At 63.8% G+C, this 55,283-nt stretch carries 59 protein-coding genes and 1 tRNA gene (2 of these 60 only partly in view); 38 read left to right on the top strand and 22 right to left on the bottom strand.

What is annotated here, in order from left to right:
* The 5 genes from E7681_RS01675 to E7681_RS01655 form a co-directional block, all read left to right on the top strand.
* Nucleotides 1–1,507: the 3' portion of an acetate--CoA ligase gene (locus tag E7681_RS01675; RefSeq protein WP_136337521.1), read on the top strand. The gene continues 53 nt to the left of window position 1, outside the view; only the last 1,507 of its 1,560 coding nucleotides appear in the window; its start codon lies off the left edge, out of view; the stop codon is at nt 1,505–1,507.
* Nucleotides 1,508–1,543: 36 nt separating this feature from the next.
* Nucleotides 1,544–2,680 carry an FAS1-like dehydratase domain-containing protein gene (locus E7681_RS01670; protein WP_136337520.1) on the top strand — a complete coding sequence of 379 codons (1,137 nt, stop codon included), beginning with the start codon at nt 1,544–1,546 and terminating at the stop codon, nt 2,678–2,680.
* A gap of 38 nt (nt 2,681–2,718) precedes the next feature.
* A complete protein-coding gene (locus E7681_RS01665) occupies nt 2,719–3,207 on the top strand; it encodes a TRAP transporter small permease (protein WP_136337519.1) in 489 nt (162 codons plus the stop codon).
* A 31-nt stretch (nt 3,208–3,238) separates the two neighbouring features.
* On the top strand, nt 3,239–4,240 hold the full coding sequence (locus E7681_RS01660; RefSeq protein ID WP_136337518.1) for a TRAP transporter substrate-binding protein: 1,002 nt from the start codon (nt 3,239–3,241) through the stop codon (nt 4,238–4,240).
* Between the two features lie 99 nt (nt 4,241–4,339).
* A complete protein-coding gene (locus E7681_RS01655; protein WP_281277642.1) occupies nt 4,340–5,599 on the top strand; it encodes a TRAP transporter large permease in 1,260 nt (419 codons plus the stop codon).
* Between the two features lie 111 nt (nt 5,600–5,710).
* Here E7681_RS01655 and E7681_RS01650 read toward each other — a convergent pair whose 3' ends face one another.
* From E7681_RS01650 to E7681_RS01640, 3 genes are all read right to left on the bottom strand, one after another.
* On the bottom strand, nt 5,711–6,061 hold the full coding sequence (locus E7681_RS01650; RefSeq protein ID WP_136337516.1) for a helix-turn-helix domain-containing protein: 351 nt from the start codon (nt 6,059–6,061) through the stop codon (nt 5,711–5,713).
* Between the two features lie 16 nt (nt 6,062–6,077).
* On the bottom strand, nt 6,078–6,581 hold the full coding sequence (locus tag E7681_RS01645; protein WP_136337515.1) for a response regulator: 504 nt from the start codon (nt 6,579–6,581) through the stop codon (nt 6,078–6,080).
* Nucleotides 6,582–6,675: 94 nt separating this feature from the next.
* A complete protein-coding gene (locus E7681_RS01640) occupies nt 6,676–7,269 on the bottom strand; it encodes a hypothetical protein (protein WP_168733122.1) in 594 nt (197 codons plus the stop codon).
* A gap of 109 nt (nt 7,270–7,378) precedes the next feature.
* On the opposite strand from E7681_RS01640, the gene E7681_RS19045 reads away from it, so the two are divergent.
* From E7681_RS19045 to E7681_RS01625, 3 genes are all read left to right on the top strand, one after another.
* Nucleotides 7,379–7,513 (top strand): transporter substrate-binding protein, encoded by a 135-nt coding sequence (locus tag E7681_RS19045; RefSeq protein WP_246032381.1) that lies wholly within the window; start codon nt 7,379–7,381, stop codon nt 7,511–7,513.
* Nucleotides 7,514–7,632: 119 nt separating this feature from the next.
* Complete coding sequence (locus E7681_RS19040) at nt 7,633–8,301, top strand: ABC transporter permease (protein ID WP_246032380.1); 669 nt, start codon at nt 7,633–7,635, stop codon at nt 8,299–8,301.
* Nucleotides 8,189–8,578, top strand: coding sequence for an acetamidase/formamidase family protein (locus E7681_RS01625; protein ID WP_246032379.1), 390 nt, complete (start codon nt 8,189–8,191; stop codon nt 8,576–8,578). Before E7681_RS19040 ends, E7681_RS01625 begins: the two co-directional genes overlap by 113 nt.
* 190 nt (nt 8,579–8,768) lie before the next feature.
* On the opposite strand, the gene mprF is transcribed toward E7681_RS01625, so the two are convergent.
* The 4 genes from mprF to E7681_RS01600 form a co-directional block, all read right to left on the bottom strand.
* Nucleotides 8,769–11,330: a bifunctional lysylphosphatidylglycerol flippase/synthetase MprF gene (gene mprF / locus E7681_RS01615; RefSeq protein WP_168733132.1), complete on the bottom strand. Its 2,562-nt coding sequence runs from the start codon at nt 11,328–11,330 to the stop codon at nt 8,769–8,771.
* A gap of 118 nt (nt 11,331–11,448) precedes the next feature.
* Nucleotides 11,449–12,201: an HpcH/HpaI aldolase family protein gene (locus tag E7681_RS01610; RefSeq protein ID WP_136337511.1), complete on the bottom strand. Its 753-nt coding sequence runs from the start codon at nt 12,199–12,201 to the stop codon at nt 11,449–11,451.
* A gap of 1 nt (nt 12,202) precedes the next feature.
* Complete coding sequence (locus E7681_RS01605; protein WP_136337510.1) at nt 12,203–13,108, bottom strand: DUF6282 family protein; 906 nt, start codon at nt 13,106–13,108, stop codon at nt 12,203–12,205.
* Between the two features lie 170 nt (nt 13,109–13,278).
* On the bottom strand, nt 13,279–14,058 hold the full coding sequence (locus E7681_RS01600; RefSeq protein ID WP_136337509.1) for an IclR family transcriptional regulator: 780 nt from the start codon (nt 14,056–14,058) through the stop codon (nt 13,279–13,281).
* 194 nt (nt 14,059–14,252) lie between these two features.
* On the opposite strand from E7681_RS01600, the gene E7681_RS01595 reads away from it, so the two are divergent.
* The 6 genes from E7681_RS01595 (at nt 14,253) to E7681_RS01570 (ending at nt 20,082) form a co-directional block, all read left to right on the top strand.
* A complete protein-coding gene (locus E7681_RS01595) occupies nt 14,253–15,155 on the top strand; it encodes a cupin domain-containing protein (RefSeq protein WP_136337508.1) in 903 nt (300 codons plus the stop codon).
* 34 nt (nt 15,156–15,189) lie between these two features.
* Nucleotides 15,190–16,185 (top strand): TRAP transporter substrate-binding protein, encoded by a 996-nt coding sequence (locus tag E7681_RS01590; protein ID WP_168733131.1) that lies wholly within the window; start codon nt 15,190–15,192, stop codon nt 16,183–16,185.
* Nucleotides 16,186–16,240: 55 nt separating this feature from the next.
* Entirely contained in the window at nt 16,241–16,804 is a 564-nt protein-coding gene (locus tag E7681_RS01585; protein ID WP_136337506.1) for a TRAP transporter small permease, read from the top strand.
* Nucleotides 16,804–18,075, top strand: coding sequence for a TRAP transporter large permease (locus E7681_RS01580; protein WP_136337505.1), 1,272 nt, complete (start codon nt 16,804–16,806; stop codon nt 18,073–18,075). The genes E7681_RS01585 and E7681_RS01580 overlap by 1 nt, the downstream gene beginning before the upstream one ends.
* Nucleotides 18,076–18,306: 231 nt before the next feature.
* Complete coding sequence (locus E7681_RS01575) at nt 18,307–19,638, top strand: PAS domain-containing sensor histidine kinase (protein WP_136337504.1); 1,332 nt, start codon at nt 18,307–18,309, stop codon at nt 19,636–19,638.
* Between the two features lie 63 nt (nt 19,639–19,701).
* A complete protein-coding gene (locus E7681_RS01570) occupies nt 19,702–20,082 on the top strand; it encodes a response regulator (protein ID WP_136337503.1) in 381 nt (126 codons plus the stop codon).
* Between the two features lie 48 nt (nt 20,083–20,130).
* On the opposite strand, the gene E7681_RS01565 is transcribed toward E7681_RS01570, so the two are convergent.
* Together E7681_RS01565 and E7681_RS01560 are read right to left on the bottom strand one after the other, a co-directional pair.
* The gene (locus E7681_RS01565) at nt 20,131–20,499 is read right to left on the bottom strand and encodes an Hpt domain-containing protein (RefSeq protein WP_136337502.1); all 369 of its coding nucleotides are present in this window, start codon (nt 20,497–20,499) and stop codon (nt 20,131–20,133) included.
* A gap of 3 nt (nt 20,500–20,502) precedes the next feature.
* Nucleotides 20,503–21,501, bottom strand: coding sequence for a response regulator (locus tag E7681_RS01560; protein ID WP_136337501.1), 999 nt, complete (start codon nt 21,499–21,501; stop codon nt 20,503–20,505).
* A 418-nt stretch (nt 21,502–21,919) separates the two neighbouring features.
* Between E7681_RS01560 and E7681_RS01555 the strand changes: the two genes are divergently transcribed.
* From E7681_RS01555 to E7681_RS01510, 11 genes are all read left to right on the top strand, one after another.
* Nucleotides 21,920–22,966 carry a TRAP transporter substrate-binding protein gene (locus E7681_RS01555; RefSeq protein ID WP_136337500.1) on the top strand — a complete coding sequence of 349 codons (1,047 nt, stop codon included), beginning with the start codon at nt 21,920–21,922 and terminating at the stop codon, nt 22,964–22,966.
* A gap of 257 nt (nt 22,967–23,223) precedes the next feature.
* The gene (locus tag E7681_RS01550) at nt 23,224–24,765 is read left to right on the top strand and encodes a benzoate-CoA ligase family protein (protein WP_136337499.1); all 1,542 of its coding nucleotides are present in this window, start codon (nt 23,224–23,226) and stop codon (nt 24,763–24,765) included.
* Complete coding sequence (locus tag E7681_RS01545) at nt 24,762–25,580, top strand: alpha/beta fold hydrolase (protein ID WP_136337498.1); 819 nt, start codon at nt 24,762–24,764, stop codon at nt 25,578–25,580. The genes E7681_RS01550 and E7681_RS01545 overlap by 4 nt, the downstream gene beginning before the upstream one ends.
* A gap of 3 nt (nt 25,581–25,583) precedes the next feature.
* Nucleotides 25,584–26,030 carry a DUF309 domain-containing protein gene (locus E7681_RS01540; protein ID WP_136337497.1) on the top strand — a complete coding sequence of 149 codons (447 nt, stop codon included), beginning with the start codon at nt 25,584–25,586 and terminating at the stop codon, nt 26,028–26,030.
* Between the two features lie 165 nt (nt 26,031–26,195).
* On the top strand, nt 26,196–27,851 hold the full coding sequence (gene boxC / locus E7681_RS01535; protein ID WP_136337496.1) for a 2,3-epoxybenzoyl-CoA dihydrolase: 1,656 nt from the start codon (nt 26,196–26,198) through the stop codon (nt 27,849–27,851).
* Nucleotides 27,852–27,935: 84 nt separating this feature from the next.
* Nucleotides 27,936–29,387, top strand: a complete 1,452-nt coding sequence (boxB, locus tag E7681_RS01530; protein ID WP_136337495.1) for a benzoyl-CoA 2,3-epoxidase subunit BoxB — start codon at nt 27,936–27,938, stop codon at nt 29,385–29,387.
* A 66-nt stretch (nt 29,388–29,453) separates the two neighbouring features.
* Nucleotides 29,454–29,618, top strand: coding sequence for a hypothetical protein (locus E7681_RS18760; RefSeq protein WP_168733130.1), 165 nt, complete (start codon nt 29,454–29,456; stop codon nt 29,616–29,618).
* Nucleotides 29,619–29,664: 46 nt separating this feature from the next.
* On the top strand, nt 29,665–30,855 hold the full coding sequence (boxA, locus tag E7681_RS01525; protein WP_136337494.1) for a benzoyl-CoA 2,3-epoxidase subunit BoxA: 1,191 nt from the start codon (nt 29,665–29,667) through the stop codon (nt 30,853–30,855).
* 7 nt (nt 30,856–30,862) lie between these two features.
* Nucleotides 30,863–31,306: an acyl-CoA thioesterase gene (locus E7681_RS01520; RefSeq protein WP_136337493.1), complete on the top strand. Its 444-nt coding sequence runs from the start codon at nt 30,863–30,865 to the stop codon at nt 31,304–31,306.
* 105 nt (nt 31,307–31,411) lie between these two features.
* The gene (locus E7681_RS01515; protein WP_136337492.1) at nt 31,412–32,329 is read left to right on the top strand and encodes a helix-turn-helix transcriptional regulator; all 918 of its coding nucleotides are present in this window, start codon (nt 31,412–31,414) and stop codon (nt 32,327–32,329) included.
* Nucleotides 32,330–32,338: 9 nt separating this feature from the next.
* Nucleotides 32,339–33,589 (top strand): 3-hydroxyacyl-CoA dehydrogenase, encoded by a 1,251-nt coding sequence (locus E7681_RS01510; protein WP_136337491.1) that lies wholly within the window; start codon nt 32,339–32,341, stop codon nt 33,587–33,589.
* Nucleotides 33,590–33,648: 59 nt separating this feature from the next.
* Here E7681_RS01510 and E7681_RS01505 read toward each other — a convergent pair whose 3' ends face one another.
* A complete protein-coding gene (locus E7681_RS01505) occupies nt 33,649–34,413 on the bottom strand; it encodes an enoyl-CoA hydratase (protein WP_136337490.1) in 765 nt (254 codons plus the stop codon).
* Nucleotides 34,414–34,519: 106 nt separating this feature from the next.
* Here E7681_RS01505 and E7681_RS01500 point away from each other — a divergent pair, with 106 nt between their 5' ends.
* Nucleotides 34,520–35,302, top strand: coding sequence for an SDR family NAD(P)-dependent oxidoreductase (locus E7681_RS01500; RefSeq protein WP_136337489.1), 783 nt, complete (start codon nt 34,520–34,522; stop codon nt 35,300–35,302).
* A 3-nt stretch (nt 35,303–35,305) separates the two neighbouring features.
* Here E7681_RS01500 and E7681_RS01495 read toward each other — a convergent pair whose 3' ends face one another.
* The 4 genes from E7681_RS01495 to E7681_RS01480 are packed head-to-tail and all read right to left on the bottom strand — an operon-like array spanning nt 35,306 to nt 38,748.
* Nucleotides 35,306–36,355: a 4-oxalomesaconate tautomerase gene (locus E7681_RS01495; protein WP_136337488.1), complete on the bottom strand. Its 1,050-nt coding sequence runs from the start codon at nt 36,353–36,355 to the stop codon at nt 35,306–35,308.
* Nucleotides 36,348–37,019: a 4-carboxy-4-hydroxy-2-oxoadipate aldolase/oxaloacetate decarboxylase gene (locus E7681_RS01490; protein ID WP_136337487.1), complete on the bottom strand. Its 672-nt coding sequence runs from the start codon at nt 37,017–37,019 to the stop codon at nt 36,348–36,350. The genes E7681_RS01495 and E7681_RS01490 overlap by 8 nt, the downstream gene beginning before the upstream one ends.
* A 27-nt stretch (nt 37,020–37,046) precedes the next feature.
* Nucleotides 37,047–38,006, bottom strand: a complete 960-nt coding sequence (locus E7681_RS01485; protein ID WP_136337486.1) for a VOC family protein — start codon at nt 38,004–38,006, stop codon at nt 37,047–37,049.
* Between the two features lie 10 nt (nt 38,007–38,016).
* Nucleotides 38,017–38,748, bottom strand: a complete 732-nt coding sequence (locus tag E7681_RS01480; RefSeq protein WP_136337485.1) for a PIG-L deacetylase family protein — start codon at nt 38,746–38,748, stop codon at nt 38,017–38,019.
* Between the two features lie 109 nt (nt 38,749–38,857).
* Here E7681_RS01480 and E7681_RS01475 point away from each other — a divergent pair, with 109 nt between their 5' ends.
* From E7681_RS01475 to E7681_RS01460, 4 genes are all read left to right on the top strand, one after another.
* Nucleotides 38,858–40,039 carry a LysR family transcriptional regulator gene (locus E7681_RS01475; RefSeq protein WP_136337484.1) on the top strand — a complete coding sequence of 394 codons (1,182 nt, stop codon included), beginning with the start codon at nt 38,858–38,860 and terminating at the stop codon, nt 40,037–40,039.
* A gap of 99 nt (nt 40,040–40,138) precedes the next feature.
* Nucleotides 40,139–41,158 (top strand): TRAP transporter substrate-binding protein, encoded by a 1,020-nt coding sequence (locus tag E7681_RS01470; RefSeq protein WP_136337483.1) that lies wholly within the window; start codon nt 40,139–40,141, stop codon nt 41,156–41,158.
* A 44-nt stretch (nt 41,159–41,202) separates the two neighbouring features.
* Complete coding sequence (locus tag E7681_RS01465) at nt 41,203–41,820, top strand: TRAP transporter small permease (RefSeq protein WP_136337482.1); 618 nt, start codon at nt 41,203–41,205, stop codon at nt 41,818–41,820.
* Nucleotides 41,821–41,833: 13 nt separating this feature from the next.
* Nucleotides 41,834–43,180: a TRAP transporter large permease gene (locus tag E7681_RS01460; RefSeq protein ID WP_136337481.1), complete on the top strand. Its 1,347-nt coding sequence runs from the start codon at nt 41,834–41,836 to the stop codon at nt 43,178–43,180.
* Nucleotides 43,181–43,354: 174 nt separating this feature from the next.
* Here the strand turns inward: E7681_RS01460 and E7681_RS01455 are convergent.
* Nucleotides 43,355–43,430: transfer RNA gene (locus E7681_RS01455), tRNA-Ala, on the bottom strand.
* A gap of 104 nt (nt 43,431–43,534) precedes the next feature.
* Nucleotides 43,535–43,858, bottom strand: a complete 324-nt coding sequence (locus tag E7681_RS01450) for a TIGR02300 family protein (RefSeq protein WP_136337480.1) — start codon at nt 43,856–43,858, stop codon at nt 43,535–43,537.
* Between the two features lie 117 nt (nt 43,859–43,975).
* Between E7681_RS01450 and E7681_RS01445 the strand changes: the two genes are divergently transcribed.
* From E7681_RS01445 to E7681_RS01435, 3 genes are read left to right on the top strand one after another with little or no spacing between them, the layout of a single operon-like run.
* A complete protein-coding gene (locus E7681_RS01445) occupies nt 43,976–44,668 on the top strand; it encodes a M48 family metallopeptidase (protein ID WP_136337479.1) in 693 nt (230 codons plus the stop codon).
* Between the two features lie 32 nt (nt 44,669–44,700).
* Nucleotides 44,701–45,348 (top strand): GntR family transcriptional regulator, encoded by a 648-nt coding sequence (locus E7681_RS01440; protein ID WP_136337478.1) that lies wholly within the window; start codon nt 44,701–44,703, stop codon nt 45,346–45,348.
* A gap of 39 nt (nt 45,349–45,387) precedes the next feature.
* On the top strand, nt 45,388–45,960 hold the full coding sequence (locus E7681_RS01435) for a hypothetical protein (RefSeq protein ID WP_136337477.1): 573 nt from the start codon (nt 45,388–45,390) through the stop codon (nt 45,958–45,960).
* Here E7681_RS01435 and E7681_RS01430 read toward each other — a convergent pair whose 3' ends face one another.
* The 3 genes from E7681_RS01430 to E7681_RS01420 all read right to left on the bottom strand — a co-directional run bounded on the left by E7681_RS01430 (nt 45,961) and on the right by E7681_RS01420 (nt 48,215).
* Entirely contained in the window at nt 45,961–46,923 is a 963-nt protein-coding gene (locus E7681_RS01430) for an acetyl-CoA carboxylase carboxyltransferase subunit alpha (RefSeq protein WP_136337476.1), read from the bottom strand.
* A gap of 77 nt (nt 46,924–47,000) precedes the next feature.
* Nucleotides 47,001–47,618 carry a hypothetical protein gene (locus E7681_RS01425; RefSeq protein WP_136337475.1) on the bottom strand — a complete coding sequence of 206 codons (618 nt, stop codon included), beginning with the start codon at nt 47,616–47,618 and terminating at the stop codon, nt 47,001–47,003.
* A gap of 9 nt (nt 47,619–47,627) precedes the next feature.
* Nucleotides 47,628–48,215 carry a LysE family translocator gene (locus E7681_RS01420; RefSeq protein WP_136337474.1) on the bottom strand — a complete coding sequence of 196 codons (588 nt, stop codon included), beginning with the start codon at nt 48,213–48,215 and terminating at the stop codon, nt 47,628–47,630.
* A 73-nt stretch (nt 48,216–48,288) separates the two neighbouring features.
* Between E7681_RS01420 and E7681_RS01415 the strand changes: the two genes are divergently transcribed.
* Nucleotides 48,289–48,741 carry an Lrp/AsnC family transcriptional regulator gene (locus E7681_RS01415; RefSeq protein WP_136337473.1) on the top strand — a complete coding sequence of 151 codons (453 nt, stop codon included), beginning with the start codon at nt 48,289–48,291 and terminating at the stop codon, nt 48,739–48,741.
* 185 nt (nt 48,742–48,926) lie between these two features.
* On the opposite strand, the gene E7681_RS01410 is transcribed toward E7681_RS01415, so the two are convergent.
* Nucleotides 48,927–49,886 carry an L-malyl-CoA/beta-methylmalyl-CoA lyase gene (locus E7681_RS01410; protein WP_136337472.1) on the bottom strand — a complete coding sequence of 320 codons (960 nt, stop codon included), beginning with the start codon at nt 49,884–49,886 and terminating at the stop codon, nt 48,927–48,929.
* Nucleotides 49,887–50,161: 275 nt separating this feature from the next.
* On the opposite strand from E7681_RS01410, the gene dgcN reads away from it, so the two are divergent.
* The 4 genes from dgcN to E7681_RS01390 all read left to right on the top strand — a co-directional run bounded on the left by dgcN (nt 50,162) and on the right by E7681_RS01390 (nt 54,195).
* Entirely contained in the window at nt 50,162–51,163 is a 1,002-nt protein-coding gene (gene dgcN / locus E7681_RS01405) for an N-acetyltransferase DgcN (protein ID WP_136337471.1), read from the top strand.
* Between the two features lie 78 nt (nt 51,164–51,241).
* A complete protein-coding gene (dgcA, locus tag E7681_RS01400) occupies nt 51,242–52,207 on the top strand; it encodes an N-acetyl-D-Glu racemase DgcA (protein WP_136337470.1) in 966 nt (321 codons plus the stop codon).
* 10 nt (nt 52,208–52,217) lie between these two features.
* A complete protein-coding gene (locus E7681_RS01395) occupies nt 52,218–53,078 on the top strand; it encodes a D-amino-acid transaminase (protein WP_136337469.1) in 861 nt (286 codons plus the stop codon).
* Nucleotides 53,079–53,142: 64 nt separating this feature from the next.
* Nucleotides 53,143–54,195 (top strand): NAD-dependent epimerase/dehydratase family protein, encoded by a 1,053-nt coding sequence (locus E7681_RS01390; RefSeq protein WP_136337468.1) that lies wholly within the window; start codon nt 53,143–53,145, stop codon nt 54,193–54,195.
* Here the strand turns inward: E7681_RS01390 and E7681_RS01385 are convergent.
* On the bottom strand, nt 54,094–55,059 hold the full coding sequence (locus E7681_RS01385; RefSeq protein WP_136337467.1) for a sulfotransferase family protein: 966 nt from the start codon (nt 55,057–55,059) through the stop codon (nt 54,094–54,096). The two genes, E7681_RS01390 and E7681_RS01385, sit on opposite strands and share 102 nt — an antisense overlap.
* Nucleotides 55,060–55,146: 87 nt before the next feature.
* On the bottom strand, nt 55,147–55,283 hold the 3' portion of the coding sequence (locus E7681_RS01380; RefSeq protein ID WP_136337466.1) for a DUF1244 domain-containing protein. 178 nt of this gene lie beyond the right edge of the window; only the last 137 of its 315 coding nucleotides appear in the window; the start codon falls outside the window, past its right edge; the stop codon is at nt 55,147–55,149.

The following is a 55,283-nucleotide window of genomic DNA, read 5'->3' as shown; positions in this document are numbered from 1 at the left end:
GAAGCAAGCGCTATGGGCGCTGTTTGACGGGGATCGCAGCCATTTCAACATCGCGCATGAATGCGTTGATCGCCATGTCGGCGATGACCAGATCGCGCTGCGGATCGCCCATGCCTCTGGTGGGGACGAGGTGATTTCCTTCGCCGAGTTGTCGAGCCGATCCTCTCAGGTGGCGCACTTCCTGGCGTCGCAGGGCGTTGGCAAGGGCGACCGCGTCGCGGTGATGATCGAGCCCTCGCTGCCGTTCTACTGCGCGATGTTCGGCGCGATCAAACTGGGCGCCGTGGCGGTGCCGATGTTCACCCTGTTCGGCCCGGACGGCATCCGCCTGCGGGTCGAGGATTGCCAACCCAAGGTGATGTTCACCAACGCCGAAAAGGCCGACGACGCCCGCAACGGCGGCGCCGCCAACGTAATCGTTGCGGATGCCGAGTTTCTGGACAGCCTGGACAACCTGCCGGGACGGTTCGACTGCACCACCAGCGCCGATGATCTGGCGGTTCTGCAATACACCTCGGGGACGACGCGCCAGTTGCCGGCGGCGGTCGAGCATAACCACCGCTCGATCGTGACGCTGATGGTGGCCGCGCTTTACGCCACCGGCATCCGTCCGGGCGATCGGTTCTTCTGTCCGTCCTCGCCCGCTTGGGGGCATGGGTTCTGGCACGGCACGCTGGCACCGCTGGCGATGGGCGTGTCGACGGGGACGTTCTCGGGGAAATTCGATCCGGTGCGTCTGCTGAAGGCGCTACAGGATTTCCGCATCACCAACCTGACCGCCGCCGCCACGCATTACCGCATGATGCGCAATTCGGGCCGGGCCGAGGATTTCACCTATTGCTTCGACAAGCTGTCCTTCACCGGCGAGCCGATCGACAGCGAAACCGCCGTCTTTGTCGAGCGCGTGTTCGGCACCAAGGTCCGCTCGATGTATGGCACGACCGAGATCGGCGTCATCATCGCCAACTACCCCGGCGCTGACGATCTGGAGGTCCGCGACGGCGCCATGGGCAAGGCCGTTCCGGGCGTCGAGGTCGAGGTGCAGGACGCCAACGGCCAGCCCTGCAATCCCGGCGAAACCGGCGAGCTGATGGTCAAGAAGGCGGGTAAATGGTTCCCGACCAAGGATCTGGGGCGCGTCGATGCCGACGGCTATTTCTACCACGGCGGCCGCGCGGATGACGTGATCATCTCGGCCGGCTGGACCATCGGCGCGGTCGAGGTCGAGGACGCCGTGCTGTCCCATCCGGCGGTCGCCGAATGCGGCGTGATCGGTGCACCCGACGCCCTGCGCGGGCTGGTCGTCAAAGCCTACATCATTCTGAAAGAGCCCGAGACCCCGGGCTTGGCGGAAAGCATCCAGAACCATGTGCGCGCCAAGCTGGCCGCCCATGAATACCCCCGACAAATCGAATTCGTCACCGAGCTGCCGAAAACCCCGGCGGGCAAGGTGAACCGAAAAATCCTGCGCGACATGCAGGCTCAGAAACTTGCCGCGGCCCAATAACCCCGCCCCGGCAGCCATCTTTCAAGGAGGAACAAGATGAACGACATGACCCGGAAATTTCCGAAAATCACCCAGGAAGGTCTGGATGATCTGCGCCAACGGATCGGCGTGAAGATCGAAAAGACGGTCGAGCCCTGGTGCTATGAGGCGACCCGCGACAACATCCGTCACTATGCCCACGGCATCGGCGACGACAACCCGCTGTGGTGCGATCCCGAATACGCCAAGACCACCAAGTATGGTGACGTCCTTGCGCTGCCCAGCTTCCTGTTCTCGACCAGCCGGATCATCTCGGGCTATGTCGGCGGTCTGCCGGGTGTCCACGCGATGTGGTCGGGTGCGAACTGGAACTGGCACGACGTCATTCCGCGCAACACCGTGTTCCGCACCGAAGCGTACCTGAAAGACCTGATCGAGCACGAAACCCGCTTTGCCGGTAAGGCCGTTCAGCAGATCTATCACGTCGATTTCTACGACGCCGACAGCGGCAAGCTGCTGGCCGATGCGGACAGCTGGTGCTTCCGGACCGACCGCGATGCCGCGCGCGAAAACGGCACCAAGTACACCGAGGCCAAGGAACGTGGCCGTCGCGTCTATACCCAGGAAGAACTGGACAAGTACAACAAGTACTACGAGACCGAGGAAATCCGCGGTGCCGAAACCCGCTACTGGGATGACGTGAACGCAGGGGACGACCTGCCGACGATGGTCAAGGGCCCGATGACGGCCACCGGCTTTATCGCTTACGCGCAGGGCTGGGGCGGTCTGTACATCCGCGCCAACAAACTGGCGTGGCAGCTGCAGCAGAAACACCCCTCGGCCGGGATCAAGAACCGCTTTGGCATCCCCGATTGCCCCGAGCGCGTTCACTGGGAAGAAGAGTTCGCGCTGGAGGTCGGCGCCCCCGGTGCCTACGACTACGGCCCCGAGCGGACCTCGTGGTTGACCCATCAGATCACCAACTGGATGGGCGATGATGGCTTCCTGCGTCAGGCAAAATGCCAGGTCCGCCGTCACAACCCCGAAGGCGACATCATCCTGATCCACGGCACCGTGACCCGCAAGTTCGAAGAGAACGGCCGGTATCTGCTGGAAATCCAGCAACGCGCCGAGCAGCAGGACGGCGAAATGTCCGCCATCGGTTCCGCCATCGTCGAGCTTCCCAAACGCTAAGGGAACCGACGCGTCAACCAACGGAGGACAGGTTGAACGTGTTTGGAAAAATCCTGGAAAAAATCGAGGATACCCTGCATCTGCTGGGGTGCCTCGGCCTTCTGGCCGTTGTCGGGCTGATAAACGCGGACATCTTGCTGCGGTTGCTGTTCAAGCTGCCGGTGCAATTCCAGTTCGAGCTGACCGAGCTCTACCTGATGCCCGCGCTTGCCACGTTGTCCCTGTCCTGGGTGTTCCGGGTCGGGGGCCACCTGGCGCTGGATTTCGTGCCGGAATTGCTTCCCGGTCTGGCGGGACAGGTCGTGGCCAAGCTGCGCCTGCTGCTGCCAGCCGCCTTCTTCGCCGCTGTGTCGTGGAAATCCGGAAGCTTCGCGGTTCACGCGTTGCTGCACGGAGACATCGAATACGGAGTCGTCGATTGGCCCCTTGGCTGGGCCTATGCCGTGGTCCCGGTGGGATGCTCGGTTCTGGCCATGCGGCTGCTCTTTGACGCCCTCATCCCGAGGGCGTCAGAGGAAACCCAATAAAACATTCATCATTTCAGGGAGGAGACTGAAAATGAAGATCGCGAAACTGAGCATTGCCACCATGGCCAGCGTGTTTGCACTGGGGGCCTCGGGCGCCCTGTCGGAAACGCTTAGCCTGGGGGATTTCCAATCCACCAGCCACATCGTGTCCGTCGAAGGCACGACCAAGTGGATGGCCGCCGTCGAAAAGGCGACCGAAGGCAAGATCACCTTCAACCACTTCCCGTCTGAACAGGCGGCAAAGTCCAAGGCGCAGCTGGATGCCGTCAGCAGTGGCATTCTGGACGCGGCCCTGTTGGGCGTTCTGTACCACGCCGACGTGCTGCCGTTGAACTCGGTCGTCGGGTTGCCGGGCTACTATGGCTCGGCCGTGGCCGGGACCAAGGCGATCCAGGCGATGCTGAAAGAAGGCCCGATGCGGGACGAGATCCTGGCCACCGGCGTGACCCCGATCTACGGCTTCGTGCTGCCGCCTTATCAGGTGCTGGCCAAGACGCGGCTGGGCATGCCGGCCGATTGGCAGGCGCAGGACGTACGGACCTCGGGCTCGACCCAGGCGATGACCGCGCGCAGCCTGGGCGCTGTGGGCATCTCGATCCCCGGCCCCGAAGTCTACACCGCGATCGAGCGCGGCCGTCTGGACGCGGTGCTGTTCCCGCTGGCCTCGGTGCCGGGCTACAAGCTGAACGAGGTGGTCAGCCACATCTCGACCAACGGGTCGTTCGGGGGCTACAGCTTTGTGATGGTGGTGCGCTCGGACCTGTTCAACGCGTTGGACGCCGACGCCCAGCAGGCCATGATCGCCGCCGGTGACGAAACCGCGCTGCACGTGGCCCAAGCGCAGGATGACAGCGTGAACGAATTGATCGCCCAGTGGAAAGCCGACGGCATCGACACCTACAGCTTCACCTCGGACGAGATGGCGGCCCTGAACGCAGCGATGGCGCCGGTCACCCAGGACTGGGTCGAGCGCATGGGCGGCGAGAAGGCGCAGCAGGTGCTGGACAGCTACAACGCCCAGCTGAGCCAGTAACCCTGAACCTGACAAACAGGCGGCCGATCCTAGCGGTCGGCCGCCCAAAAAGGGGCATTCAGTCGCTCTATGATGACGTTTTTCGCAATACTCGCTCTTTTGGCTGTGCTTATGGCCTTCCGCATGCCGATCGCCTTTGCCATGGGGATTTCCGGCTTTGTCGGGCTGGCCGTCCAGCTGGGTCCGCGCCCCGCCTTTGCGGTGCTTGAGCGGACCTTTTTCGACAGCTCGGCCTCGTTCATCCTGGTGGCGATCCCGCTGTTCATCCTGATGGCCGAACTGCTGACCTCGGGCGATGTCACCCGTCGCGCAATCTTTGCCTGCCAGGCGTGGCTGGGCCATGTCAAAGGCGGGCTGGCCATGGCGACGGTCGGGGCGTCGGTCATCCTTGCGGCGCTGGTTGGCAGCTCGACCGCGTCAACGGCGGCGATGTCGGCCTCGGCCTTCCCCGAGATGCGCAACCACAACTATTCCCAACGTCTGGCCGCCGCCGTGGTGTCTGTCGGCGGAACGCTGGCCGTCGTGGTGCCGCCCTCGATCGTGCTGGTGGTTTATGGCGTGCTGACCGAGACCTCGATCGGCAAGCTGTTCATCGCCGGGATCATCCCCGGCCTGCTGACCGCGCTGGGGCTGGTCGTCGTCATCAAGGTGATCGCCCATACTACCGATCAGGCCCCCAAGGGCGACCCGTTCGATCTGGGCCGCGCCGTCAAGGCCAGCCGCCACATCTTGCCGCTGACGGTGCTGATGGTGCTGGTGATCGGCGCGATTTACGGCGGTATCGCCTCGCCGTCCGAGGCAGCGGCGCTGGGTGTGATGGGCTCGTTGATCCTGGTGCTGCTGCAACGCACGCTCAGCTTTCTGGAGTTCAGCCGCAGCGTTTCTGGCGCGATCCGGGCGACGGTGATGATCGTGGCCATCGTGGCCTGCTCGGCGATCTTCTCGAATTACCTGGCCTTCACCCGCATCACCCACGGCCTGCTGGAGTTCGTCGCAACCACCGACATGTCCCGCGGCCAGATCATGGCGATCATCATCGTGGCCCTGTTGGTGATGGGCATGTTCATGGACCAGTTGGCGATCCTGTCGCTGGCAATGCCGCTGGCCTTTCCGACGGCAATGGCGCTGGATTACGATCCGGTGTGGTTCGGCATCGTCGTCACCAAGACGGTCGAGATCGGCCTGCTGACCCCGCCTTTGGGCCTGAATGTCTACGTCGCCTCGGCGCAGACTGGGGTGCCGCTCAGCAAGATTTTTCGCGGGATCCTGCCGTTCTTTTTGATGGAACTGGTCGTGCTGCTACTGCTGTTGCTGGTGCCCGAGATCACGCTTTGGCTGCCCGGCATGATGCTGAAATAGGTTTTCCGGCCAAGGATTGTTTGAACGCCAATCCCCGGAATCGTGCGCCGCTCCTTGCCTGCGGCGCACATTGGAACCCCGGCACGTCCCGTTGCCGGGGTTTCTTTGTCTCTACTGGCTGAGCGGCTGTAAGACACGGTCGGCCATCACCGCGGCCGAGGTCCGGTCGTCCGCACCCATCTTCTGGAACACGGTTTCCAGATGCTTGTTCACGGTGCGCGCCGACAGCTCCAGAATGTCCGCGATATCCCGGTTGGTCTTGCCCCGCGACAGCCACACCAGCACTTCGGCTTCGCGCTGGGTCAGGCCGAATTCCTCGACCAGTTCCGACTCGTTTTCCCCGTCGCGCCACGGCCGGACCGCGATCAGCACGGTCATTCCGTTTTCCTCCAGCGCGGTCAAGACCGGCCCCAGCGTTTCGGTCGCGGCGTCAATCACCAGCGCGATGGAACGGGCGGGCATGGCAGATCTGTACTGTTCAGGCGGCACGGTTCTTGAACTCCTCGATCAGGCGCAGGCTGGCGGCGTGGCCAATGCTGGCCAGTTCGCGTAGACGTTCCACCACGGTTTCGGGCACCTGCTTGGGGTCGTCGTCTTCAGTGTCGGTTTGTCGATGCACCAGCGTGACCTTCGGCAGGTCCGCCAACCGGCGCAGCATGTCATGGACCGAGTAGGGCTTGACGATAAACGCATCATACAGCCCCTCACGCTCGACCGGGTGGCGCGCCTCCAGCGCGTGGCCCGAGACCATTAGGATCGGCGTGTTGCGGTGGGTGGGCAGGGCGCGGATGCGGCTGGCCAGTGCCCAGCCATCCTTGCCGGGCATGTCGATATCCAGCAGGAATATGTCCGGCGCGGCGTCCTGTAGAATTTCCAGCGCGGTCGCCGCATCCGGCACGGTCTGCACCAGAAAGCCCAGCGGCCGCTTCACGGTTTCGACCAGCCGCAGGTGGCTTTGGTCGTCATCGACCACCATCACCATTTTGCGCGGGCCTGCCCCTCGAAGATCGAGACGATATGGTGCAGCAACGCTGGCAAGTGGATGCGGTCGCGCGAAATCTCCAGCAGGTTGTCGATCAACCCCGCCAGATGTTCCGAGCTGCGCCGGATCGTGCTGACCGCATCGGTCCGTTCGTGACGCGCACTTCGCGCAGCAGGCGCTGGGTCTGGCGGTCGGCCTCGTCGCGGGCCTGTTTCTGGTTTTCGGTGGCCAGGATCAGGGTCCAGGCAATGATGTCGATCACCACCAGAACCGAGGCGAGGATCACCGTCAGCACCGCGTCGAAATTCTCGGCCCCTTCGTGGGCGCGGATGAACAGCAGCACCATCCCAAAGACCGAGGCCGGAATCGCCGTGGAAATCAGAAAGATCGACAGGCGCGACATCAGTGCATCGGCAATCCGCTGCGGCAGGGTGGACCGGATCGTCGACACCAGCATCGCGTCCAGCCGGCCATGCGGCTTGCAGCTGTCCCGGCACGAACTGTCCAGCGTGCAGCACAGCGAACAGATCGGTCCGGCGTGGAACGGGCAATGCGTCATGTCCTCGGCGCCAAGGCGATAGTTGTACAGGATGCAGGCTTCGGTGGCGCCGTGCTCGTGTTTGAGCGGGGGTTTTCGGCTCGGGCAGGAAGCGCAGGAAGTCGCCTGCTCCCCGATCTGTGCGATCATCGTGGGTGGCTCGAACGTGGCCTTCTCCAAGCAGCTGAAGGCCGCCGGTATCGGCAAGATCAAGGAAGCCAGCCCCGGCATCAAACTGACCACCGCCCCCGAAGGCTAGTTGAAGGTCCACAAAAACCATCACCCGTGGTCGAAGACCCGCGTCGGTCTGGCCAAGGCGGATGGCCAGTACGAGGTCGTGTTCGAAACCGACGATCTGGTCGAACCCAACCCGTTCCCCGAAGGCTACCAGTAACGCCGGATCGGGCTGGTCTTACGCATCCCCGGCCAGCCCTTTCCCAACCTTCGGGATTTCCACCCCGCGCCGCAGCACTTGCGGCGCGGGCGCCGCCACCGCTTTCAAAGGAACGAGCCATGTTTTCCGACTACTCCATGGGTGAGCTGACCGCCATCTTCGCCATGCAGGGCATTGCCGGACTGATCCTTTTCTCGGGCTATTACTTCGTGGCGATGATATTGGCCTTAATCGCCAGTGGCGCGTTGGGGATGCTCGTCGAATGGGCGCTCATACGCCATCTTTATAAACGTCCGCTGGACACGCGGCGGGCCACCTGGGGCCTCAGCCTGATCCTGCAACAGATCTACCGTTCCGTGTTCGGCGCGTGCGAGGTCGGCGTCACCATCCCCGAATGGACGATGGGCTCGACCGGCCCGACCGCAGGTCAGCTCTGCATCGTGGACACCTTCCTAGTCGTCATCTTCGCCGTGTTCCCGCTGCTGCTGGACACCTTCCGCCTGAACCTGTCCGCCAAGTACCTGACCTATGCCTTCGTGGCGATCGGGTTGGTGCTGTGCTGGGGGGCTATTGCATGGCGATGTTCCTCAAGCTCGAGGCCTCGACCCCTGAGAACACGGAAATCCAGTCCACCCCCGGCATCCCTGCCTGCGTGGCCTGATCTCGGGCGGCGGCATGTTCACCAAGTCCCGCCACGTCCCCGGCGTGAAATACGCAGGCCTCATTCACACCGGCCTGATCGGCTGCCTGCCCAGCCGCAAGATGCTGGACATGTGGAACGCCCGTGAAAAGGTGCTGTTCGATACTGAACCCGACCGCGTGCCGCATCTGGCCGCGCTGCCGACCACCCAAAGCGCGCATATGGGCGTGATGGCCGCCGCCGCCGAGGCCGCCTGCACCTTGCCGCCGCGCGAACATGGCGGCAACTGTGACATCAAGGACCTGTCACGCGGCGCGACCTCCATTCCGGAAGAAGACGATGCCCTACTACGATTACTTCTGCCCCGATTGCGGCACCAGCGCGCGCCGAGTGTTGATCACCGCGCCGAAACTCTCGGCCGTTAGCAGCACCGTCCGCCGTGCGCACGAAACCAACGAACGCGCCTCGCACGAGCCGAAATCGACAAGGAAACACGGCGCGGGCTGTTCGTGCTGTTCGTCTGGCGCATCCAAGAAACCCAGCAAGACGCTGCACCGGCCCGACGGCTCGAAAAGTTTCCCCTCGGCGCGGCCATGGATGATTTCACACTGAGCGTTACTTGCCGGACAGGCCGCTGTCGGTGCCCGCGATCAGGATCGCCACGTCCCGCATCGCGGTCAGCAGCGACACCTTGGCCGGCAGCGCTAGGTATCTGGGCCGCCAGTCCGGCTGGAACGCGCTTTTGAAGGTCCGCAGGTCCTCGAAATCCTCGAACGCGCCGCCGTGGCGATAGATCAGTCGGCCAAAGCGATCCCACGAATGCGCGACCGAGCGGCTGGACAGCCCCGCCAGCGGCACCATGCCCAGGCTGATCTCCTGCGTGCCGTTGGCCTTGCAATAGGTGATCAGCCCCAGGAACAGCCTGCCCAGAACCTCTCGGCCCTGGTCCGGCAGAAAGCGGATCAGATCCACCGCGCCATAGCGGCCGCCTTGCGTGAACATCAGGTTGGCAAAGGCCACGATCTGCCCCGCCTCGCGCAGCACGGCAATCGGGAACAGGTTCATGTACGCGTCCGAGAACCGCCCGACCGAGAACTGCTTCTCGGCCCCGTCGCGCCCGGACAGCCACACGTCCGAGACCGAGCGCAACGCGGCCAGCGTGTCCGCGGAATGCGGTGGCAGCAGAACCTCGACCGGCGCCTCGCCCGTGAACGCCGCCAGCGCCGGGGCGCTTGCATCGAACCCGGCCAACTGGATCACCGCCTCTTCGCCGATGCGGTTCAGCGTCAGGCCCAGCCCTTCGCACAGGGGGGTGTCCAGCGGCTGCACCTCGTACATCACCGGATGGCAGCCCGATTTCGCGGCCTGTTCAGCAAAGGACCAGCACAACGGTTCAAACTCGCGGATGTCGCCGACGGGGTTGCCGTAAGCGACCCACGACCGTCCCTGCACCGCATACATCAGGAACGAGCGTCCCGAATCCGAGAACAGGAACCGCTTGTCGCCGGTCTGGCTCAGCCAGGCCAGCGGGGTTTCGCTGCGCTCGACGATCCCGGCCGCCAATGCCAGCGCGTCCCCGTCCGCATCCACGGCCGGCTTCAGCCGTACGGGCCGCGTGAACAGATAAACCCCGAACACCAGCAACACGGACGAGGCGATCAGGCCCGCCCGCAGCGCGCGCTGGGTCTCGGAAATCGCGTTGAAGCCGACCCAGATTGCATCGGACGTCGGGCTGCTTTTGTGTGCGAAAAAGAAGAAGGCCGCGATGGTCGCCAGAGTTCCGCCGACAGCCAGGAACCAGCGCAGTTCGAACACGTCGCTGGTCAGGTGCCCGGGCCGGTCAAACGCGCGGCGGAACGGCAGCAGCGCCAGCGCGCCGACGCACAGCAGCGTGGCATTCTTGACGTCCGCATCGTTCAGCAATGCGGCCACTGCACCGGCCGCCAGCGCAGCCACCGCCAGCCAAAACGCCGAGGACACCCGCCGCGCCAGCCCGTGCGACAGGATCAGCAGCGACACGCCCGCGACGGTCAGGGCAATCGTCCCGCCCTCGCGCAGCAGGGTGGCGACCAGCTCTCGCTCTGCAATTGCGTCCTGCTGAACGGCGGGCACCATCGAGACCAACAGCAGGTAGACGCCGAACCCGAAGGCCACCGCCGCCACCAGTCCCGGCGACAGCCCATGCAGCGTGGACAGGGCGGGTTGCGCCCCTTGCAGCCGGCCGAAATAGCGGCTCAGGGCCCCTCCGGCGAGGCGCACCTCGTTCAGCGCGACGATCAGGAACCCCAGTGCAAAGGGGATCAGGTAGTAGATCAGCCGGAACATCAGCAGTGCGGCGGCAGCGTCGCTGACCGGCACATCGGCGGGAAGGGTGCCGATCACCACGGTCTCGAACACGCCGACGCCGCCGGGCACGTGGCTAAGCACGCCAATCATCATCGCCGCCGAGTAGACCGCGATGAACGTGGCAAAGTCGGGCTTGCCAGCGGGTAGCAGCACCCACAGTGCAAAGGCCGCGGCGGCGACATCCACCAGCGTGGCGATCAGCTGGCCCAGCAGGTCGCGCGGGGGCGGCATGTGCAGCTGGAACGCGCGAAACCGAAACGTCCGCTGGCTGACGGAAAGCCACGCGATCAACCCGACCGAGGACAGCACCAGCGCCAGCGCGATCAGCTGCACGACCCCTTGGCCATAGGGCAGATAAGCGGCAACCGCGCCGGGGTGGATGGCAAGGGCGGCCAGCCCGATCAGCGTCAGCCCCGTCCCCAGCGCCAGCGCGATATAGCCGGACACGGCGGCCACCTCGAACGCGTTCAGCCCGGCGGCGGAATAGATACGGTAGCGTACGGCCCCGCCCGAAATGACGCTGACCCCGACCGTGTTGCCAAAGGCATAACCCAGAAAGCCACCGATGGTGACAACCGGCCATGACAAGGTCTTGCCGATATAGCGCAGTGCGAACCAGTCATAGGCGACCAGCGCCGCATAGGCCGCAACCGTGGCCAGACCGGCCCCGGCCAGAACGGGCGCGGGCATGGCGCGGACCTGGGCGACGATATCCGAGAAATGGACGGGTTTCAGCAGGTGCAGCAGCGCGTACAGACCCATCGCGAACAGCACCGCCCCCACAAGGATCGGCGCAAGGTTGCGCAGCGTCTGTACGGCAAGTCTGGACAACCGCGGGGCTCCGGTCTGGTGGCCTGTTGTCAGGTGCATAGACCAGGAACGCTCATGTGGGAATAGCGCGATGCCGCCCGGGGGGCGACGTTCCGACGCTGCCGGTGGCGCTCGGCTGTCAGCCGCCGAGGTCGGCCATCATCCGCGACGCCGCCTTGCGCAGCATCGCCTGATCCGAGCCGCAGACGAACAGGCTGACGCCCTTCGCATGCCAGCCCGCGATCTGGGCCGGGTCACCGACGAACAGCCCCACCGCGACACCGGCCTTGCGCCCGGCGGCGATGATGCGCTCGATCGCGGCGTCCAGCTCGGGCGAGGGCATGGCCACGCCCATCGACTGCGACAGGTCCGCAGGCCCGACGAACAGCATGTCCACATCAGAGAGTGCGGCGATGGCGTCCAGGTGATCCAGTGCGCATTCATCCTCGATCTGCAGCATCACGATACTGCGGGCATCGCTGGTTTCGCGGTACTCGGCCAGCCCCATGCCGCCGTAATTGCCCGCGCGCGGCGAAGGCGACAGCCCCCGCTTGCCGCGCGAGAACCGCACCGCGTCGCAGACTGCCTCGGCTGTATCGGGATCCAGAACATGCGGCACCATCACCCCGTCCAGACCCAGGTCCAGCAGCGGCGCGATCCAGTCCTTGGCCCCGCCCCAACGGCGCGACAGCAGCGGCAGACCCGCCGCCCGGCCAGCCAACACCAGCATGTCCATCTGCGCGATTCCGATGGGCGCGTGCTCCTGATCGATCACCGCGAAATCCAGCCCGGCATGGCCCAGAATTTCCACCACATGCGGCGAGGGCGTCTTGACGAAGGTGCCGACCAGCAGATCGCCCCGGCGGATGCGCGTTCTCAGGTCTTGCGCCATCTTACGCCTCCAGCCCGATGACCTGGGCCGAGTTCGTCGCCACCATCGCGTGGATTTGCGCGTCGGAATAGCCCATGTCCAGACAGACGCCGACTGCCTTGCGGAACCCTTCCAGCGGGTCCAGCGTGCCGACCTGCCCCAGGTCCGAGCACAGGATCGTCCGTTCCGCGCCGACCAAATCGATAAACGCGCGCAGGTCGTCATAGGTGCGGGTGCGGAACTTCGACCCTTCCAGAAAGAACGCAAGCGAATGCTCGACAAAGGCGCCCATGTCCGCGATTTCCTTGGTGTCGTCCATCGAGGCACCGACGATGTCCTCGGGGTGGGTAAAGATCAGCCGCTCGACCCCGCGCTTGCGGGCCTCGGCAAAGACGATTTTGGTTTCCGACACATGGATATGCCCGCTGGCCAGCGCCATGCCGGTTGCCGCGACCACGTCCAGAATGTCCAGCAGCTCGGGGCGCATCTTGCCGTCTTCGAACAGCGGCACCGCCGTTGCAGGCCGGATTTTCTGGGTCGAGGCCGGATGCACCCAGCCCGAGCTTTTCTCCCACGACAGGTGGTTTTCGGCGGCCAGCGTCGGCAGCCACACGATGCGCCCGTCCATCGCGGCGGTATGCTCAACGCCATACGGGTTCAGCCCGCCGACCACGTTATTCAGCACGATGCCCGAGTAGATCTTGGTCTTCAGATCAGGATTGTGGTCGCGGATCATGCGCGCGGTGATGACCCCGGAATAGTCGTGATCCTTGGTCACGGCAGCGGAAAAACCGGCGGCCGACAGCATCTCGGCCAGTTCCAGATGGTCCAGCGCACGTGGCGCGATCGAGGGGCCGCTATGCACATGCGGGTCCACCGCGCCCTGCAAAAGGGCATCGATATGCGCGTTCAGGTCTTCGGATGCCATGGTGTTCCTCCCGATCCGGCGGCGCGGATCTCATGTTACGTTCTGCGAACCAGCGTTTCGCTAAGAAGAACACTGTTCCGAAAAAACTGCAAGCCCCCAGAGCGCAGAAAACGAAAACACCCCCGACGCGGGGTCGGGGGTGCGAAAATCGTGTGGCCTTGGGCGGGGTGTCAGCCGGTATAGCCCAGCTCGGCCGAGATGCGGGCGGCGGCCTCTTTCACCGCGGCGATCTGGTCGGGATGCGGCGGGGTTTCGATATACTGGGTCAGGCTGACGATGGCGATCGTGGCCACCGGCTCTTTGTCCGCGTTGAAGATCGGACAGGCCAGCGCGTTCAGCCCCAGCATCGTTTCGTTCGGCGCCGTCGCCCAGCCGCGCGCGCCCACTTCGGCGATATGCGCGGCCAGCTCATCCCGTCCGGTGATGGTGAACTCGGTCGAGGCGGGGCAGGGCATGGCCATCAGCTCGGCCTGACGGTCGGGCGCAAACGCGGCCAGCGCCACCTTACCCTGCGCCGAGTTGCAATAGCCCAGGATCGAGCCGGGACGCACACCCACCTCGATCTGCATCCGGCCGTGCAGCGTGTTCAGGATGCGGATGCCGGTATCCTCGACCTGGCCCAGGCTGACGGCCTGTCCGGTCTGGTCACGTAGGGTGCGCATATGCGGTTGCGCGATCCACGACAGATCCACCGTGCCGGACGCCGCACGCCCCAGCGCGATCAGCCGCGCGCCGATTCGGTAGCGTTCGGTTTCCTCGGATTGCGAGATGTAGCCCAACGTCACCAGCGTGCGCAGGTGGCGGTGAATTCGGCTCTTGGTGGTGCCAAGCGCCGAGGCCAGGGCGGTGACGCCGACGTCGCCTTCGGCCTGGGCCAATGCCTCCAGGACCTGCAGCGCCATCGCAACGCTTTGGATCATATCCGTCTTGTCGGGTGTTTCGCCTGTCATGACAGACTTCCTCTTCGGTTTTTCCGCGCCGCGCAAGGGTGCCTTTGACGAAAGGGCAACGCAATGCTTGACAGCCCCACCATTACGCAAATATGTTCCGAACAAAAGAACGATGTATCGCTATACGAAACAAAACTTGAGAAATGTGAAATGGCCGCCGAAATCTGCGGCCATACCGCCAGGGAGGAGAGCCCATGTACGACAAATCTGACCCGAGGGCCTCGTTGGCGCCGGCCAAGGCCGGATCGATGCTGGGCCAGACCGGTCTGGTCGCCGACGCACAAGAGGGGCGGTTCTACGAGGACGCCCCCCAGCTGCAGGATGCCAGCGGCAATACCTGGCTGCAGCGCGGCCACAATTTCCTGATCGCCTATACGCAGGCCGAACCCGGTGCGACGTTTGCGCGTGCGGGGCAGCCCGACGAATACTGTGTGTTGCTGCCCAAGGCTGGCGCGGTGATCGACTGGAACGGCGCGTCGCAACAGGTGGCGGGCAACTCGATCGCCTTCGTGCCGCCCGGCGACAGCAGCGTGACCCTGCCCGAGGGCGGCATTCTGGTGCGCATGTTCTCGACCCAGAACGCCGATCTGGCGCAGGCGTGCAGCAACGCCACCGGCTATGACCGTCCGCGCACGCATATCCCGCCGTTCCAGCCCTGGCCCGACCCCGTGGGCGGCTGGAAAATTCGCGCCTATTCGCTGGACGTCCCGGCCGAGCCGGGCCGCTTTGGCCGCATCTTCCGCTGCACGACCCTGATGGTGAACGTGCTGGAGCCCTTCGACGGCCCGCGCGACCCCTCCAAGATGTCCCCGCATCACCACGACGACTTCGAGCAGGGCTCTCTCGCCCTGAGCGGCGAGTTCACCCATTACTTGCGTTGGCCCTGGACCAGCGACATGGCCGACTGGCGCGCCGATCAGGCCGTCGAAATGGGGGCACCGTCGCTTTTGGTGATCCCGCCGCCGGTGATCCACACGACCCGCGCCACCGGCGCGGCCAGCAATGTTCTCGTCGATATTTTCAGCCCGCCGCGCCATGATTTCTCGGCCAAGCCGGGCTGGGTTCTGAACGCCGCCGATTATCCGATCCCCGAATAACGGCCCAATGACAACAACTTGGGAGGAGACCCAAATGATCAACAGACGTACCCTGCTGCAAACCGGCGCCGCCTTTGGCGCTGCTCTGGCCATGCCCCATGTTGCGCGTGCCGCTGGCAAGACGATGCGCATCGCCCATGCCGCGAACGAAGTGCACCCCGGCCACATCCTGGCGACCAGCTTCGCCGAGGGCCTGGAAGAGCTGATGCCCGGCGCCTTCAACGTGCAAATCTTCCCGAACCGCCAACTGGGCGACGACAAGCAGCTGCTGGAAGGCACCGTTGCGGGCACGATGGATGTCACCGCCGTTTCCGGCGTGCTGATCCCGCTGGTCACTGGCCGTCAGGGCATGAACGCCTGGCAGATGCCGTTCCTGGTGCGTGACTACGACCACTTCGGCACCCTGGCCCTGGGCGAAACCGGCCAGAAGATCCTGGACGACCTGCGCCCCGCCGGTCTGATTGGCCTGGCCACTGCCGACACCGGTCAGCGCAACTTCCTGTCGGTCAAGAACACCGTTGCCTCGGTCCCGGATTTCTCGGGTCTGAAAACCCGCATCGTGCCCGTCCCCCTGCACAAGCAGATCTGGGAAACCGTCGGCACCGCGCCCGTCGGCCTGCCGTATGGCGAAATCTACGGCGCGCTTGAAACCGGCGTCATCGACGCGGTCGAGATCAACGTCTCTTCGATGCTGGGCGAAAACCTGTGGGAAGTCGGCAAGCACTTCACCCTGACCGGCCATTACCCGTGGCACATGGCGACGCTGATGTCGCAACGCTACTGGGATACCCTGAACGACGAGGAAAAAGCCGCCGTTACCGAGGCGGGCCGTCGCTCGGTCTCGAAAACGCTGGCCTATGCCAAGACCCAGGACCTCGAAGGCCGCGAAACCCTCAAGTCGAAGGGCGTGGACATCGTCGCGCTGTCCGATCTGGACGACATGAAGGCCCGTGTGGCAGGCATGACCTCGGAATGGGCTGCCAAGGATCCGCTGATCGCGGAACTGGTCGCCGCCGCACAAGCCAGCTGATGCGCGTCGGGCGGGGGCAACCCCGCCCGGCCGATCTTTCGAAGGGATATTTCGGATGAACAGCCCAACCGGCGCCCTGTCCCGCCTGATCGGGGGATACCTGCGCGTGATCCGCCTTCTGGCCGGGGTCAGCATGGCGCTGATCGTCGTCATCATGGTCGCGCAGGTCTATTACCGCTACGTCCTTGGCGAAAGCCTGATCTGGGCCGAGGAGCTGTGCCGCTACCTGCTCATCTGGCAAACCTTCCTTGTACTGGGCCTAGCCTATTCGCGGGGCGAGTTCGTCACGCTGGATTTCCTGCCCGACGCCCTTTCCCCGCGCGGCAAATGGGTGCTGCGGGCCGTCATGGCGGTGCCGATCCTGGCCTTCCTGACCGTGATCGCCTGGTACGGCTACGACTTCGCCTCGCGCTTTGACCGCCAGACCATCCCGGCGCTGGATTTCATCTGGACGGCCCTGACCGGCCACGCCCTGGGCCTGTCGATCCGCTGGGTCTATGTCTCGGTCACCGTGGGCATGGGCCTGATGGGCCTGCACGTGCTGGCAGACCTCATCGTCCGCTTCGGCCCGCAATTCCGCGACAACATCGACCCCACCAAACCCGAGGAGACCCACTGATGGGCGCCTTCTTTATCCTGTTCGCGGGGTTCCTTGCCTCGGGCATTCCGATTGCGTTGGCGCTGGGGATCGCGGGCACCGCCTATCTGTACCTGTCGGGCAACGGCATGATGATGCTGATGCTGCCGCAACGCATGATCGCCGGCATCGACCAGTTCGTGCTGCTGACCATCCCGCTGTTCCTGCTGGCCGGCGCGCTGATGAATGTCGGCGGCGTGACCGAGCGTATCGTCACCTTCGCCCGCGCCATGGTCGGGCACCGCCGGGGCGGCATGTCCTCGGTCTCGATCCTGTCCTCGGGGTTCTTCGCGGGTATCTCGGGCAGCGCCACCGCCGAGGCGTCGGCCCTTGGCGCGATCCTGATCCCCTCGATGTCCAAGCAGGGGATGCCCCCGGCCTATGCCGCCGCGCTGATCGCCGTCAGCTCGGTCATGGGGCCGATCATCCCGCCCTCGATCACCATGATCATCTACGGCGTGCTGTCCGGCGCCTCGATCGGCCAGCTGTTCCTGGCGGGTGTTGTCCCCGGCATCGGTATCGCTGTGGGCCTGCTGATCTACGCCACCTGGCGGGCTAAGCGCGACGGCTTTCCCGTCACCCCCCGCATGGGTGCCCGCGAACGTCTGGCTGCGACCAAGCGCACCCTGCCGGCCCTGATCCTGCCGCTCATTATCCTCGTCGGCATCAAGGGCGGCATCTTCACCCCGACCGAGGCCGCCGCCGTCGCCGTCGGTTACGCGCTGATCATCGGCTTCGTCTATCGCGACCTGACCCTGCAACGGGTCTGGGACGCGCTGATCGCCACCGCGCTGGTCTCGGCCTCGATCCTGTTCATCACCTCGATGGCCAGCATCGTGTCCTTCGTCTTCACGCTGGAACAGGTGCCGCAGCTGATCGCCGACCTGATGCTGTCGCTGACCGATAACCCGTGGATGATCCTGCTGCTGCTGAACATCTTCCTGCTGATCCTGGGCATGTTCCTTGAACCGATCTCGATCCTGATCTTGACCATGCCCATCCTGCTGAAGTTTCAGGCCATGATCGGCATGGACTCGGTCCAGTTCGGCACGGTGGTGGTTCTGAACGTGGTGATCGGCATGGCCACGCCGCCCGTCGGCATCCTGCTGTTCATCGCCTCGGCCATCTCGGGCGAACCCGTGACCCGCGTCATCCGCGAGGCGCTGCCCCTGATCGGCATCTGTCTGGCCGTGCTGACCCTGATCGCGCTCGTCCCCCAGATGACCCTGTTCATCCCCCGGTTCCTGTTCTGACAAAGCGCGCGGAGAAAATTGTTAACCTGCTGTTAATAAACAAGAACAATCAAATTTGACAGGCTGTTAACCCTTAAGGCGAGTGAATAAAATTTCGCTCGCCTTTGCCATAAAATGGCCGAGATCGAACCCTAATGCCGACAATCTCGCCCGCCATCTTGGGGGGTAAGAGTTTGTATTGAGTGATTCAGGTTTGGGTGGACCCGAATCCGACAGGAGGGGACGCTGGGTATGGCGATCGTCGAAGCTATTAACGTTGAAGCGACAGAGGGTGCGGTGCGTGCCGCGGCGTCTCTGCCGATGGGGCTGACCCCGTTCAACAGCCTGCTTCTGCTGATCGTTGCGCTGCTGGCCGTTCGGGCCTTTGTGCAGCCGCGCCCCTTTGTGGCCGAAGGCGCCAAACAGCCCGCGCAACCGCCGCTGCCGCGCCTGAACGACACCATGACCCTGCTGGCCGACCCCCAACCGCCAGCCGAGGCCCCGGCCAAACCCACCACCAGCGGCACCACCCGGTTGTTGCAAGGCGCCTTTACCGCCCTGCTGGACGAGGTGTTCGTCTTTTCGCCCAACGATTTCAGCGTGTCCTTCATGAACGCCAAGGCGCAAAAGCGCGTCGCGGATCTGGGGCTCAGCAAGGACAAGGTGCGTTTCCCCGACATCCTGCCCGCCACCAACCGGCAGATCATCGTCGAGGCCGCCCGCAACCTGATGCGCTCCAGCCTGGACTCGATCGTGTTCGAACTGAACGCCGCGGATGCCCCCTGCGAGCTGACCATGAAACTGATCCGCGAGGACAAGGACAAGGTCTATTTCATGGCCATTCTGCGCGACATCTCGGGTCGCGTGAACGAGGCCCGCGCCCAATCCGATTACGTCGCCACCCTCAGCCACGAGATGCGCACCCCGCTGACCTCGATCAAGGGCGCGGTCGAGCTGATCGCCTCGGGCAAGATGGGCGAGCTGTCGGGCGGCGCCGCTGCCACCCTTGGCGTCGCGCAGCGCAATGTTGACCGCCTGTTGCGGCTGACCAACGACATTCTGGACCTGCAAAAGATGGACGCTGGCCAGATGCGCTGCGACTTCGAACCGGTCTCGCTGTCCTCGCTCGTTCGTGACGGCGCGCAGGATATCCAGGGCTATGCCCGCCAATTCGACGTCTCGGTCCGCGTCACCGCAGAGCTGGCCGATGGCGGCATGGTTCTGGCCGACCGCACCCGTCTGATGCAGGTTCTGGCGAACCTTTTGTCCAACGCGATCAAGCACTCCGCCCCGCGTGACGAGGTGGTCATCCTGGCCCGCGACATGGACCGGCATATTCGCGTTGAGGTCGTCGATCATGGCCCTGGCATTCCCGAAAAGCTCCGGAATTCCTTGTTCGAGCCTTATCAGCAAGGCCCCCAGGTGCAACGTAAAGTCGCAAGCACCGGTCTGGGTCTGAGCATTGCAAAACGCATCGTCGAAGCGCATAGCGGGTCTATCGGGTTCGATTCCGAAGCTGGCGACGGGGCGGTTTTCTATTTTGACATCCCCAAGATGGGTTCGCTGGACGAGGTCGCGGCCTGATTTCGCGCCCCCTTTCGGGTTCCGTTCGGGGCGTGGCGTGTCGCAACAGAATAAGAGGGCACCATGCCGGAACTGCCGAAAATCCTGCATGTCGAGGACGACGCTGACATCCGCGAAATCGCGCGGCTGGCGCTGAACGTCATTGGTGGGCTAGAGGTCGTGCAGTGCGAATCCGGGACCGAGGCCATCGCCAGCGCCCCCGAAATCGCGCCGGATCTGTTCCTGCTGGACATGTCGATGCCCGACATGGACGGGATCGAAACGCTGAACGCGCTGCGCGCTCTGCCCGGAATGGCCGACATCCCCGCGATCTTCATGACCGCCCGCGCGCAAAGCTCGGAACATTCGGCGCTGCTGAAACAGGGCGGCGACGCGGTGATCGTCAAACCCTTCGATGCGATGACCCTGGCCGACCGGATCAAGGATTTCTGGGCCTCCCGCTGACAGCAAAAAGGCCCCCGTGGGGGCCTTTTGTCTGAATACCTGTCGCTGTCAGGTGTTGTTTTCGACGATCAGGGCCATCTCGCCCAGCATGTCATCCACCGCGTCCAGCGCGGGGCCGATGCCGCTTTCCCGGCGCAGGAAACTGTTCACGGCGGCCTCCGCGGCAAAGCTCAGCTCGCCCAGTTCCGGGAACCCCATCGTCGCGGCCATGCCGGCGGTCTTGTGGGCGTAGTGCTTGAACAGCTCCATCGCTTCGGCCGGATTGGTCTCCAGCGTGGGGCTGTCGCGCATCTCTTCCATGTGGTCCAGCCGTTCGACCAAGGTGGCCGCGAAACGCGGGCGCATCTCGGCCAGTTTGGCGGCGAACAGCTCGGCATGGGCGGCGGCACGGGCCGCCTGGATTGCGTCGGCGGCCATGGCTTAGCCCGCCCAGGCGAAGGCTTTGATCAGGTCGCGCTTCCAGCCAGCATATTCGCTGGTGTGCACGGCCTCGCTGGCCGCCTTGCGCGCCTTGTCCAGCGCGGCGTCCATCGCGTCGATCGCCGACCGACCCGAGCGCAGACCCATCCGCTGAACCGGGCTGATCGTGACCTGCACGTCCATTTCGCGCCAGTCGTCATAGGCCAGCTCCATCTTGTCGATGGCCTGCTGAACCGAGATCTGCAGCTCTTCGGCATCGATCTGGTCGCGCCCGTGGCAGACGCAGACAAACGCGCCCCGCCCGGCATGGGCGACAAAGCTTTCACCATAGCTCAGGCTGTCCGAGATCGCCTCGGCCACGTCCGTCACCGTATAGAAATACTCTTCGGGGGTGCAGCTGTCGTACAGCTCGCGCGCGTTGACCATCTGGAACGCAAAGACGTTGGTGGCGAACATGCCGCCGCGGCCCAACTGCAGCAGGAAGTTCTCCAGCGCCACGCGGTCGATCACGCCGGCCACATCGCGCACCGTAAAGGCGGTGTCGAAGTTGAACTTCGGCCCACGGAAGTTGTCGTTCAGCAGCGCCTGTACCATCTCGCCGTTCTGGCGGGCGTCGCGGCTTTTCTGGTTCAGGCGTTCGGCGACACGCATCCGCGTGGTCAGCTCCAGCGGGTCGAACGGCTTGGTCACATAGTCCGAGGCACCGGCGGCGAACGCCTGGTTGATGAACACCTTGTCCGACATGGCCGTGACCATCAGGATCGGCACTTCGGAATATTCGGGGATGTAACGGATCCAGTCGCACAGCTCGATGCCCGACATCTGCGGCATCTGGATGTCCAGCAGGAAGCAGTCAAAGGGCTTGTCCGCGGTCTGGATCAGGTCCATCGCCTCGGCGGCCGAGGCGGCGGTGGTGATGTCCGGGAACCCCGCTTTGGGCAATGCGCCCTGCAGCAGGTCCAGCACCATTGGATCGTCGTCAACTGCCAGTATCTTCATTTCATCTCACCCAAATCGACCGCGTCCACATGGCGTTTCCAGGGCCTGGGACGGATTTTTTCTCCTGTTCAGATTTGACTCTAAATGTGGCGAATTTGGGCAGGGCAGGGGGCAATACAGTGATAGGTTGCGTCCGTATCTGGGCAGTTTCGGAAACGGTTTTGGGGCAGACTGACCCGTTGTTTCCGTGCTTTCGACAGTGCCGCCCAAGGCGCCAGAGTCCCGCCCGTCGAATCGGTGCCACATTCGCCCGCCGGTCGTGGGCCCGTAACGCGGTGGCGCGGACGCCAGTCCCGAATTCCGCCGAAAACCTGCCAAAATCACGCAAAAGGGCGCAGATTCTTCTAGCAATATGGTGCACCATGTGCATAGATTTAGGCACTATAATGCCGAAAACTCGGCGCATGGGAGGAGATACATGACGAACCGCAGAACCATTCTGGGCGTGCTGGGTGGGGCGGCTTTCGCCGCGCTGGCCACGGCCTTCACCGCCGCTCCGGCTATGGCACAAGAAGTCACCCTGAAGCTGCACCAGTTCCTGCCCGCTCAGGCCAACGTGCCCAAGCTGGTGCTGGATGTCTGGGCCGACAAGGTCGAGGCTGACTCCAAGGGCCGCATCAAGGTCGAGCGTTATCCCTCGATGCAGCTGGGCGGCAAGCCGCCAGAGCTGATGGACCAGGCCATTGACGGCGTCGCCGACATCGTCTGGACCGTGGTCGGCTACACCCCGGGCCGTTTCCCCTCGACCGAGGTGTTCGAGCTGCCCTTCATGATGACCGATGCCCGTGCCGTGTCGCGCGCCTATTGGCAGATGTTCGACAAGCACTGGAAAGACACCGAATTCAAGGACGTCCACATCCTGGGCGCCTGGGTCCACGGCCCCGGCATGATCCACACCAACAAGCCGGTGCATAAGCCCGAAGACATGAACGGCATGAAGATCCGCGGCGGCTCGCGCCCCGTGAACTCGCTGCTGACCGTGCTGGGTGCAACCCCCGTCGGGATGCCCGTTCCGGCCGTGTCCGAGGCGCTGTCCAAGGGCGTGATCGACGGCACCACCATTCCGTGGGAAGTGACCGCCGCGCTGAAAGTGCCCGAACTGGTGAAGAACCACACCGAATTCACCGGCAAGGCGCTGTACACCATCACCTTCGTTCTGGCGATGAACAAGGACAAGTACAACAGCCTGCCCGATGACCTGAAGGCCGTGATCGACGCCAACTCCGGCGAAGAATTCTCGGTGTTCGCAGGTGGCACCCAGGCGGATGCCGATGGTCCCGCGCGCCAGAAGGCCGTGGAACTGGGCAACAACATCATCACCCTGTCGGCCGAAGAAACCGCAGAGTGGAAGAAAGCCGCTCAGCCCGTCTACGACGAATGGATCGCAGACGTGAAGGGCAAGGGAATCGACGGTCAGGCTCTGATCGACGAAGCCAGCGCTTTGATCGCTCAATATACGAAGTGATCTGAACGCTCCCGTGGAGGGGTCGTGGTGGCAACACCGCGGCCCCTTTTTCGTTTATGCGAAAAAGTGCACAAATGCCGATCTGATGCTTGCGAGTGATGCGAAATAGTGCATTATAGAGCATATGACTCGCGCAGCCGTGCGACGCGTCGATTCCACCGGCAGGGAGGAGGACCCCAGCCAGGCATCGACATCGCCGGCACAGGACAAGGCGCCCGGGAATGTCTTGCACCCTCCCGGGCAAAGGGAGGAGCCTTATGACGGATTGCAAGAACGCCGCGACCCATTTCGTGGATCGGCATGTATCGGAGGGGCGCGGTGATAAGCTGGCCTTCCGCGAGGCCGATGGCAAACAGCGTGACATCACCTATGCCCAGCTGGCCGACCAGACCGCCCGCGCCGCTGCGGCCTTTCGCAAGGTGGGTATCAACCGCGAAGAACGCGTGGCGCTGCTGGTGCTGGACCAGCAGGAAATGCCCGTGCTGTTCTGGGGCGCGCTAAAGGCCGGGGTCATCCCCATTCCGCTGAACACCCTGCTGGCCGCGTCGGTCTATGACGTGATCCTGCGCGACAGCCGCGCCGTCGCCCTGTTCGTGTCCGAGTCGCTTTACCCGGTCGTCGCCCCCGCGCTGCAGGACAACCCGTTCCTGCGCGAGGTCATCATCATCGCCGACGACGCGCCGCAGGGCGCGATCACCTATGACGCCTTCATGCAGGGGGCCGAGCCCGCGCAGACCGTCGAAACCTCCGAGGATGAGATCGCCTTCTGGCTCTACTCCTCCGGCTCGACCGGCCAGCCGAAGGGCGTGAAGCACGTCCACGGCAGCCTCTGCGCCACCGCCGACACCTACGGCGCGCATGTGCTGGGCATCCGCGAGGATGACGTCGTCTATTCGGTCGCAAAGCTGTTCTTCGCTTACGGCCTTGGCAACGGCATGACCTTCCCGATGTCGGTCGGCGCGACGGCGATCCTGTTCTCGGGCCGTCCCACGCCGGACGTCGCGGCCGAGATCATGGACATCCACAAGCCCACGATTTTCTGTGGCGTCCCAACGCTTTACGCCGCCATGGTGCATTATTGGGAGGACGGCAAAGCCCTGCCCGACACCAAGCTGCGCACCTGCATTTCCGCTGGCGAGGCGCTGCCCGAGGAGATCGGCAAGAAATGGTTCGCCCGCTGGGGCGTCGATATTCTGGACGGCGTCGGCTCGACCGAGATGCTGCACATCTTCCTGTCCAACCGTCCGGGTGATGTGATCTATGGCACCTCGGGTTTGCCGGTTCCGGGCTACGACGTTCGCCTTGTTGACGAAGACGGTGCCGATGTCGGCCCCGGCGGCGTCGGTGAATTGCTGGTCAGCGGCCCCTCGGCGGCCGATGGCTACTGGAACAACCGGGGCAAGTCGCGCTCGACCTTCGAGGGCCACTGGACCCGCACCGGCGACAAATACGAACGCACCGAAACGGGCCGCTTCATCTACTGCGGCCGCACCGACGACATGTTCAAGGTCTCGGGCATCTGGGTCTCGCCGTTCGAGGTTGAACAAGCCCTGATCGCCTATCCTGCCGTGCTGGAGGCTGCCGTGGTGGCGTGGCGCGACGAGGAAGGGCTGGAAAAACCCAAGGCCTTCGTCGTCCTGAAACCCGGCCACGGAGAGAGCGAGCTGGACGAGCTGAAAGAGTTCGTCAAACAGAAGATCGGCAAATGGAAATACCCGCGCTGGGTCGAGGTGGTCAAAGACCTGCCGAAAACCGCAACGGGCAAGATCCAGCGATTCAAACTGCGTGAGGGCGCATGATGGACTGGTCCGCCGGTAACGGCTTTCTAGACGCCAATGGTGTAAAGCTGGAATATGCCTGCTGGGGCCCCGCGCCCGATCAGGCCCCCACCATCGTTCTGCTGCACGAAGGGCTGGGTTGCGTCGCCCTGTGGCGCGATTTCCCGGCGAAACTGGCCGCGGCGACGGGCTGGGGCGTGCTGGCCTATTCCCGCGCGGGCTATGGCCAGTCGGACGGCAAGCCGCTGCCCTGGCCTGTGCACTATATGACCGACGAGGCCGTCGACGTCCTGCCGCATGTGCTGGACGCGATCGGGTTCCGCTCGGGCGTGCTGATGGGCCATTCAGACGGCGCGACCATCGCCAGCATCTATTGCGGCGGCGTGTCGGATATGCGCGTGCGCGGGCTGGTCGTGATGGCCCCGCACTATTTCACTGAACCGATGGGCTTGGCCTCGATCGCCAAGGCGAAAGAGGTCTACGACACCGGCGATCTGAAGGCCAAGCTGGGCAAGTATCACCGCAACCCCGACAACGCCTTTCGCGGTTGGAACAATTCCTGGCTGAACCCCAAGTTCCAGTCGTGGAATGTGGCCGACGTGATCGACTATCTGCGCGTGCCGACCCTTGCCATTCAGGGCCGTGACGACGAATACGGCTCGCTCGCGCAGATCGACGAGATCGCCAACCGTTCCTACGCCCCCGTGGATGTCGAGGTGCTGGACGCCTGCGGCCACGCCCCGCAATTCGATCAGACCGACAAGGTGCTGGCCGTCGTGGCCGAATTCACCGCCCGTCTGGCCCGGATCGAAGCCGCGCAGCCGGAAGGGGTCTGACGGATGCAGCTGACCTATCCGGCATATCCCTACGTGCCCGGCCGGACTCCGCGCCACCCCGAGGGACAGTTCGACGCGATCCGCGCCACCGCGCGGCAGGGCGCCTCGCCGGCAGAGCTTGCCGCCACGCCCGCCTGGGCTGCCGGTTTGGCCTATCTGGAGGACGGTTTCTACTGGGAGGCCCACGAGGTGCTGGAGCCGATCTGGCTGGCGCTGCCCCGCGGCTCGCGCGAGCGCGAGATGGTGCAGGCGCTGATCCAGCTGGCCAATGCCTGCCTGAAACGAGAGATGGGCCGCCCCCGCGCGGTCCTGCGCCTGTGCCGCATCGTGGCCGGCCATCTGGACCACCTGGGCCAAGGCCCGGTCATGGGCCAGCCGCTGGAAGACCTGCGTGACGCGATCCACGCGCTGGAGAATCAGATTCGGCGGGACTCGCCGGATCGGCATTGAGGTGCATGATAATGCACAAATGAGCCGGGCGATTTGCGCAATCAGCGCCAAACCAGCCCAGAAATGACGAAAGATTTGTCACTATAGCGCATAAAGGGCTTCCCAGAGGGGGTTTGGCGCATTATAGTGCAGAAAAACGCGAATAGGTTATGAGGAGACGCCGACGTGACCAAAGTGATCGACTTTCAGACGGACCCGTCTAAGTACCGCCACTGGAAAGTGCAATACGAAGGCGACGTTGCACGCCTCGTAATGGACGTGGATGAAAACGGGGGCCTGTTCGATGGCTACCAGCTGAAGCTTAACTCCTACGATCTGGGTGTTGATATCGAGCTGGCCGACGTGGTCCAGCGCATGCGCTTCGAGCATCCCGAAGTCAAAGTCGTGGTGATGCAGTCGGGCAAGGACAAGGTGTTCTGTGCCGGTGCGAACATCCGCATGCTGGGCGGCGCCGAGCACGCCCACAAGGTGAACTTCTGCAAATTCACCAACGAGACCCGCAACACCTTCGAGGCCGCCGAGAAAGACTCGGGCCAGAAATACGTCGCGGCCGTCAAAGGCTCCTGCGCAGGTGGCGGCTATGAGCTGGCGCTGGCCTGCAACCACATCATCCTGACCGACGACAGCTCCTCGGCCGTGGCGCTGCCCGAAGTGCCGCTGCTGGCCGTGCTGCCCGGCACCGGTGGCCTGACCCGCGTCACCGACAAGCGCAAGGTCCGCCGCGATCTGGCCGACGTGTTCTGCGCAATGGAAGAAGGCGTGCGCGGCAAGCGTGCGAAAGACTGGAAACTGGTGGACGAGGTCGTGCCGAACTCGAAGTTCGACGAAACCGTCGCCGCCCGCGCCAAGGAATTCGCCGACGCCACCCCGACCAAGGCCACCAAGGGTATCACCCTGGGCCCGATCCAGCGTACCTTCAGCGAAAACGCCATCAGCTACTCGCTGGTCGAGGTCGAACTGGACCGCGCCGCCCGCAAGGCGACCATCACCCTGAACGGCCCCGACGCCGCTGTGCCCGCCTCGATGGACGAAGTGATGGCTCTGGGCGATCAGTCCTACCTGCTGCGTCTGGCGCGTGAATTCGACGACGCGATCCTGCACCTGCGCAACAACGAAAAAGAGCTGGGCCTGTGGGTCATCCGCAGCCAGGGCGACGCCGACGCGGTGCTGGCCAACGAAAAGATCCTGCTGGACAACGACGACAACTGGCTGGCCCACGAGATCACCCAGTACTGGAAGCGCGTCCTGAAGCGGGTCGACGTGACCTCGCGCTCGCTGGTGGCCCTGGTCGAGCACGGCTCGTGCTTCGTCGGTGTCCTGGCCGAGCTGCTCTGGGCCGTCGACCGCACCTACATGATGGAAGACGAGTTCGAAGGCGACAACCGCCCGATGGCCAAGATCGTCATGTCGGACAGCAACTTCGGCACCTACCCGATGGGCAACGACCTGACCCGCCTGGAAACCCGTTTCCTGGGCACGCCCGAGCAGGTCGACACGCTGAAATCCCATATCGGCGAAGAGATCGAGGCCGATCAAGCCAACGAACTGGGACTGGTCACCTACATCTATGACGACATCGACTGGGAAGACGAAATCCGCATCTTCATGGAAGAGCGCGCCAGCTTCAGCCCCGACGCGATGACCGGCATGGAGGCGAACCTGCGTTTCGCTGGCCCGGAAACCATGGAAACCCGCATCTTCGGCCGCCTGACCGCCTGGCAGAACTGGATCTTCCAGCGCCCCAACGCGGTCGGCAAGGACGGCGCCCTGCAGCGGTACGGCACCGGCGTGCGCGGCGATTACAACATGCAACGTGTGTGATGATCGGGGTGGGCTATGGTGCCCACCCCAAATTATTGCCGTCCGGTCGAACAGTTGGTCCGGCACGGCCCTAGGGAGAGAAAAATGCTCGATTTGATCAACGTCAGCTATGACACCCAAATTCCGAACAACGTGGGCCTGTCCTCGGACAAGCGCGTCCTGAAGGCGCTGGAAAAATGGCACCCCGGTTACATCAACTGGTGGTCGGACCTGATCCCGCAGAACTTCCAGCAGTCGCTGGTCTACCTGCGTACCGCCGTGTCCGTGGACCCCAAGGGCTGGGCGAAATTCGACTATGTGAAGATGCCGGAATACCGCTGGGGCGTTCTGCTGGCCCCGCAGGTCGAAGGCCGCACCATTCCCTGCGGCGAACATGCCGGTCAGCCCGCATGGCAGGAAGTCCCCGGTGAATACCGCAACCTGATGAAGCGCCTGATCGTCATCCAGGGCGACACCGAGCCGGCCTCGGTCGAGCAGCAGCGTTTCCTGGGTCTGACCGCGCCGTCGCTTTATGACATGCGCAACCTGTTCCAGGTCAACGTCGAGGAAGGCCGCCACCTGTGGGCGATGGTCTACCTGCTGCACAAATACTTCGGCGCCGATGGCCGCGAAGAAGCAGACGATCTGCTGCGCCGTCAGTCGGGCTCCGAGGAAGCACCGCGTATGCTGGGCGCCTTCAACGAGGAAACCCCGGACTGGCTGTCCTTCTTCATGTTCACCTACTTCACCGACCGTGACGGCAAGATGCAGCTGGAGAGCTTGGCTCAGTCGGGTTTCGACCCGCTGTCGCGCACCTGCCGCTTCATGCTGACCGAAGAAGCGCACCACATGTTCGTGGGCGAAACCGGCGTGGGCCGCACGATCGAGCGGACCTGCCAGGTCATGAACGAAAACGGCATCACCGATCCCTATGACATCAACAAGATCCGCGATCTGGGTGTCATCGACCTGCCGACCATCCAGAAAAAGCTGAACCTGCACTACACCCTGTCGCTGGACCTGTTCGGCCAGGAGGTCTCGACCAACGCGGCCAACGCCTTCAACGCGGGCATCAAGGGCCGCTACATGGAGAACCGCATCGACGACGACCACAAGCTGACCAACGACACCTACCCGGTGTGGGACATGGTCGATGGCAAGCTGGTCCGCCACGAGGTGCCCGCCCTGACCGCGATCAACATGCGCCTGCGCGACGACTACTCGCGCGATGCCGCCGGTGGCGTGGGCCGCTGGAACAAGATCATCGAGAAAGCCGGGATCGAGTTCGAAATGAAGCTGCCGCACGAAAGCTTCCACCGTCAGATCGGCGTCTTTGCCGGCCACAACTTCGACCCCGAAGGCAACCTGCTGACCGGCGCCGAGTATGACGCAAAGGTCAACGAATGGCTGCCGACCAAGGCCGATGGCGACTTCATCCAGTCGCTGATGAAGCCCGTCACCGAGCCCGGCAAATACGCCGGCTGGATCTGCCCGCCGAAGGTCGGCATCGACAACAAGCCGGGTGATTTCGAATACGTCAAACTCCACATGGCGTAAGCGAAAACACGGCCGGGGCGGCCCGATCGCCCCGGCCCGCAAGCACATGAGCTTTGGGAGGAGAACATGAAAGTCGAACGTCAGATTGCAAACGCACCCCGCACCGCCGCGATCGGTCCCACCGTCAGCGCACTTGGCGGCAGCTGTGTGGGCTGTACGAACTGCCGTGGTCTGTGCCAGGCTCTGATCGAGGTCATCACCTTCCCCGAGGCGATCCTGAACCGCGGTTAACCCCGCCAGATCGCCAACCTGCCCGCGCGAACACGGACTGAAGAACATGAATACGCCCATCAAGCAGCATCTCATCGACCCCGAGATCTGCATCCGCTGCTACACCTGTGAAATGACCTGCCCGATCGAGGCCATCGTGCATGACGACAACAACGTCGTCGTCGATGCCGACAAATGCGACTACTGCATGGCCTGCATCCCCGTGTGCCCGACCGGCTCGATCGACGAATGGCGCGTCGTGACCCAGCCCTACTCGGTGGACGAACAATTCGGATGGGAAGAACTGCCCGCGCAGGCCGAGATCACCCAGAACGAAGCCGCCGGTGGTATGGAGGCGTTGGACGCCGCGATGGCCGCCCTTCTGGCCGAGGCGCATGCCGGTGCCGGTGGCAAGGCCAAGGCGCCCGCATCCGCCGCCAAGCCGACGGTGAACATGTACAACCTCGCCAACCCGATCGAGGCGACCGTTCAGGGCAACTACCGCCTGACCGCCGACGGGTCCGACAGCGACATCCGCCACATCATCCTGGCGTTCGACGGCAAGCCGTTCCCCGTTCTGGAGGGGCAAAGCATCGGCATCATGGCCCCCGGCACCGACGACAAGGGCCAGCCGCACCTGCCGCGCCTCTACTCCGTCTCCAGCCCGCGTGACGGCGAGCGTCCGAACTACGGCAACGTCTCGCTGACCGTGAAGCGCGAAGAGCACGGCATCTGCTCGAACTACGTCTGCGACCTGAAACCGGGCGACAAGGTCAAGGTCACCGGCCCGTTCGGCGCGACCTTCCTGCTGCCCGACGACCCGCAGGCCCGCCTGCTGATGATCTGCACCGGCACCGGCTCGGCCCCGATGCGGGCCTTCACCATGCGCCGTCAGCGCACCGTGGGCGCCAAATCCGGCGGCATGACCATGTTCTTCGGGGCCCGCTCGGCGGACACGCTGCCCTATTTCGGCCCGCTGAAAAAGGTGCCCGAGGGGCTGCTGAAAACCCACATGGTGTTCTCGCGCCTGCCGGATCAGCCCAAGGAATACGTGCAGGATCGGATGATGGTCGAACAGGACGCCGTGGCCGAGATGCTGGGCGATCCGAACACCCATATCTACATCTGCGGTCTGCGCGGGATGGAAGAAGGCGTCGGCAAGGCCCTGACCAACATCGCCGAAAGCATCGGCGTGCAATGGGTTGCCCTGCGCGACACGATGCGCGAAGAAGGCCGCTATCACGTCGAAACCTACTGAGGCCGGAATGACCAAACCAGACCAATCGCCCTTCATCCACGAAATCCGTGTGACCTGGGGCGATTGCGACCCGGCCAAGATCGCCTATACCGCGCGCCTGCCGTGGTTCGCGCTGGACGCCATCAACGCCTGGTGGGAGGACCACCTGGGCGGCGACGGCTGGTTCCAGATGGAGCTGGACCGCAACATGGGCACGCCCTTCGTGCACATGAGCCTGGATTTCACCTCGCCCGTCACGCCGCGCCACCGGCTGATGTGTCAGGTCGATCCGCTGAAACTGGGCACCACCTCGATCACCTTCCGCGTCATCGGGCGGCAGGACGGGGTGGATTGTTTTACCGGCCGTTTCGTCTGTGTTTTCACGCAGGCTGACACCTTCACCAAGCGTCCCGCCCCGCAAGAGATCGTGGACATTGTCACCCCCTTGCTGGTATCCCCCGACGCCGGGTGAAAGGCGCGAATTTCATTGCAAATCGCTGAATTTTCGCGCTAACCTGTGAAATATAATGCATAGCGAAAGGCGCATGTTGCGCTATTCCGCATAGGGACAGGGGACATGGGCGAAATCACCAACTTCCGGGGCGAAGCCACCCCAAGCGAGACCCGCTCGCTGGGTGAAGAGGAAGTGCGCGCCCTGATCGTCCGCGTTGGTGAGCGTGTCCGCAAAGCCCGTGAACGCAAGGGCATTCCCCGCCGCGTCCTGTCCGAAATCTCGGGTGTCTCGCCGCGCTATCTGGCCCAGCTTGAGGCAGGCGAGGGCAACATCTCGATCGGGTTGTTGCAGCGCGTCGCCATCGCGCTGGACCACCGCATAGAATGGCTGATGACCGAGGACGACCCCTGGAACTCCGAGGTGCTGCAAGTGGCCGAGCTTTACCGCTCTGCCAACACCGAAACCCGCCAGCGCGTCACCCGCCTGCTGCGCCCCGAAAGCGCGCAGGAAATGCGGGCGCACCGGATCTGCCTGATCGGTCTGCGCGGCGCCGGGAAATCCACGCTGGGCATCCGCGCCGGTGAACGCCTGAACATCCCCTTCGTCGAACTGAACCGCGAGATCGAGGAACAGTCCGGCATGCCCGTGAACGAGGTCATGGCGCTCTATGGCCAAGAGGGCTATCGCAAGCTCGAAGCACAGGCCGTGTCCCGCGTGATCCAGACCCATGACACCATGATCCTTGCCGTCGCCGGTGGTATCGTCGCCGCGCCCGACACCTATACGACCCTGCTGAACCGTTTCCACACGATCTGGGTCAAGGCGTCTCCGTCCGAGCATATGGACCGCGTCCGTGCCCAGGGTGACACCCGCCCGATGGCCGGCAACCCCGAAGCGATGAAAGAGCTGAAGTCGATCCTGACCAGCCGCGAAACGCTGTACGAAAAGGCGCTCGTCAGCCTGGACACCTCGGGCAAGTCGATGGACCAATCGCTTGAGGAGCTGCTGCGGCTGATCCAGGATCACAAGTTTCTGGGCTGAGGGGCCCGGATGCGCATCCCCCTGCTGACCGATCTGCCCCAGCCCCGGCGCGACGCCAACCGCGCCCGCCTGACCGCGCTGGAACGCCTGCCTGACCCCGGTGCGCCGCTGACCCGCGTCACCGTTGTGGGTGGGGCCGCCACGGGCCTTGGCGTCGCCCTCTCGCTGACCGCCGCCGGCATCCCTGTCCTGTTCTTCGAAGAAGACGCCGCCAGCATGGAGCGCGCGCAGCACTACCTGACCCGCCTCACACCCATGCCGCCCCCGACGCTGACCTTCTCGACCGAGCCGGCGGACGTGTCCCCCTCGGATCTGCTGATCGACCGCACGATCGAACCCTTGGCCCACAAAGCCGCGGAACTGTCCCGGCTCGCCGCCCATCTGCCCGCCGATACGCCCCTGCTGGTGAACCTCGCCGGGGCCGACCTGTCCGAACTCGCCGCCCACCTGCCCAACCCGTCCCGCGTGATCGGGGCGCAGGTCTTCACCCCCGCCGCCACCTCGCGCATCGTCGAGCTGGCCCCGCATCCCCAGACCGACGCCGCCACGCTGGTCACCGCCCGCCGTTTCGCCGCGCAGATCGGCAAGACCCCGGTCATGGCCACGCCCGACGGCTTCACCTCGGAACGTCTGCAAATGCGCCTGCTCGAGGCCGCCGACACCCTGCTGATGGATGGCTCCACCCCGTGGGAAATCGACGAGGCGCTCGAGGCGTTCGGCTACCCGATGGGCGTTTACGAGGCGCAGGATCTGATCGGCATGGATGTCGCCTATGCCATACGTCAGCGTATGGTGCGCGATCCGGCCCGCCGCTACATCCCCATCGCCGACCGCGCCGTCGAAGAGGGGCGCTTGGGCAAAAAGGCCAGCGTCGGTTGGTATCGCTACCCCGGCGGCGAGGGCAAGGTCATCGACCCACTGGTCGAAGATCTCTGCCGGATCGAGGCACACTTTGCCCGTGTCACCCCGCGCCACATCCCCGAGGACGACCTGCGCGAACGCCTGCTGCTGGCCCAGATCAACGAGGCGGCCCTGCTGCTTTCCGCCGGTGTCACCGCCGCCGACCTCGATCTGATCAGCGTGCACGCCCTCGGCTTTCCCGCCGACTGGGGCGGCATCCTGACCTGCGCCGACCAGCTTGGCCTGTCCGAAATCGTTGACGCGCTGAGCACGCTACAGGCCGAAGACGCGGTCGTCTGGATGCCCGCCCCGGCACTGGTACAGGCCGCGCGAACGGGCCGGTCGATCAGCCCGAGTTAACCATTTTCGCCCCGATTTTCGACGTACGCTTTTCGCCAGAAATCTTACGATTCGCCCGGTTAACGACCCGTTTTCGACACGTCCACCGGGGTGGCGCTGCTGTTCCAGTCGCGCGCCGCAGCGCCCTCCAGCTCCATCCCGTCGCCAAAGGGCAGGGCATATCCCCGGTCCACAACGCGCTTCATTTCGGCAATGATCTTGGGGTCGTGGGCGGAAAAAGTATGCGCCATTTCAACGGCTTGCCTGCGCAAATCGGCCAGCGGCACCACGCGGCTGACCAGCCCCCAGGCGTTGGCGGTCGCCGCGTCGATCCGTTGGCAGCCAAAGTGCATTTCCTTGGCCCGGCTGGGTCCGATGATGCGGCTCAGCCGCTGCGACAACCCCCACCCCGGCATCGCCCCCACTTTTGCATGCGTATCGCCAAAGCTGGCGTTTTCAGACGCGATTAACACGTCGCACGCCAAGGCCAGCTCGAATCCCCCGGTGATGGCGAACCCGTTGACAGCGCAGATGATCGGGCAGGTGCAGTCCTCCAGCGCCTTGCTTGGGCTGTCTGCGGGTTGTCCGTGCGTGGCGCTTCTCAGCTTGGACGGATCCGCAGTAAGTTCTTTTAAATCAAGGCCTACGCTGAACGACCGTTCCCCCGCGCCGGTCAGAACGATGGCCCGAACCTCGTCGTCATCCTCGGCCATGCGCAGGGCGGCGGCCAGCTCGGCGCGCAACTGGACGGACAGCGCGTTCAGTGCCTCAGGACGATTAAGTGTCAAAATCGCTACAGCACCGTCACGCTCGTACAGAACGGTTTCGAATCGGGGTTCGGTCATGGGGCCTCCTGTTTTGCGGTCATTTTACGCCGCGTCGTGGCTGCACTCTTGCGTGGAAATTCTTCGCACCCTGATTATCCTGACCGCAACATGAGGGAGGAAGTAAATGAGTAACCATCCGTTCGATCTGACAGGCCGTGTCGTCGTCATCACCGGCGGCAACGGTGGCCTTGGTCTGGGTATGGCCAACACACTGGCCGAGCTTGGCGCAAGTGTCTGTATTTGGGGCAGAAATCCCGCCAAGAACGCCGCGGCACTAGAGGCGATCCAGAAACATGGTGGCGATCACTCGGCGCTTGCGGTGGATATCTGCGACTGGGATCAGATCGACGCAGCGATGGCGCAAACCCTTGAAAAATATGGCCGAGTTGACGGCATGATCGCCAATGCCGGTGTCGGTGGCGGGCCGAAACCCTTTGTGCAGCGCACCGCCCAGGAGTGGCGCGATATGCTGTCCGCAAACGTCGAAGGCGTCGTTCGCTGTTTCCAGGTTGCCGCCATGCACATGATGGAGCGCGCCGCCCAAGGCGACGCGTTTGGCCGCCTGATCTGCACCTCGTCCGTGGCCTCCATCGACGGCGCGGCCTTTAACGAGCACTACGGCGCGTCGAAAGGCGCCCTGAACTCGCTGGTGCGCGCGACGGCGGTCGAGGTCGCCCGCCACGGCATTACCGTCAACGCGATCTTGCCCGGATACGCCGAGTCCGAGATGACCGCCGGCCTGATGTCCAACGACAAATTCGTGCAAAACGTGATCCCGCGCATCCCCATGCGCCGCTTTGGGCGGCCCGACGATTACGGCGGCATCGCGTCCTATCTGATGTCCGGCCTGTCCAGCTATCACACCGGTCAGTGCTTTGTGATCGACGGCGGTTATACCATCTACTGACGTCTAAAAAGCAAACCCATCCAACAGCTTACGGGCCGTGCGCAAAACCTCGGCCCGTACCAGTTGGTTGCCATCCAGATGGCCGATGACCGTCATTTCACCTGTCGGATGCTCGATCGACAGGGGCTTAGGGTTGCCATGGGGCAGGGTTGCCAGATCGTTCCCAACAGCGCCCGGCGTCAGGCAGGCCGAGGCGACGCTGACCGCGCCCAGAACCCCGATCGCCTTGTGGCTCCTGTGCGGGATGAAGCTGCGGGTCTGAATGGCCCCGCCGTGCAAAGCAGGGCTGAGCAGCACCATCTTGGGCACTGATTTCGCGGACACGTCGCCAAGGTTCATCAACGGCCCAGTCTGCAGGCGGATCGCCTCCAGCCTTTCGCGCAAGGCGGAGTTGGCCTCCAACTCCTCAGGCGTTTCCTGCCCGCTCAACCCGAAATCTGCGGCGCGCATCACCACACAGGGCATGCCGTTGTCGATCAGGGTTGCTTCGATCCCGTCGATGACATCCACCACGCGCCCACTGGGCAGTAGGGCGCCGCAGGAGGACCCGGCGGTGTCGCGGAACTCGATCTGCACAGGCGCGGCGGTGCCGGGGACGCCGTCGATCCGCGCAAGACCACCATACGTTACCGTATTGGAGGGGGTCTGCACTCGCAACACGGCGATCTGCCCTGTATTCTCCATAAAAACAGTGACTTGAGTTTCACCGTCCTGTGCGGACACCATGCCTCGTTCGATCGCGAAGGGGCCGACGCCGGCCAGAATGTTCCCGCAATTCTGCGAATCCGAAACCACGGGACGATCCGGAAACACTTGCAGGAACAGATAGTCGACATCGACCCCGTCGCGTTTGGACGGGCGCACCACGGCCACTTTCGAGGTCAGTGGATCCGCCCCGCCCAACCCGTCGATCTGCCGTGGATCGGGCGAGCCCATGATCCGCAGCAGCAACTCGTCGCGCAAAGACCTGTCCGAGGGCAGATCGTCCGCTAGGAAATACCCGCCCTTCGAGGTGCCCCCGCGCATCCACATGACGCGTGTGCCATCAGACATATTTCAGCCCCTTCGCCGCAAGCGCCGCGCGCATGTTGTAGATGTCGAGGCCCAGCTCTCCTGCCGCCAGCCGTTGGCGTTTCTCCTCCTCGGCATGTAAACGTTGCGCGGCGGCCTGCGCGACCGCCCCGGCCTGTTCGCGAGGAACCACGCAAACCCCGTCGTCATCGGCCACGATCACGTCCCCCGGATGGACCAACGCCCCGGCGCAGACCAATGACACGTTGACTGAACCAACCGTCTCTTTCACCGTCCCTTGGGCCGAAACGGCCGAGGACCACACGCCGAACCCCATCGCTCGCAGATCGCGCGTGTCGCGCACACCTGCGTCGATCACCAGCGCAGTACAGCCCCGCGCCATCGCTGAGGTCGCCAGAAGGTCACCGAAATAGCCCATATCGCAAGGCGCAGTCGGGGCCAGAACCAGGATATCGCCGGGCTGCAACTGCTCGATCGCGACGTGGATCATCCAGTTGTCACCGGGCGGTGCGCTGATGGTGACGGCAGAGCCTGCAATGGACATATCCCGCTGAATGGGCCGCATCCGCGCGCTCATAAGGCCGGCCCGACCTTGGGCTTCGTGGACGGTTGCGACACCCGCTTGCCCCAGTTTCGCGATGACCTCTGCCTCTGTCCGTTTGATGTTTTGAACCACGACACCCATGAGTCTGTTCCTTTTTACTGTTTCAGGTCAGCGGCTTACAGGAGGTGTGCCGTGCGTGTGGAAGCTCTCGATCGTTTTCAACCCCCAGGCCTGACCCTTCTTGCGGTCGGCTTCGGTCCAGACGACGGGTTCCCAATCCGGGGCTAGGATCAGGCGCGCGCCGGCGTTGGCCAGCTCCACCCGGTTGCCCGCCGGTTCCCAGACGTACAGAAAGAACGTGCCCTGAATGGCGTGCTTGTGTGGCCCGGTTTCGATGTGGATGCCGTTTTCCAGGAACACGTCCGCGGCGCGCAGGATGTCCTCGCGCTGATCGGTGGCATAGGTGACGTGGTGCAGACGGCCGTTGCCACCACCGTGTTCCTCGGTGCAGGCAAGGTCGTAGGTCTTGTTGTTGACCGTGAACCAGCAACCGCCCAAGCGTCCGTTGTCCAGCTGGATCATCTCGGTCACGCGGCTGCCCAGACAGGTTTCCATGAAGCGGCGGAACTCGGTAACGTCCGCGCTGAGCAAGTTCAGGTGGTCGATCCGGCGCGGGCAGGCCCCCTGTGCATGGAACCGCGACGCCATGTTTTTCAGCGCCGAGGGATCGTCCGCCGGGGCGCGTTGGGTGTCGTAGTAGATTTCGAAAACGTGCCCGAACGGGTCCTCGAACCGGAACGCGCGACCATGCCCCAGATCGCCGTCGTTCCAGCCATGAACGGTGTAGCCTGACGCGGTGATGGCGGCCACGCGACGCTCTAACGCCTCGGGGCTGGCGGCGCGATAGCCGATATGCCCGACGCCGGTGGTGTGGTGGCGGGTCAGCTTCAACGAGTGGTATTCGTAATCGTCCCAAGCCCGCAGATAGGCGCTGGTGTCATCCTGACCGGACAGTTTCAGCCCGAAGACGCGGGTGAAAAAGTCCAGGCTTTCGTCGAATTTGTCGGTGTAAATCTCGACATGCGCCAGATGCGCGATATCGAAGGACGGGTTGGTCGGTGCGTTCATCGGGCCCTCCTCAAAGCTCGTCGACGGTGCGGGGGAACACGGATTGAAAGCCCTCGGCATACCGGGCTGCGCGCCCACCCGCCTGCCCGCCCGAGTTCCTACGAAAATGGTTGCCCCGGTTCTGTGCCACGTTGGTGTAGTAGTCCCAAAGGTGGTGCTGCCCCTCCATGCACTCGATAGCGGCGCGCTTCTGGTCCCAGACCTCGGTGATGTCCAGGAAGGTGTCGGGTTTCCATCCCATCTGCTCGGTCTGGTGCGGTTCGAACAGGTACAACTGCGGCGCGCCCAGCACCTTTTGCCCCGGATTGTGACCCCAGGCCTGCGCGATCATCCGGCAGGTCAGCACGAACTCGGTCGTGCGCATGTGGTCGGTGTTGTACGGGTCATATTGCGAGTGGCTGAGCATAAAGCGCGGCTGAACGGCGCGGATGATATCCACCACGCGTTCCTGCGCCTCTTGCCCCAGGTTCAGAGGGTAATCCCCAAGGTCCAGAAACTGGATATCGTGGACGTGCAGCGCGGCAGCGGCGTTTTCCGCCTCGGTGCGCCGGATCGATTTGACCTGGTCCAGAGACTTGCCCTCTTTCCACAGGCGGGCGCTTTCGCCACGCTCGCCATAGGACAGGCAGGCGACCGTCACCTCGTAACCGAGTTTCTGATGCAGCGCGATCGCCCCACCGCAGCGCCAGACAAAATCGGCGGCGTGTGCGGAAATCACCAGTGCGGTTTTCTTATCAGTCAATGTTGTTCTCCCCCTGACAGGTTTGGACGCAACATGACGGTGGCCCACACGACTTGCCATTTCATTCCCGGTGCAGCACTATTTGATTTAGCTATAGGGATTTTGAAAATTGCAGGGCCAGAATTTCAACCTCAGACACCTGAAAGCTTTTGCCGAGGTGTGCCGAAGTGGCGGGATATCAGCTGCGACCGGGGCAGTGCATCTGTCCCAACCCGCCATTACCCAAGCGATTGCACGGCTGGAAAACGACTTTGGCGTCCAGCTATTTGCCCGGTCCAGCAAGGGCATGGTGCCGACGCAAGCCGCCGAAATTCTGTATTTGCGAACCCTGCGGGCGTTGGATCTGCTCAGGGCCGCCGCGCAAAAGACGCGTAAGGGTGCGGGCTTTGCCGACCAGCTGACCAGCACCCAGTTGCGCGCCTTGATCGCGGTGGCCGGGCATGGAAATTTCTCGGTCGCGGCGCGGTCTGTGGGGGTGTCCCAGCCGTCGCTCTACCGAACCGCGCGGGATCTGGAGGCGCTGTCTGAACAACCCCTTTTTGTGAAGCGCCCAAAGGGGATCGAGTTGACCCCAGCCGCCGAACTACTTGTCCGCGCCGCTCGTCTGGCCTTTGCCGAGATGGATCACGCCATCGACGATATCGGTCAATTACAAGGGGTTGAGAGAGGCGTTTTGCGCATCGGCAGCCTGCCTTTGGCCAGGGGCACCATCCTTCCGCGAGCGCTCAACCAACTGGCAAGTCTGCGTCCGCGTCTGCAAATATCGGTGAGCGACAGCTCGTATGACGAGATGCTGCACGCCTTGCGGCACGGCGAAATTGACCTGATGCTGGGCGCGTTGCGCTGGCCCGCCCCAGCCCCCGACGTTGTGCAGGAAACGCTGTTCACCGACCGTCTGGGTGTGTTCTGCGGTCCGTCCCATCCCTTACGCGACACCCGCCCCTCCAAGACCGATCTGGCCGCGTATCCTTGGGTGGTGGCCCGCAAAGGCACACCAACGCGCGCGCATTTCGATGCGTTCTTCGGGGGGCGACACGGCGCGGTGATCGAGTCGAACGCGATGCTGCTGGTGCGTGGACTTTTGCAGGACAGCGACAGGCTGACGATGATCTCAGCCAACCAGGTCAGCGAAGAGCTCCGCACCGGGTCGCTGTACAGAATACCGATTGATCTGAGCGATAGCCCGAGGGAAATCGGTATGACATGGCGCGCAGATTGGCGACCGACCCAGACCCAAAAGACGTTGATGTCGATCCTGCGGGAGCTCGCCACAGAGTTTGGTGAAAACTAAGTTTATAGCAAAAATTAATAGTGGTCGCCGCCTTCCAATTATCGCAGGAACGGTCCCGATGATACCTCTCTGCCAATCGTCAGCATTGGGGAGGAACTTATGCAAAGACTTTTGAAATCCACCTTGGGCGCCTTGGTCCTGACCGCCGCCGCAGGCTTTGCGCAGGCACAAGACGTCACCATTCGCGTCCATCACTTCATGTCTCAGAAAGCGCCGCTGCACTCCAAATTCCTGGTGCCGTGGGCCGAGCGCGTCGCCGCCGCCAGCAACGGCCGCATCAAGATCGAACCCTATGACAGCATGTCCCTGGGCGGCCGTCCGGGCGATCTGTACGATCAGGCGGCCGATGGCGCGGTCGAGGCAGTGCTGACGCTGCCGGGCTACACCACGGGTCGGTTCAACCGTGCCGAAGTGTTCGAACTGCCCTTCATCATGGAGGACTCGGTTGCGACCTCCAAGGCATTCTGGGATCTGGTCCAAAGCGATCTGCAGGATGGCGAATTCAAGGACACCAAGATTCTGGCGGGCTGGGTCCACGGTCCTGGCGTCATCCACTCCAAAGATCCGATCACCAAGCTGGAGGATATGGCCGGCAAGGAGATGCGCGGTCCGACCCGTATCGTGACCGACCTGCTGGCCGAACTGGGCGCGACCCCGGTCGGGATGCCTCTGCCGAAGATCCCGGAAAACCTGTCCAAGGGCGTGATCAACGGCACCGTGATCCCGTGGGAGGTGACGCCCTCGATCAAGCTGGCCGAACTGGTTCACAATCACACCGAGCTGGGCGGGGCCAAGGCGCTGTACACCTCGACCTTCGTGCTGGCGATGAACTGGGATGTCTACGAGGGCATGCCCGACGACCTGCGCGCAATCCTGGATGCAGAGACCGGCAAGGCCCTGTCCCAGTTCGCCGGCGAAGTCATGCGCGACGCGGACACGTTCGGCCGGTCCAAGGCCGAAGGCAACGCCATCATCCAGCTGGATGAGGCGGAGGTGGCGCGGTGGATCGCGGCCTCCAAACCCGTCTACGACCGCTGGGTCGAGCGCGCCACCGGCGAAGGGTTCGACGGCACTGCGGCGATCGAACAAGCCAAGGCCCTGATCGCGGCCAATCAGTAACTCAGCGCGGCCCCTGCGGGGGCCGCCTTGTCTGGATACCCCCCATGACCCTTTTCGACCGAACCGAGCGGGCCTTTACCCGCTTTGCCGAAGGCATCGCCCTGCTGGGTGGCCTTGGGCTGATTTTCGCCACCGTCGTCACCTGTCTGTCGATCATCCTGAAGCTGGCCCGCCGCATGTTGGACACCGCGTTTGGCGTCGATGCCCTGACCGACAGCGCGCCCTGGCTGCGCGCCATCCTGGGAGAGGAGGAGCTGGTCACCTACGGTGTCGGTTTGGCCCTGTTCTCGGCGCTGCCTTGGGTCATGATCCGCCGCGGCCACATCCGTATAGACCTGTTCGAATCCAAATTTGGCAATGGTTTCAATCGTGTATTGGATGTCCTTGCGGACCTGTCCCTGTGCGCCATCGCGTGGATGGTCATGACACGGCAATGGTATCTGATCTTCGATAAGCCGCGGGGCAAGCAGGCCGGCGCGCTGGATCTGCTGGTCAGCGGCGACCTTTCGGGCTTTGCCGACCGCGTTCGGACTGCGCAGGAAAGCCAGATCCTTGGCCTGCCCCTGTGGCCGACCTATGTCGTGGCCGAGCTTTGCACCATCTCCTTCTTCCTGGTCGCCGCCTTCTGCGTTCTGCGCAGCCTGCGCGCACTGACCGCCTAACGTGTGGGCCGCCATGCTGGACTTCGTCACCACTCACTTCTCGAGCTTCCAGATCGGCTTGCTCAGCTTTCCGTTTCTGCTGGTCTTGATCGCATTTCGTCTGCCGCTGTCGGCCGCAATGTTCATCACCGGATTGCTGGGCACCTATGTCGTGTCCGGCAACATGCGGATGATGGATAGCCAATTGAAAACATTCACTTATGGAACGATGACTAGCTACTCGCTGTCGATCATCCCGCTGTTCCTGTTGATGAGCGAATTCGCCACCCGGGGCGGCATGTCCGCAGCCCTGTTCAAAGCCGCCGAGGCATGGCTGGGCCATCGTCGGGGCGGGTTGGCGATGGCGGCGATCGGCGCCTCCGCGGGGTTCGGGGCGGTGTGCGGCTCGTCCTTGGCGACGGCGTCGGCGATGGGGCGCGTTGCCCTTCCTGAACTTGAGCGCGCGGGCTACTCGGGTGCGCTGGCCACGGGGGCGCTGGCGGCCGGTGGGACGCTGGGCATTCTGATCCCGCCGTCCGTCGTGCTGGTCGTCTACGCGATCCTGGCCGAGGAAAATATCGAGAAGCTGTTCGTCGCCGCCTTCGTGCCGGGCATCATCGCGATGCTGGGCTACATGGCCACGATCGCGGTCTATGCGAGGCTGGTTCCAGGGTCCGGAAACGCGCTGCCTCGTCTGGATTATTCCAAACGTTTCAAGGCGTTGGTGCAGGTCTGGCCGGTCATGACCATCTTTGCGCTGGTCATCGGCGGGATCTATTCCGGCGCGTTTTCACCCACCGCCGCGGCGGCTGTCGGCGTTGCGGGGACGGCAATTGTGGCGTGGGTGAAAGGCGGGTTGAGCCTGCGGGAAATCAAGGCATCGCTTCTGTCGGCGGGGCAAACCTCGGCCATGATTTTCTTCATCATCCTGGCGGCGGGGGTCTACAACTCATTCCTTGCCGCGGCGCAAGTGCCCCAGACCCTGGCCCAGTTTTTCCTGGAGACACAAGTCAGCCCCTGGCTGATCCTCAGCGGAATGTTGTTACTTTACTTGGTGTTAGGCACGGTCATGGACTCGCTGGCGATGATTTTCCTGACCGTTCCGATCTTTATTCCGATCATCACCGGGCTGGATTTCGGCATCCCGCAGGCCGAGGTGGGCATCTGGTTCGGCATCCTGGTGCTGATGTCGGCCGAAATCGGGCTGATCACCCCGCCGGTTGGGATGAATCTGTTTGTTATCAACGCCTTGTCTACGCGAACCGGTATCGCGGAAACCTATCGCGGGGCGCTGCCCTTCGTGGTGTCGGACATCCTGCGGATCATCGTTCTGGTCGCCTTTCCGTCGATCACGATGCTGCTGGTGCGGCTGATCTACTGAGGCGGGGCGCTGGTGTAACCTCTGCTTTACCCGGAGAATCGTAAGATTTTGGGCCTGTTCCGTACAACGGGGCAGGCCCTTTTTGCGGGCACCGAAACCGGGCCCGAGAAACGGCAAAAACGGGCCTTCGCCTGCGCGAAATCCCGTACCAAAATCTGTCCTGAAGAGGAGGTTTGGTGGAGCCTAGGGGGATCGAACCCCTGACCTCTTGCATGCCATGCAAGCGCTCTCCCAGCTGAGCTAAGGCCCCGTAACCAACGGACCAATCTGATCCGTGGGCCGCTATCTATGGGAAGCCGGGGGCGGGATCAAGCGGAAAATTCCGCCCCTGGAAAGAATTATTCAGCCCTGATCTCAGGAGTCGTCATCGTCCGAAGCAACGTCTGCCAAGTCGTCCAGCGAGACGTTTTCATCGTCTTCGTCTTCGTCCAGCAGATCGTCATCCAGATCGACGTCAACGTCATCGTCCAGAACGTCATCATCGCCGTCCAGATCGGCCGAGCGCATCTTCTTGTTGGCGGCATCCGCTGCGTCAGCAGCGATCATGCGGGCCTTGGTGGTTTCCAGTTCCACGACCTCGCCCGTGTAGGGGCTGACGATCGGGTTTCTGTTCAGGTCATAAAACCGTTTGCCGGTGGTCGGGCAAATACGCTTAGTGCCCCATTCTTCCTTGGGCATGGTTAATCCCCTCTTGATCCATGTGGTCTTGTCGACGATCCGCGCCAACTGCCATAACAGTTCCCGTGTGTCAAAGCCTTTCCGGGCCCGCACAAGGATTCGCAGTCAGGAGGCGATATGGGGCATCACGTCCTGCCGGGCAACCCCCCGATTCCAGTTCATTTGAGGCGATCCGCGCGGGCGCGCAGGATTTCGCTGCGGGTGTCCGGGCTGGATGGGCGCGTGGTGCTGACAGCCCCCCCAAACGTGCGCGAGGCCGAGGCGCTGGCCTTTGCCCGCGAAAAGGCCGACTGGATTCGCAGCCACCTGCAACAGCAGCCGGACGTGGTGCAGATCGGGCATGGCGTGACCCTGCCGGTCGAGGGCGTGCCACGGCAGATCGAGCCGGTTGCGGGCCGCCGTGTCATCCTGGGCGCCGAGACGCTGGGCGTGCCGGGCCCCGAGGATCGCGTCGCCGCGCGGCTGGCGGCCTGGCTACGTGAACTGGCGCGGGATCGGCTGGTCGCGGCCTCGGATCACTATGCCCAGAAGTTGGGGCGCGGCTATGATGGGGTGACGCTGCGGGACGCACGCTCGCGCTGGGGGTCGTGTTCGTCACGGGGCGGGCTGATGTATTCGTGGCGTCTGGTGTTGGCGCCGCCGCCGGTGCTGGCCTATGTCGCGGCGCATGAGGTCGCGCATCTGGCGCAGATGAACCACTCGCCCGCGTTCTGGAACACGGTCACGCAGCTGTATGGCCCGTACGAGACCCAGCGCAAATGGCTGCGCAGCCACGGCAACCAGTTGCACCGCTATCGCTTTGGCGATTGACGCACGGCGCGTTTGTGATCACAAATGCCAGCATGTTGAGCACTGGCCGCCCCGATCCGAATACCTCGGCGCATGAACGCGTGTATCGCGGCATGCGCAGCCGGATCATGCATGGCGAAATCGCGCCCGGACAGGCGCTGACGCTGCGCGGTGTGGGGCGCGAGTTCGACGTGTCGATGACCCCCGCGCGCGAGGCGCTGAACCGGCTGGTGGCCGAGGGGGCGCTACAGATGTCGTCCTCGGGGCGGGTGTCGACGCCCGAGCTGTCGAACGAACGGATCGAGGAACTGGCGGTGCTGCGATCCCTGCTGGAGGTCGAGCTGGCCAGCCGTGCCCTGCCGCGCGCCCACATGGCGCTGATCGACCGTTTGCAGGCCATCAACAACACCGTGACCGAGATGATCGCCCGGCAGGATGCCGTGGGCTATATCCGCACGAATCTGGAGTTCCACCGCACCCTGTATCTGCGCGCGCAGGCGCCTGCGATGCTGGCGATGGCCGAAACCGTCTGGCTGCAGCTGGGGCCGACCATGCGGGCGCTGTACGGGCGGCTGAAGCGCAAGGATCCGCCGCAATATCACCGGCTGATCATCGCCGCGCTGAAGGCCGGGGACGAACCGGGGCTGCGGCTGGCGGTGCGCTCGGACGTGACGCAAGGGCTGAAGATGCTGGCGGGCTGAGCCGCTTGCACCCCGCCGATTTTGCCGCATGATCGGGCCATGGGTACTCATGGCGCACATCCAAAGACTCAGGTGATCTTCAAGTTCGTGGCGTTGCTGGCGCTGCTGGTGGGGTATTTCCTGTACCTCGGCTTCAAGTACGACTTTGCCACCGGGGGCGTGGCCGCCGGCCTGACATGGAGCTTTTTCGTGCTGTGCACGCCGGTGGCCGATGCGGGGTTCCTGCTGGATTTCCCGCTGCGCCTGCTGTTCGGCATCCGCATGGTGCTGTCCGAGGTCGCGGTCTGGGCCATCGCCATCGGGCTGAACGGGGCCGTGCTGGCATGGGCCCCGCACTATTACGACACCACGATCCTGTCGCGGCTGCTGCACCAGATCCTGACGATGCCCTGGCCGTATTGGAGCATCATCGCGCTGTCCGGCATCGGCACCTTCCTGTCGATCCGCTTCGGAGACGAGCTGATGGATGTGCTGCACCACCGTGATCGCGCGTTTTTCCACGCGCATCACTGGAAACACGAGCTGATCCTGATCGCGTTCTTCGTGGCCGTTCTGTTCAGCTATTACCGGCTGATCGCCAGTCTGGGGCTGGAAAGCGTGATCAACGGGTGATCACGCAGCCAGACCCTTGTCGCCCATCGACAGGAATTTCTGGCGACGGTCGGCGATCAGTTTCTTGCCGGTCTTGCCCGACAGTTCCGCCAGCATGGCCGCGATGGCCTTGCCAACCTCGGCGATCGCTGTGGCGCTGTTGCGATGCGCGCCGCCCAGCGGTTCGGGGATGATGCGGTCGCAGACGCCCAGATTCTTCAGGTCTTGCGCGGTCAGGCGCAGCGCCTCGGCGGCTTCGCGCATCTTGTCGGAGTCTTTCCACAGGATCGAGGCGCAGCCCTCGGGCGAGATCACCGAGTAGACCGAGTGTTCCAGCATCGCGACGCGGTTCGCCGTGGCAAAGGCCACAGCCCCGCCCGAGCCACCCTCGCCGATGACGACGCTGACCAGCGGCACGCCGATCTGCAGGCATTTTTCAGTGCTGCGGGCGATCGCTTCGGACTGGCCGCGTTCTTCGGCGCCCTTGCCGGGATAGGCACCGGGGGTGTCCACCAGCGTGACGACGGGCAGGTTGAACTTGTCCGCCATCTCCATCAGGCGGATCGCCTTGCGGTAGCCCTCGGGGCGGGCCATGCCGAAGTTGCGCTCGATCCGGGTCTTGGTGTCGTTGCCCTTTTCGTGGCCGATCACCATCACCGGCTGGTCGTTGAAGCGCGCAAGACCACCCATCACGGCGTGGTCGTCGGCAAAGTTCCGGTCACCGGCCAGCGGCGTGTATTCGGTGAACAGCGCGTTGATGTAGTCGATGCAATGCGGCCGGTCGGGATGGCGGGCGACCTGGCATTTCCGCCAAGGCGTCAGGTTCTTGTACAGATCCTTCAGCAGGTCCTTGGCTTTCTTGTCCAGCGCGGCGGCCTCGGCCTCGATGTCCATTTCCTCGTTCTGACGGGCCATTGCCCGCAGTTCTTCGGCTTTGCCTTCGATTTCCGCCAGCGGGCGTTCAAAGTCGAGGTAGTTGGTCATCTGTCATTCTCCACCAAGATTGAGGGGATATATGGCTTCCCCGGCGTCCAGATGCAACAAGCGTTGCATGGGGCGGGCTACAAGCGCGCCAACCCTTCCTTCAGCGCCAGCACGGGCGAGGACAGCACGGGGATGGGCAGGTCCGACAGCAGCACCGCCGCGCCCGCCATGGACGCCTGGGCCAGAACGATCGCCTTCAGCCCCGGGCGCTGCGTCACGGCCGAGCGCACATCGGAGGCAATCGCGCGGGCAAAGGCGTGGGGGCGTCCGTCCTCGAACAGCGGCCAGTGGCGATCCAGCAGCAGGGGCACGATCTGGCGCGGATTGCCGGCGCGGTCCAATTCGTCCCGCAGCAGGGCGGTGCTGGGTGCCTCGGTCGATTTCAGGGTGAAGACCAGCAGGATATCGCCCCATGTCTCGGCGGCGCGACGCATCATGGGTCGGTCGATCCGGATCGCGCCCGCGGCCTCGGCCACCTCGCCCAGGGTCGTGCAGGTGCAGATGACCGGCGTCTCAATCGCTTGAATCGATTGGGTAATTTCCTGAGTCAGCGTGTCGTCGATGCCGCCTTGGGCCCGCGCCAACCAATCCGCGCGCACGATATGATCCAACTGCGTTTCCGGGGTGATCCGGTCACGCAAACCGTCGAACGTGGCGCAATGAACCTGCGCCGTGTGCACAAAGGTCAGCCGCATGACCCAAGGTTACAGCACCGGGATCAGAGTCGCCACAAGAAGAAGGGCCATCGTCCAGTTGAACGCGATCAATCGGCTGCGATTGGACAAAATCCGGCGCATTTGCTGGCCCAGCACGGTCCACAGGCTGACGGTGGGCAGGTTGATCAGGCCGAACATGCCGGCCACCATCAGGATCGCCCACAGCTCTCGTCCCGGGGCGTAGAGGGTGATCGCGGTCAGCGCCATCTGCCACGCCTTGGGGTTAACCCATTGAAAAAGCGCGGCTTCGATAAAGCGCATCGGGCGGCCCTTGGTCTGGGCGGTGTCCGGCATTTCCGAGCGCGCGATCTTCAGCGCCAGCCAGATCAGATAGGCGGCCCCGGCGTATTTCAGCACCGTGTGCATCACCGGAAAGGCGTCGAACACCTGCATCAGGCCCAGCCCAACAAGCGCAACCATTAGCGTAAAGCCGATTCCGATCCCCAACATATGGGGGATGGTGCGGCGGAATCCGTAATTCGCGCCCGAGGCCATCAGCATCAGGTTGTTCGGCCCCGGCGTGACCGAGGTGACAAAGGCAAAGGCCGCAAGGGCAGTGATCAGTTGTGTGCTCATGCGGCGCAGGATATTGTGGGAAGGACGCCATGAAATTGAAATCAGCGTCGTAATGGCGGGAATTGAGCAATATATGACGAAGATTGACGCCATTAACCAAAAGATATTGCGAGAATTGTCGCGCGACGGCCGGATCAGCAATCTGGACCTTGCGGAACGAGTCGGCCTGTCCCCCTCGGCCTGCCTGCGCCGGGTGCAGGAGCTGGAACGCTCGGGCGTCATCAGCGGCTATCGCGCGGTGCTGAACCCGCAGGCGATGGGGGTCGGGTTCGTGGCATATATTGCGGTCGGGCTGAGTCTGCATACGAAATCTTCGCAGGAATCGTTCGAACGCTCGATCGCGCTGGCCCCGGAAGTGCGCGAATGCCACAACATCACCGGCAATGTCGAATACCTGCTGCGGGTCGAGGCGGCGGATCTGGCGGCGTATAAACGGTTCCACACGGACGTGCTGGGAACGCTGCCGCAGGTGGCCTCGATCACGTCCTACGTGGTGATGGGATCGCCCAAGGATGACCGGGCCTGAAAGGTTTGGTTAACCGGGAAAATCGCCAGATTTTGGCGGGTTTTCGTACGATTCGGCGCAGGGGCCACGTTAACCCCGTCGAAACGATGCCGTGCGATGCTGGACCCCGAATCTGAACGGAGGGTTAGCCATACGCACAAAAGAAAAGCGGCCCCGAAGGGCCGCCAATCCGGATCATATAGCGATCAGCTGTTCGCGATCAGTTCGGCCTGGGCCACGATCACCTCGGCCTGCTTGATCGAGGCGATGTCGACCAGACGGCCTTTGTAGACGGTGGCGCCTTCGCCGTTGGCCTTGGCCTGCTCCATCGCGGCCAGGATCTCGCGCGCCTCAAGCACGGCCTCTTCGGAGGGGGTGAAAACCTGGTTGGCCAGGGCGATCTGCTTGGGGTGGATGGCCCATTTGCCGACCATGCCCAGAGTCGCCGAACGCTTGGCCTGCGCGATATAGCCCTCGTCGTCCGAGAAATCGCCAAACGGGCCGTCCACGGGCAGAACGCCGTGGGTGCGGCAGGCGGCGACGATGGCGGCCTGCGCCCAGTGCCACGGATCCGACCAGTATTTCTGATCGCCGCGCAGCATGTAGTAGTTTTCCTGCGTGCCACCGATGCCGGTGGTCTGCATCCCCATCGAGGCGGCAAAGTCGGCCGCGCCCAGCGACATCGCCACCAGACGGGGCGAGGCGGCTGCGATTTCTTCGACATGGGCGATGCCGGCGGCGGATTCGATGATCACCTCGAAGTTGATCTTCTTGGTGCGGCCCTTGGCGCGTTCGATCGCGGTCACCAGCGCGTCAACGGCGTAGATGTCCTCGGCGCAGCCGACCTTGGGGATCATGATCTGGTCCAGACGCTCGCCGGCCTGTTCCAGCAGGTCCACGACGTCCTTGTACCAATAGGGCGTGTCCAGCGAATTGATGCGCACCGACAGGGTCTTGTTGCCCCAGTCGTATTCGCTGATCGCCTGGATGATGTTCGCGCGGGCCGCGTCCTTGTCCGAGGGGGCCACCGAATCTTCGAGGTCGAGGTTGATCACGTCCGCAGCCGAGGCGGCCATCTTGGCGAAGAGTTTGGTGTTCGAGCCAGGCCCGAACAGCTGGCAGCGGTTCGGGCGGGCAATCGGCGTGGGCTGGAGGCGGAAGCTCATGGATGACCTCTTGGGTAAGGAAATTACGCAATTCTGGGGGTGAGGGTTATTAAATTGCGCACCACTTCGCAAGCGATTTCGCGGTTGCGGCAAGGATCGCCGCGTCGCGGCGCAAGATTGGGCAGGAAGGCTGATCTGGGCGGGAGAATCTGCTGAATTTCCGCGTGCTGGTCGAAGATTCTTGCGCGCGGGGGCGGGTGGACGCTGCTTTTGCAAGCTTATCCCGAAGAGAATCCGGAACACTGATCGGGACATCAGCTTTGAAGGGCCGTGACATGATCGAGACTCCGTACCTCCTGTTCCTGGGCGACGCGCCCGACCAACTGGCTGCCAAAGTGGCGCAGGGCATCAAGGATTGGCGCCCCGAATTCGCCGTGGGCCAGTTCCGCATGGACGGCTGCAAGGCCGACATGAAACTGACCGACATGACGCTGGAAGAGGCCAAGGCCGCCGGCGCGAAAACCCTGGTGATCGGCGTGGCCAACCGCGGCGGTATCATCAGCCAGGCGTGGAAAAAGGTGCTGGTGCAGGCGCTGGAGGAAGGGTTCGATCTGGCCTCGGGGCTGCACAACCTGCTGAAGGACGAACCGGACCTGGTCGCCGTTGCCGAAGCCTGCGGGCGCAAGCTGCACGACGTGCGGATCCCGTCGGTGAAGTACCCCATCGCGAACGGCGTGAAGCGGACCGGCAAGCGTTGCCTGGCCGTGGGCACCGATTGCTCGGTCGGCAAGATGTACACCGCGCTGTGCGTGGAAAAGGAAATGCGCGCGCGCGGCATGGATGCGGATTTCCGGGCGACGGGTCAGACCGGTATCCTGATCACCGGCGGCGGCGTGCCGCTGGACGCGGTGATTGCGGACTTCATGGCGGGCTCGATCGAGTATCTGACCCCCGACAACGACCCGAACCATTGGGACATCATCGAGGGGCAGGGCAGCCTGTTCCACGTGTCGTACTCGGGCGTGACGATGGCGCTGGTGCATGGCGGCCAGCCGGACGCGCTGATCGTGTGCCACGAGCCGACCCGTGACCACATGCGCGGTCTGCCGGGCTATCGCCTGCCGAGCATGGCGGCGGTGCGCGACATGGCGCTGGAGCTGGCGCGCGTTGCCAACCCGGCCTGCGTGGTCGTGGGCTATGCGATCAATACGCAGCACATGAGCGATGACGACGCCAAGTCCTACCTGGCGGGTGTCGAGGCCGAGCTGGGTCTGCCGGCGACTGACCCGTTCCGCTATGGCGCGGGCAAGCTGGTGGACGCTCTGGAAGCGATCTGATGAAATGGGGCCGGAGCGCGCGTGGTGCGCTCTGGCCTTTTGAGTATTTGGGATCAGAAAGAAGCAGGGGGCGGTGTCATGACGATTACCGTGGAGCGGGACGTTTTTCGTCTGGCGCAGGTGTTCACCATTTCGCGCGGGAGCCGGACGGAGGCTCAGGTTTTGACGGTTCGGGTGAGCCGGGGCGGGCTGACGGGCTGGGGCGAATGCGTGCCCTATGCGCGGTACGATGAGACGCTGGATTCGGTGACGCAGGAGATATTGGGCCTGCCGAGCGAAGTGACGCGCGGGATGCTGCAGGAGTTGCTGCCCGCCGGTGCGGCACGGAATGCCGTGGATTGCGCCCTGTGGGATCTGGAGGCCAAGCAGGCCGGTAAGCGCGTGTGGGAGCTGGCAGGGCTGGCGGCACCGGGGCCGGAGATCACGGCGTATACGCTGAGCCTGGCCGAGCCCGAGGAGATGCGGGCGCAGGCGGCGAAGAATGCGTTTCGGCCTTTGTTGAAGATCAAGCTGGGCACGCCGGACGATATGCCCCGGCTGGAGGCGGTGCGGGCAGGCGCGCCCGATGCCAAGATCATCGTGGATGCGAATGAGGGTTGGAGTGCGGACGTGTACGCCGATCTGGCGCCGCATCTGGTGCGGTTGGGCGTGGCGCTGGTGGAACAACCCTTGCCCGCGTCGCAGGATGAGGCGCTGATCGGGATGGCGCGGCCGGTGCCGGTGTGCGCCGATGAGAGCTGCCATGACCGGGCGTCCTTGCCGCATCTGAAGGGCAAGTATGACGTGGTGAACATCAAGCTGGACAAGACCGGCGGGTTGACCGAGGCGCTGGCGCTGCGCGAGCAGGCGCTGCGCGAGGGGTATCAGGTGATGGTCGGCTGCATGGTGGGATCGTCCTTGGCGATGGCTCCGGCGACGTTGGTGGCGCAGGGCGCAATGGTAACAGACCTTGACGGGCCGCTTTTGTTGGCCGAAGACCGGGACAACGCTTTGCAATTCGATGCGGCCGGTGTGCATCCGCCCAGTGCCGCGCTTTGGGGATAAGGAGACGCCCATGACCCGCACTGTTTACGTGAACGGAGAGTATCTGCCGGAGAATGAGGCCAAGGTCTCGATCTTTGACCGGGCGTTCCTGATGGCGGATGGCGTTTACGAGGTGACCAGCGTGCTGGACGGCAAGCTGATCGACTTTGCCGGCCATGCCAACCGGCTGGCGCGCTCGCTGTCCGAGCTGGACATCCCGACCCCGCCCGAGTTCGACGACCTGCTGGAGATCCATCGCAAGCTGGTGGCCGAGAATGGCGTGAACGAGGGCATGGTCTACCTGCAGATCACCCGTGGCGCGCCGGGCGACCGCGATTTCGCATTCCCGCCGAAGGACACGCGCCCGACCGTGGTGCTGTTCACCCAGAACAAGCCGGGGCTGGCGGACAACCCGCAGGCCAAGGTGGGGATCAAGGTGATCTCGATCGAGGATATCCGCTGGGGTCGTCGCGACATCAAGACGGTGCAGCTGCTGTACCCGTCGATGGGCAAGATGATGGCCAAGAAGGCGGGCTGCGATGATGCGTGGCTGGTCGAGGACGGGTTCGTGACCGAGGGGACCTCGAACAACACTTACATCGTCAAGGGTGGCAAGATCATCACGCGCAACCTGTCGAATGACATCCTGCACGGGATCACCCGCGCGGCGGTGCTGAAGTTCGCAAAAGAGGCGCAGATGGAGGTCGAAGAGCGGCCGTTCACCATCGAAGAGGCGAAACAGGCGGACGAGGCGTTCTTTACCTCGGCGTCGGCCTTTGTGATGCCGGTCGTGGAAATCGACGGTGCGGCGATCGGTGGCGGCAAGGTGGGCAGTGTTGCCCCGCGCCTGCGCGAGATTTATCTGGAGGAAAGCCGCAAGGCGGCGGTCTGATCCGGGCTACACGGGTTCAAGCGGCGCCTTTCGGGGCGCCGTTTTCGTTTCAGGGGTACGGGATATGCAGATTGCGACGGACAAGCCGGTTCTGGTGACGGGGGCCACGGGCTATGTGGCCGGGTGGCTGGTGAAACGCTTGTTGGAGGCGGGGCTGACGGTTCATGCCGCCGTGCGCGACCCGGATCGGGCGGGCGCCGTGGTGGCGCTGGGCGAGGGGACGCCGGGCACGGTGCGGCTGTTCAAGGCGGACCTGCTGGACGAGGGCAGCTATGACGCGGCGATGGCGGGCTGCGGGGTGGTGTTTCACACGGCCTCGCCCTTCGTGACGGTGATCCGGGACGCGCAGCGCGACCTGGTGGATCCGGCGCTGAAGGGCACGCGCAATGTGCTGGGCAGCGCGAACCGGACGGCGAGCGTGGAGCGGGTGGTGCTGACCAGCTCGATCGCGGCGGTGTTCGGGGATCAGGCGGATTTGCAGGACATCCCCGGCGGCGTGCTGAGCGAGATTTACTGGAACACGACCTCGAACCTGACGCACCAGCCGTATTCTTATTCGAAAACGCTGGCCGAGGGCGCGGCTTGGGAGATGGCGAATGCGCAGGATCGCTGGCGGCTGGTGGTGATCAATCCGGGGCTGGTGGTGGGGCCGGGGGTCAGCGGCGTGGGCCGGTCTGAATCGTTCGGGATGATCCGGCAGCTGGGCAACGGCAAGATGAAGTCCGGCGTGCCAGCGTATGAGATCGGCATGGTCGACGTGCGCGACGTGGCCGAGGCGCATCTGCGCGCGGGGTTCCTGCCGGATGCCGAGGGGCGGCATATGGTGTTCGAAGCGCCCTACAGTTTTCTGGATCTGGCGAAGGTGCTGAAACCGGCCTTTCCCGGCTATCCGATCCCGGAGCGGGAATTGCCCAAGGCGCTGCTGTGGCTGGTCGGCCCGTTGCTGAGCCGCCAGATCACCCGCAAGCTGGTGTCGCGGGCGTTCGGCTATCCGTGGCGCGGGGATAACGGCAAATCACGCCGCGAACTTGGTCTGACCTATCGTCCCGTGGGGGCCGCGACCGTCGAAATGTTCGCGCAACTGGTCGAGGCAGGTCTGGTGGGCCGGCGGCCGTAGCCAATCGCTCAGGTCGAGGCCGGTCAGCGCGGCGGTGCGGCGCAGGTCGGGGGCAAAAAGGGCTGACAGCTCGACCCGGGTGGACAGGGTGAGTGGTGGCACGGGACGGGCCGAGGCTGCCAGCGCGCGGACAAATCCCGCGCGTAGCTGGGACGAAATTACCCGGTTCAGCAGGTTCTGAACGGGACCGGGTTGGGGGTGGGGCATCTGGGTCTGGCTGCGCGCGGGTAGCGGGCAGGGGGACAGGCCCAGATGCGTCAGGACTTGGACCCACGCGACTTGGGGGCGGTCGCGCAGGTCCTCGTGCCGCAGGAACAGGATCTGTTCGTGCGGGAAATGCTGCTGAAAACGGGCGATCTTGGGGGCGTAGACGCTGGCGCCGGTATAGGCGTGGGCCCAGCTCCAGCCGGTTTTCAGGCGATTGGATTCGGCATAAACGGCGGCGCGGAAATCGCGGATCGGTTCCAGCCCCGCGCGGATGTGCTGGCGGTATTGGGCATAGGCGCGGTCCGTCGGGTTGCGCAGCAGGATGATGATGCGGGCATCCGGGCGGGCGGCGGCGATGCGCTGTGCGGCGTCCAGCGAATGCAGGTAGACCGAGGAGCAATCCCCCGTCATCCGCCCGTTCGCCGGCGCATAAAGCGCGGCATAGTCGCGGGCGTCGGGCGTCATGCGCAGCACGGATTGGGCATCGAACAGCCCGTCGGCGGGGCGCGGGTCAGTGCCGACGCAGGCAAAGTGGCCGGGCTCGGCCGTGGTGGGCAGGAACACGTCGGGATGCGCACTCAGCCAGGACCGAAGCGCGGTGGTTCCCGCTTTGGCGGCGCCGACAACATAGAAATCCGGGGCGAATGCATGTTCCATGAGAACGTGATACGCCGGACACCGAAAAGTGCCTAATGGGCAGCCGGATGAGCGCCTGTCCGAACGGGTATACCCCCGTGGGCGAGGTTATTTCCCCTCGCCGACGTTTTCGGCATAGGCGACCTTGAAGGCAGCCTGCTTGTCGGCATCCGCCTCGGTCTGGAAGCGGTCCTTCCAGTCGTCATAGGGCATGCCGTAGTAGATTTCGCGGGCTTCATCCTTGG

The sequence above is a fragment of the Thalassobius vesicularis genome, from assembly GCF_004799325.1.
Lineage (GTDB): Bacteria > Pseudomonadota > Alphaproteobacteria > Rhodobacterales > Rhodobacteraceae > Thalassobius > Thalassobius vesicularis.
Note: the sequence above shows the minus strand (reverse complement) of the source record. Positions and strands in the feature narration are given on the sequence as shown.

Bases quoted from the DNA above. Each gene is read 5' to 3' on its own strand.
- E7681_RS01670 (WP_136337520.1), top strand. From the start codon at position 1,544: ATGAACGACATGACCCGGAAATTTCCGAAAATCACCCAGGAAGGTCTG.
- E7681_RS01660 (WP_136337518.1), top strand. From the start codon at position 3,239: ATGAAGATCGCGAAACTGAGCATTGCCACCATGGCCAGCGTGTTTGCA.
- E7681_RS01650 (WP_136337516.1), bottom strand. From the start codon at position 6,061: ATGCCCGCCCGTTCCATCGCGCTGGTGATTGACGCCGCGACCGAAACG.
- E7681_RS01645 (WP_136337515.1), bottom strand. From the start codon at position 6,581: ATGGTGATGGTGGTCGATGACGACCAAAGCCACCTGCGGCTGGTCGAA.
- E7681_RS01640 (WP_168733122.1), bottom strand. From the start codon at position 7,269: ATGATCGCACAGATCGGGGAGCAGGCGACTTCCTGCGCTTCCTGCCCG.
- E7681_RS19040 (WP_246032380.1), top strand. From the start codon at position 7,633: ATGTTTTCCGACTACTCCATGGGTGAGCTGACCGCCATCTTCGCCATG.
- E7681_RS01625 (WP_246032379.1), top strand. From the start codon at position 8,189: ATGTTCACCAAGTCCCGCCACGTCCCCGGCGTGAAATACGCAGGCCTC.
- E7681_RS01610 (WP_136337511.1), bottom strand. From the start codon at position 12,201: ATGGCGCAAGACCTGAGAACGCGCATCCGCCGGGGCGATCTGCTGGTC.
- E7681_RS01605 (WP_136337510.1), bottom strand. From the start codon at position 13,108: ATGGCATCCGAAGACCTGAACGCGCATATCGATGCCCTTTTGCAGGGC.
- E7681_RS01600 (WP_136337509.1), bottom strand. From the start codon at position 14,058: ATGACAGGCGAAACACCCGACAAGACGGATATGATCCAAAGCGTTGCG.
- E7681_RS01595 (WP_136337508.1), top strand. From the start codon at position 14,253: ATGTACGACAAATCTGACCCGAGGGCCTCGTTGGCGCCGGCCAAGGCC.
- E7681_RS01590 (WP_168733131.1), top strand. From the start codon at position 15,190: ATGATCAACAGACGTACCCTGCTGCAAACCGGCGCCGCCTTTGGCGCT.
- E7681_RS01585 (WP_136337506.1), top strand. From the start codon at position 16,241: ATGAACAGCCCAACCGGCGCCCTGTCCCGCCTGATCGGGGGATACCTG.
- E7681_RS01580 (WP_136337505.1), top strand. From the start codon at position 16,804: ATGGGCGCCTTCTTTATCCTGTTCGCGGGGTTCCTTGCCTCGGGCATT.
- E7681_RS01575 (WP_136337504.1), top strand. From the start codon at position 18,307: ATGGCGATCGTCGAAGCTATTAACGTTGAAGCGACAGAGGGTGCGGTG.
- E7681_RS01570 (WP_136337503.1), top strand. From the start codon at position 19,702: ATGCCGGAACTGCCGAAAATCCTGCATGTCGAGGACGACGCTGACATC.
- E7681_RS01565 (WP_136337502.1), bottom strand. From the start codon at position 20,499: ATGGCCGCCGACGCAATCCAGGCGGCCCGTGCCGCCGCCCATGCCGAG.
- E7681_RS01560 (WP_136337501.1), bottom strand. From the start codon at position 21,501: ATGAAGATACTGGCAGTTGACGACGATCCAATGGTGCTGGACCTGCTG.
- E7681_RS01555 (WP_136337500.1), top strand. From the start codon at position 21,920: ATGACGAACCGCAGAACCATTCTGGGCGTGCTGGGTGGGGCGGCTTTC.
- E7681_RS01550 (WP_136337499.1), top strand. From the start codon at position 23,224: ATGACGGATTGCAAGAACGCCGCGACCCATTTCGTGGATCGGCATGTA.
- E7681_RS01545 (WP_136337498.1), top strand. From the start codon at position 24,762: ATGATGGACTGGTCCGCCGGTAACGGCTTTCTAGACGCCAATGGTGTA.
- E7681_RS01540 (WP_136337497.1), top strand. From the start codon at position 25,584: ATGCAGCTGACCTATCCGGCATATCCCTACGTGCCCGGCCGGACTCCG.
- boxB (WP_136337495.1), top strand. From the start codon at position 27,936: ATGCTCGATTTGATCAACGTCAGCTATGACACCCAAATTCCGAACAAC.
- E7681_RS18760 (WP_168733130.1), top strand. From the start codon at position 29,454: ATGAAAGTCGAACGTCAGATTGCAAACGCACCCCGCACCGCCGCGATC.
- boxA (WP_136337494.1), top strand. From the start codon at position 29,665: ATGAATACGCCCATCAAGCAGCATCTCATCGACCCCGAGATCTGCATC.
- E7681_RS01520 (WP_136337493.1), top strand. From the start codon at position 30,863: ATGACCAAACCAGACCAATCGCCCTTCATCCACGAAATCCGTGTGACC.
- E7681_RS01515 (WP_136337492.1), top strand. From the start codon at position 31,412: ATGGGCGAAATCACCAACTTCCGGGGCGAAGCCACCCCAAGCGAGACC.
- E7681_RS01510 (WP_136337491.1), top strand. From the start codon at position 32,339: ATGCGCATCCCCCTGCTGACCGATCTGCCCCAGCCCCGGCGCGACGCC.
- E7681_RS01505 (WP_136337490.1), bottom strand. From the start codon at position 34,413: ATGACCGAACCCCGATTCGAAACCGTTCTGTACGAGCGTGACGGTGCT.
- E7681_RS01500 (WP_136337489.1), top strand. From the start codon at position 34,520: ATGAGTAACCATCCGTTCGATCTGACAGGCCGTGTCGTCGTCATCACC.
- E7681_RS01495 (WP_136337488.1), bottom strand. From the start codon at position 36,355: ATGTCTGATGGCACACGCGTCATGTGGATGCGCGGGGGCACCTCGAAG.
- E7681_RS01490 (WP_136337487.1), bottom strand. From the start codon at position 37,019: ATGGGTGTCGTGGTTCAAAACATCAAACGGACAGAGGCAGAGGTCATC.
- E7681_RS01485 (WP_136337486.1), bottom strand. From the start codon at position 38,006: ATGAACGCACCGACCAACCCGTCCTTCGATATCGCGCATCTGGCGCAT.
- E7681_RS01470 (WP_136337483.1), top strand. From the start codon at position 40,139: ATGCAAAGACTTTTGAAATCCACCTTGGGCGCCTTGGTCCTGACCGCC.
- E7681_RS01465 (WP_136337482.1), top strand. From the start codon at position 41,203: ATGACCCTTTTCGACCGAACCGAGCGGGCCTTTACCCGCTTTGCCGAA.
- E7681_RS01460 (WP_136337481.1), top strand. From the start codon at position 41,834: ATGCTGGACTTCGTCACCACTCACTTCTCGAGCTTCCAGATCGGCTTG.
- E7681_RS01450 (WP_136337480.1), bottom strand. From the start codon at position 43,858: ATGCCCAAGGAAGAATGGGGCACTAAGCGTATTTGCCCGACCACCGGC.
- E7681_RS01445 (WP_136337479.1), top strand. From the start codon at position 43,976: ATGGGGCATCACGTCCTGCCGGGCAACCCCCCGATTCCAGTTCATTTG.
- E7681_RS01440 (WP_136337478.1), top strand. From the start codon at position 44,701: ATGTTGAGCACTGGCCGCCCCGATCCGAATACCTCGGCGCATGAACGC.
- E7681_RS01435 (WP_136337477.1), top strand. From the start codon at position 45,388: ATGGGTACTCATGGCGCACATCCAAAGACTCAGGTGATCTTCAAGTTC.
- E7681_RS01430 (WP_136337476.1), bottom strand. From the start codon at position 46,923: ATGACCAACTACCTCGACTTTGAACGCCCGCTGGCGGAAATCGAAGGC.
- E7681_RS01425 (WP_136337475.1), bottom strand. From the start codon at position 47,618: ATGCGGCTGACCTTTGTGCACACGGCGCAGGTTCATTGCGCCACGTTC.
- E7681_RS01420 (WP_136337474.1), bottom strand. From the start codon at position 48,215: ATGAGCACACAACTGATCACTGCCCTTGCGGCCTTTGCCTTTGTCACC.
- E7681_RS01415 (WP_136337473.1), top strand. From the start codon at position 48,289: ATGACGAAGATTGACGCCATTAACCAAAAGATATTGCGAGAATTGTCG.
- E7681_RS01410 (WP_136337472.1), bottom strand. From the start codon at position 49,886: ATGAGCTTCCGCCTCCAGCCCACGCCGATTGCCCGCCCGAACCGCTGC.
- dgcN (WP_136337471.1), top strand. From the start codon at position 50,162: ATGATCGAGACTCCGTACCTCCTGTTCCTGGGCGACGCGCCCGACCAA.
- dgcA (WP_136337470.1), top strand. From the start codon at position 51,242: ATGACGATTACCGTGGAGCGGGACGTTTTTCGTCTGGCGCAGGTGTTC.
- E7681_RS01395 (WP_136337469.1), top strand. From the start codon at position 52,218: ATGACCCGCACTGTTTACGTGAACGGAGAGTATCTGCCGGAGAATGAG.
- E7681_RS01390 (WP_136337468.1), top strand. From the start codon at position 53,143: ATGCAGATTGCGACGGACAAGCCGGTTCTGGTGACGGGGGCCACGGGC.
- E7681_RS01385 (WP_136337467.1), bottom strand. From the start codon at position 55,059: ATGGAACATGCATTCGCCCCGGATTTCTATGTTGTCGGCGCCGCCAAA.